Source organism: Acinetobacter sp. Marseille-Q1618, assembly GCF_902809855.1.
GTDB lineage: Bacteria > Pseudomonadota > Gammaproteobacteria > Pseudomonadales > Moraxellaceae > Acinetobacter.
This window is the reverse complement of record NZ_CADDWJ010000002.1, coordinates 1,095,760-1,153,430: the sequence shown is the minus strand read 5'-3', so window position 1 is coordinate 1,153,430 and position 57,671 is coordinate 1,095,760. Positions and strand designations below refer to the sequence as shown.

General features: G+C 38.8%; 58 protein-coding genes (1 of these 58 running past the window's edge). 23 read left to right on the top strand and 35 right to left on the bottom strand.

What is annotated here, in order from left to right:
• Positions 1 to 515: the 5' portion of an NAD(P)H-binding protein gene (locus tag HUS24_RS12595; RefSeq protein WP_173912316.1), read on the bottom strand. The gene continues 262 nt to the left of window position 1, outside the view; only the first 515 of its 777 coding nucleotides appear in the window; it begins with the start codon at positions 513 to 515; the stop codon falls past the left edge of the window.
• 59 nt (positions 516 to 574) lie between these two features.
• Here HUS24_RS12595 and recG point away from each other — a divergent pair, with 59 nt between their 5' ends.
• The gene (gene recG, locus HUS24_RS12590; protein ID WP_173912315.1) at positions 575 to 2,620 is read left to right on the top strand and encodes an ATP-dependent DNA helicase RecG; all 2,046 of its coding nucleotides are present in this window, start codon (positions 575 to 577) and stop codon (positions 2,618 to 2,620) included.
• A gap of 292 nt (positions 2,621 to 2,912) precedes the next feature.
• A complete protein-coding gene (locus HUS24_RS12585) occupies positions 2,913 to 3,569 on the top strand; it encodes a ComF family protein (protein ID WP_173912314.1) in 657 nt (218 codons plus the stop codon).
• A gap of 21 nt (positions 3,570 to 3,590) precedes the next feature.
• On the opposite strand, the gene HUS24_RS12580 is transcribed toward HUS24_RS12585, so the two are convergent.
• Together HUS24_RS12580 and HUS24_RS12575 are read right to left on the bottom strand one after the other, a co-directional pair.
• On the bottom strand, positions 3,591 to 3,983 hold the full coding sequence (locus tag HUS24_RS12580) for an NUDIX domain-containing protein (RefSeq protein ID WP_173912313.1): 393 nt from the start codon (positions 3,981 to 3,983) through the stop codon (positions 3,591 to 3,593).
• Positions 3,984 to 4,084: 101 nt separating this feature from the next.
• Positions 4,085 to 4,702: a TIGR00730 family Rossman fold protein gene (locus tag HUS24_RS12575; RefSeq protein WP_173912312.1), complete on the bottom strand. Its 618-nt coding sequence runs from the start codon at positions 4,700 to 4,702 to the stop codon at positions 4,085 to 4,087.
• A gap of 158 nt (positions 4,703 to 4,860) precedes the next feature.
• On the opposite strand from HUS24_RS12575, the gene HUS24_RS12570 reads away from it, so the two are divergent.
• Positions 4,861 to 5,874 (top strand): CorA family divalent cation transporter, encoded by a 1,014-nt coding sequence (locus HUS24_RS12570; protein WP_173912311.1) that lies wholly within the window; start codon positions 4,861 to 4,863, stop codon positions 5,872 to 5,874.
• 191 nt (positions 5,875 to 6,065) lie between these two features.
• Here the strand turns inward: HUS24_RS12570 and HUS24_RS12565 are convergent, their stop codons facing one another.
• The 10 genes from HUS24_RS12565 to dxs form a co-directional block, all read right to left on the bottom strand.
• Positions 6,066 to 6,482 carry a hypothetical protein gene (locus HUS24_RS12565; protein ID WP_173912310.1) on the bottom strand — a complete coding sequence of 139 codons (417 nt, stop codon included), beginning with the start codon at positions 6,480 to 6,482 and terminating at the stop codon, positions 6,066 to 6,068.
• Between the two features lie 81 nt (positions 6,483 to 6,563).
• On the bottom strand, positions 6,564 to 6,851 hold the full coding sequence (locus tag HUS24_RS12560; protein WP_173912309.1) for a toluene tolerance protein: 288 nt from the start codon (positions 6,849 to 6,851) through the stop codon (positions 6,564 to 6,566).
• A 15-nt stretch (positions 6,852 to 6,866) separates the two neighbouring features.
• Positions 6,867 to 7,499, bottom strand: a complete 633-nt coding sequence (locus HUS24_RS12555; protein WP_173912308.1) for a phospholipid-binding protein MlaC — start codon at positions 7,497 to 7,499, stop codon at positions 6,867 to 6,869.
• A 21-nt stretch (positions 7,500 to 7,520) separates the two neighbouring features.
• Positions 7,521 to 8,198, bottom strand: coding sequence for an outer membrane lipid asymmetry maintenance protein MlaD (locus tag HUS24_RS12550; RefSeq protein ID WP_173912307.1), 678 nt, complete (start codon positions 8,196 to 8,198; stop codon positions 7,521 to 7,523).
• Complete coding sequence (mlaE, locus tag HUS24_RS12545) at positions 8,198 to 8,977, bottom strand: lipid asymmetry maintenance ABC transporter permease subunit MlaE (protein ID WP_065994069.1); 780 nt, start codon at positions 8,975 to 8,977, stop codon at positions 8,198 to 8,200. The genes HUS24_RS12550 and mlaE overlap by 1 nt, the downstream gene beginning before the upstream one ends.
• Positions 8,974 to 9,792, bottom strand: coding sequence for an ABC transporter ATP-binding protein (locus HUS24_RS12540; RefSeq protein WP_173912306.1), 819 nt, complete (start codon positions 9,790 to 9,792; stop codon positions 8,974 to 8,976). The genes mlaE and HUS24_RS12540 overlap by 4 nt, the downstream gene beginning before the upstream one ends.
• 411 nt (positions 9,793 to 10,203) lie before the next feature.
• On the bottom strand, positions 10,204 to 12,048 hold the full coding sequence (locus HUS24_RS12535; RefSeq protein ID WP_173912305.1) for a DEAD/DEAH box helicase: 1,845 nt from the start codon (positions 12,046 to 12,048) through the stop codon (positions 10,204 to 10,206).
• A 507-nt stretch (positions 12,049 to 12,555) separates the two neighbouring features.
• Positions 12,556 to 13,098: a shikimate kinase gene (locus tag HUS24_RS12530; RefSeq protein ID WP_173912304.1), complete on the bottom strand. Its 543-nt coding sequence runs from the start codon at positions 13,096 to 13,098 to the stop codon at positions 12,556 to 12,558.
• A 110-nt stretch (positions 13,099 to 13,208) separates the two neighbouring features.
• Positions 13,209 to 14,039 (bottom strand): inositol monophosphatase family protein, encoded by an 831-nt coding sequence (locus HUS24_RS12525; protein WP_173912303.1) that lies wholly within the window; start codon positions 14,037 to 14,039, stop codon positions 13,209 to 13,211.
• A gap of 129 nt (positions 14,040 to 14,168) precedes the next feature.
• Positions 14,169 to 16,073: a 1-deoxy-D-xylulose-5-phosphate synthase gene (gene dxs, locus HUS24_RS12520; protein ID WP_173912302.1), complete on the bottom strand. Its 1,905-nt coding sequence runs from the start codon at positions 16,071 to 16,073 to the stop codon at positions 14,169 to 14,171.
• Between the two features lie 303 nt (positions 16,074 to 16,376).
• Between dxs and ribA the strand changes: the two genes are divergently transcribed.
• Positions 16,377 to 16,979, top strand: a complete 603-nt coding sequence (ribA, locus tag HUS24_RS12515; RefSeq protein ID WP_173912574.1) for a GTP cyclohydrolase II — start codon at positions 16,377 to 16,379, stop codon at positions 16,977 to 16,979.
• A gap of 113 nt (positions 16,980 to 17,092) precedes the next feature.
• On the opposite strand, the gene hemN is transcribed toward ribA, so the two are convergent.
• Positions 17,093 to 18,457 carry an oxygen-independent coproporphyrinogen III oxidase gene (gene hemN / locus HUS24_RS12510; protein ID WP_173912301.1) on the bottom strand — a complete coding sequence of 455 codons (1,365 nt, stop codon included), beginning with the start codon at positions 18,455 to 18,457 and terminating at the stop codon, positions 17,093 to 17,095.
• Between the two features lie 334 nt (positions 18,458 to 18,791).
• Here hemN and hemF point away from each other — a divergent pair, with 334 nt between their 5' ends.
• Positions 18,792 to 19,739 (top strand): oxygen-dependent coproporphyrinogen oxidase, encoded by a 948-nt coding sequence (gene hemF, locus HUS24_RS12505; protein WP_173912300.1) that lies wholly within the window; start codon positions 18,792 to 18,794, stop codon positions 19,737 to 19,739.
• Positions 19,740 to 20,294: 555 nt separating this feature from the next.
• Positions 20,295 to 21,083 carry a shikimate dehydrogenase gene (gene aroE, locus HUS24_RS12500; protein ID WP_173912299.1) on the top strand — a complete coding sequence of 263 codons (789 nt, stop codon included), beginning with the start codon at positions 20,295 to 20,297 and terminating at the stop codon, positions 21,081 to 21,083.
• 62 nt (positions 21,084 to 21,145) lie between these two features.
• Here aroE and HUS24_RS12495 read toward each other — a convergent pair whose 3' ends face one another.
• Entirely contained in the window at positions 21,146 to 23,491 is a 2,346-nt protein-coding gene (locus tag HUS24_RS12495) for a hypothetical protein (RefSeq protein WP_173912298.1), read from the bottom strand.
• A gap of 236 nt (positions 23,492 to 23,727) precedes the next feature.
• Between HUS24_RS12495 and HUS24_RS12490 the strand changes: the two genes are divergently transcribed.
• Both HUS24_RS12490 and HUS24_RS12485 read left to right on the top strand, forming a co-directional pair.
• Positions 23,728 to 25,551, top strand: coding sequence for an acyl-CoA dehydrogenase C-terminal domain-containing protein (locus tag HUS24_RS12490; RefSeq protein ID WP_173912297.1), 1,824 nt, complete (start codon positions 23,728 to 23,730; stop codon positions 25,549 to 25,551).
• Between the two features lie 85 nt (positions 25,552 to 25,636).
• Complete coding sequence (locus HUS24_RS12485; protein ID WP_173912296.1) at positions 25,637 to 26,080, top strand: GNAT family N-acetyltransferase; 444 nt, start codon at positions 25,637 to 25,639, stop codon at positions 26,078 to 26,080.
• Between the two features lie 32 nt (positions 26,081 to 26,112).
• On the opposite strand, the gene HUS24_RS12480 is transcribed toward HUS24_RS12485, so the two are convergent.
• Complete coding sequence (locus tag HUS24_RS12480) at positions 26,113 to 26,598, bottom strand: hypothetical protein (protein ID WP_173912295.1); 486 nt, start codon at positions 26,596 to 26,598, stop codon at positions 26,113 to 26,115.
• A 65-nt stretch (positions 26,599 to 26,663) separates the two neighbouring features.
• On the bottom strand, positions 26,664 to 27,818 hold the full coding sequence (gene hemW / locus HUS24_RS12475; protein ID WP_173912573.1) for a radical SAM family heme chaperone HemW: 1,155 nt from the start codon (positions 27,816 to 27,818) through the stop codon (positions 26,664 to 26,666).
• 119 nt (positions 27,819 to 27,937) lie between these two features.
• Here hemW and HUS24_RS12470 point away from each other — a divergent pair, with 119 nt between their 5' ends.
• Both HUS24_RS12470 and HUS24_RS12465 read left to right on the top strand, forming a co-directional pair.
• Complete coding sequence (locus HUS24_RS12470; protein WP_173912294.1) at positions 27,938 to 28,399, top strand: DMT family transporter; 462 nt, start codon at positions 27,938 to 27,940, stop codon at positions 28,397 to 28,399.
• 38 nt (positions 28,400 to 28,437) lie between these two features.
• Positions 28,438 to 29,790, top strand: coding sequence for an MATE family efflux transporter (locus HUS24_RS12465; protein ID WP_173912293.1), 1,353 nt, complete (start codon positions 28,438 to 28,440; stop codon positions 29,788 to 29,790).
• A 61-nt stretch (positions 29,791 to 29,851) separates the two neighbouring features.
• On the opposite strand, the gene HUS24_RS12460 is transcribed toward HUS24_RS12465, so the two are convergent.
• Entirely contained in the window at positions 29,852 to 30,061 is a 210-nt protein-coding gene (locus HUS24_RS12460; RefSeq protein WP_173912292.1) for a DUF1737 domain-containing protein, read from the bottom strand.
• Positions 30,062 to 30,256: 195 nt separating this feature from the next.
• Here HUS24_RS12460 and HUS24_RS12455 point away from each other — a divergent pair, with 195 nt between their 5' ends.
• The gene (locus HUS24_RS12455; RefSeq protein ID WP_173912291.1) at positions 30,257 to 31,555 is read left to right on the top strand and encodes an AarF/ABC1/UbiB kinase family protein; all 1,299 of its coding nucleotides are present in this window, start codon (positions 30,257 to 30,259) and stop codon (positions 31,553 to 31,555) included.
• A gap of 225 nt (positions 31,556 to 31,780) precedes the next feature.
• A complete protein-coding gene (locus tag HUS24_RS12450) occupies positions 31,781 to 32,029 on the top strand; it encodes a type B 50S ribosomal protein L31 (RefSeq protein ID WP_065994051.1) in 249 nt (82 codons plus the stop codon).
• A gap of 65 nt (positions 32,030 to 32,094) precedes the next feature.
• On the opposite strand, the gene crcB is transcribed toward HUS24_RS12450, so the two are convergent.
• From crcB to HUS24_RS12435, 3 genes are all read right to left on the bottom strand, one after another.
• Positions 32,095 to 32,475: a fluoride efflux transporter CrcB gene (gene crcB, locus HUS24_RS12445; protein ID WP_173912290.1), complete on the bottom strand. Its 381-nt coding sequence runs from the start codon at positions 32,473 to 32,475 to the stop codon at positions 32,095 to 32,097.
• 82 nt (positions 32,476 to 32,557) lie between these two features.
• Complete coding sequence (locus HUS24_RS12440) at positions 32,558 to 33,397, bottom strand: DUF2071 domain-containing protein (RefSeq protein ID WP_173912289.1); 840 nt, start codon at positions 33,395 to 33,397, stop codon at positions 32,558 to 32,560.
• The gene (locus HUS24_RS12435; protein ID WP_173912288.1) at positions 33,366 to 34,274 is read right to left on the bottom strand and encodes a DUF2071 domain-containing protein; all 909 of its coding nucleotides are present in this window, start codon (positions 34,272 to 34,274) and stop codon (positions 33,366 to 33,368) included. The genes HUS24_RS12440 and HUS24_RS12435 overlap by 32 nt, the downstream gene beginning before the upstream one ends.
• Positions 34,275 to 34,432: 158 nt before the next feature.
• Here HUS24_RS12435 and HUS24_RS12430 point away from each other — a divergent pair, with 158 nt between their 5' ends.
• Entirely contained in the window at positions 34,433 to 34,765 is a 333-nt protein-coding gene (locus HUS24_RS12430; RefSeq protein ID WP_173912287.1) for a HopJ type III effector protein, read from the top strand.
• A 296-nt stretch (positions 34,766 to 35,061) separates the two neighbouring features.
• Here the strand turns inward: HUS24_RS12430 and HUS24_RS12425 are convergent, their stop codons facing one another.
• The 3 genes from HUS24_RS12425 to HUS24_RS12415 form a co-directional block, all read right to left on the bottom strand.
• Positions 35,062 to 35,472: a GFA family protein gene (locus tag HUS24_RS12425; protein ID WP_173912286.1), complete on the bottom strand. Its 411-nt coding sequence runs from the start codon at positions 35,470 to 35,472 to the stop codon at positions 35,062 to 35,064.
• A gap of 72 nt (positions 35,473 to 35,544) precedes the next feature.
• Positions 35,545 to 36,756 carry a TIGR03862 family flavoprotein gene (locus tag HUS24_RS12420; RefSeq protein WP_173912285.1) on the bottom strand — a complete coding sequence of 404 codons (1,212 nt, stop codon included), beginning with the start codon at positions 36,754 to 36,756 and terminating at the stop codon, positions 35,545 to 35,547.
• Positions 36,746 to 37,405, bottom strand: a complete 660-nt coding sequence (locus tag HUS24_RS12415; RefSeq protein WP_173912572.1) for an SAM-dependent methyltransferase — start codon at positions 37,403 to 37,405, stop codon at positions 36,746 to 36,748. The genes HUS24_RS12420 and HUS24_RS12415 overlap by 11 nt, the downstream gene beginning before the upstream one ends.
• Positions 37,406 to 37,487: 82 nt before the next feature.
• Between HUS24_RS12415 and HUS24_RS12410 the strand changes: the two genes are divergently transcribed.
• Complete coding sequence (locus HUS24_RS12410) at positions 37,488 to 37,655, top strand: DNA gyrase inhibitor YacG (RefSeq protein ID WP_173912284.1); 168 nt, start codon at positions 37,488 to 37,490, stop codon at positions 37,653 to 37,655.
• 124 nt (positions 37,656 to 37,779) lie between these two features.
• Entirely contained in the window at positions 37,780 to 37,956 is a 177-nt protein-coding gene (locus HUS24_RS12405; RefSeq protein ID WP_173912283.1) for a hypothetical protein, read from the top strand.
• Between the two features lie 85 nt (positions 37,957 to 38,041).
• Here the strand turns inward: HUS24_RS12405 and HUS24_RS12400 are convergent, their stop codons facing one another.
• The 5 genes from HUS24_RS12400 to HUS24_RS12380 all read right to left on the bottom strand — a co-directional run bounded on the left by HUS24_RS12400 (position 38,042) and on the right by HUS24_RS12380 (position 42,488).
• On the bottom strand, positions 38,042 to 38,686 hold the full coding sequence (locus HUS24_RS12400) for an MBL fold metallo-hydrolase (RefSeq protein WP_173912282.1): 645 nt from the start codon (positions 38,684 to 38,686) through the stop codon (positions 38,042 to 38,044).
• Between the two features lie 9 nt (positions 38,687 to 38,695).
• Positions 38,696 to 39,715: a ferrochelatase gene (gene hemH, locus HUS24_RS12395; protein ID WP_173912281.1), complete on the bottom strand. Its 1,020-nt coding sequence runs from the start codon at positions 39,713 to 39,715 to the stop codon at positions 38,696 to 38,698.
• An 89-nt stretch (positions 39,716 to 39,804) separates the two neighbouring features.
• Positions 39,805 to 40,821 (bottom strand): DUF4062 domain-containing protein, encoded by a 1,017-nt coding sequence (locus HUS24_RS12390; protein WP_173912280.1) that lies wholly within the window; start codon positions 40,819 to 40,821, stop codon positions 39,805 to 39,807.
• 126 nt (positions 40,822 to 40,947) lie between these two features.
• The gene (gene murI, locus HUS24_RS12385) at positions 40,948 to 41,826 is read right to left on the bottom strand and encodes a glutamate racemase (RefSeq protein ID WP_173912279.1); all 879 of its coding nucleotides are present in this window, start codon (positions 41,824 to 41,826) and stop codon (positions 40,948 to 40,950) included.
• Positions 41,827 to 41,876: 50 nt separating this feature from the next.
• Positions 41,877 to 42,488, bottom strand: a complete 612-nt coding sequence (locus tag HUS24_RS12380) for a DUF1285 domain-containing protein (protein ID WP_173912278.1) — start codon at positions 42,486 to 42,488, stop codon at positions 41,877 to 41,879.
• Between the two features lie 203 nt (positions 42,489 to 42,691).
• On the opposite strand from HUS24_RS12380, the gene HUS24_RS12375 reads away from it, so the two are divergent.
• The gene (locus HUS24_RS12375) at positions 42,692 to 44,404 is read left to right on the top strand and encodes an electron transfer flavoprotein-ubiquinone oxidoreductase (protein WP_173912277.1); all 1,713 of its coding nucleotides are present in this window, start codon (positions 42,692 to 42,694) and stop codon (positions 44,402 to 44,404) included.
• Positions 44,405 to 44,481: 77 nt separating this feature from the next.
• Here the strand turns inward: HUS24_RS12375 and HUS24_RS12370 are convergent, their stop codons facing one another.
• Together HUS24_RS12370 and tusA are read right to left on the bottom strand one after the other, a co-directional pair.
• Positions 44,482 to 44,940, bottom strand: coding sequence for a hypothetical protein (locus tag HUS24_RS12370; protein ID WP_254433856.1), 459 nt, complete (start codon positions 44,938 to 44,940; stop codon positions 44,482 to 44,484).
• Positions 44,941 to 45,098: 158 nt separating this feature from the next.
• Entirely contained in the window at positions 45,099 to 45,356 is a 258-nt protein-coding gene (gene tusA, locus HUS24_RS12365) for a sulfurtransferase TusA (RefSeq protein WP_173912276.1), read from the bottom strand.
• 191 nt (positions 45,357 to 45,547) lie between these two features.
• Between tusA and HUS24_RS12360 the strand changes: the two genes are divergently transcribed.
• Both HUS24_RS12360 and lnt read left to right on the top strand, forming a co-directional pair.
• Complete coding sequence (locus HUS24_RS12360; protein ID WP_217424355.1) at positions 45,548 to 46,387, top strand: HlyC/CorC family transporter; 840 nt, start codon at positions 45,548 to 45,550, stop codon at positions 46,385 to 46,387.
• Positions 46,384 to 47,943 carry an apolipoprotein N-acyltransferase gene (gene lnt / locus HUS24_RS12355; protein ID WP_173912275.1) on the top strand — a complete coding sequence of 520 codons (1,560 nt, stop codon included), beginning with the start codon at positions 46,384 to 46,386 and terminating at the stop codon, positions 47,941 to 47,943. The genes HUS24_RS12360 and lnt overlap by 4 nt, the downstream gene beginning before the upstream one ends.
• A gap of 36 nt (positions 47,944 to 47,979) precedes the next feature.
• On the opposite strand, the gene HUS24_RS12350 is transcribed toward lnt, so the two are convergent.
• Complete coding sequence (locus HUS24_RS12350) at positions 47,980 to 48,318, bottom strand: tRNA-binding protein (protein WP_173912569.1); 339 nt, start codon at positions 48,316 to 48,318, stop codon at positions 47,980 to 47,982.
• Positions 48,319 to 48,407: 89 nt separating this feature from the next.
• Here HUS24_RS12350 and HUS24_RS12345 point away from each other — a divergent pair, with 89 nt between their 5' ends.
• Positions 48,408 to 48,836 (top strand): GFA family protein, encoded by a 429-nt coding sequence (locus HUS24_RS12345; protein WP_173912274.1) that lies wholly within the window; start codon positions 48,408 to 48,410, stop codon positions 48,834 to 48,836.
• A gap of 102 nt (positions 48,837 to 48,938) precedes the next feature.
• Here HUS24_RS12345 and HUS24_RS12340 read toward each other — a convergent pair whose 3' ends face one another.
• The 3 genes from HUS24_RS12340 to gspF all read right to left on the bottom strand — a co-directional run bounded on the left by HUS24_RS12340 (position 48,939) and on the right by gspF (position 51,239).
• Positions 48,939 to 49,274: a hypothetical protein gene (locus HUS24_RS12340; RefSeq protein ID WP_173912273.1), complete on the bottom strand. Its 336-nt coding sequence runs from the start codon at positions 49,272 to 49,274 to the stop codon at positions 48,939 to 48,941.
• Positions 49,275 to 49,545: 271 nt separating this feature from the next.
• Positions 49,546 to 49,983, bottom strand: a complete 438-nt coding sequence (gene gspG / locus HUS24_RS12335; protein ID WP_065994030.1) for a type II secretion system major pseudopilin GspG — start codon at positions 49,981 to 49,983, stop codon at positions 49,546 to 49,548.
• Between the two features lie 50 nt (positions 49,984 to 50,033).
• Complete coding sequence (gene gspF, locus HUS24_RS12330; RefSeq protein ID WP_173912272.1) at positions 50,034 to 51,239, bottom strand: type II secretion system inner membrane protein GspF; 1,206 nt, start codon at positions 51,237 to 51,239, stop codon at positions 50,034 to 50,036.
• Positions 51,240 to 51,404: 165 nt separating this feature from the next.
• Here gspF and HUS24_RS12325 point away from each other — a divergent pair, with 165 nt between their 5' ends.
• From HUS24_RS12325 to HUS24_RS12310, 4 genes are all read left to right on the top strand, one after another.
• The gene (locus HUS24_RS12325; protein WP_173912271.1) at positions 51,405 to 53,642 is read left to right on the top strand and encodes a primosomal protein N'; all 2,238 of its coding nucleotides are present in this window, start codon (positions 51,405 to 51,407) and stop codon (positions 53,640 to 53,642) included.
• Positions 53,643 to 54,079: 437 nt separating this feature from the next.
• A complete protein-coding gene (locus HUS24_RS12320) occupies positions 54,080 to 55,981 on the top strand; it encodes a monovalent cation:proton antiporter-2 (CPA2) family protein (RefSeq protein WP_173912270.1) in 1,902 nt (633 codons plus the stop codon).
• A 54-nt stretch (positions 55,982 to 56,035) separates the two neighbouring features.
• Entirely contained in the window at positions 56,036 to 56,911 is an 876-nt protein-coding gene (locus tag HUS24_RS12315; RefSeq protein WP_173912269.1) for an Hsp33 family molecular chaperone HslO, read from the top strand.
• 115 nt (positions 56,912 to 57,026) lie between these two features.
• Positions 57,027 to 57,479 (top strand): DUF2147 domain-containing protein, encoded by a 453-nt coding sequence (locus HUS24_RS12310; protein ID WP_173912268.1) that lies wholly within the window; start codon positions 57,027 to 57,029, stop codon positions 57,477 to 57,479.
• The last annotated feature ends 192 nt before the right edge of the window (positions 57,480 to 57,671 follow it).

Sequence of the window (57,671 nt, the reverse complement as noted above, 5' to 3'; positions counted from 1 at the left end):
GTAGTTTCAGCTAACTTCAGCATTCTCGCTGTAGACGCCCCATAAATCCCAGTTGGACGTACAATCACACATTCATTGGGATAAGCCTGCTGCCATAACTGTTCCATTTTTAAAAGTAAATGACCTTGTTCATCACTTGGAATCGCTGGTGAATCATCATTGATGATTTCACCGTTATTCTCACCATAGACTCGTGTCGATGACACCACGATAATCCGTTTAATCGGATGATTGCTTAAAGCATTTACAATGGGTTGGACAGAATCCACATACGTCTGCTGATAGGCTTCTATCGAATTTAAATTGGTATTTCGGGATGGTGCAAGCAGAACATAAACGACATCGACAGGTTTGATCTGCGACAAATCTAACTGCTGAACGTCCTGAACCAAATGCCCAGCAAAATCATCCTCTTTCGCACTATGGCTCACTGTGGTAATTTGGTGATCTTGTTGAAATAATTGTTTAGCAACACGCTGCGATGTTTTACCATAACCGATAAATAGAATATGCATCAAATGACCTATTCTGAAAACTGATCTATCCAGATCAATCAAACCAAAGTTGAGGGGACATGGCTGCCGTCCATCAATTGCAAGGGGTTGGCAATGCCGCCGCTGCTTTACTTGAAAAACTAAATATTTTCACAACAGACGATCTGCTGTTTCATTTACCACGTGACTACGAAGATCGTAGCACGATCATTCCCATGAACCAATTACAAGTTGGACGCAGTTATTTGCTTGAAGGCGTGGTCAAGTCCATCGATATGCCCCCTGGAAAACGCAAATCGATGGCGATTTTGCTACAGGATGATTTCGGCAAAGTCACCTTACGTTTTTATCATATTTATAAAACCCTGACAGACCGTGCTAAAGCAGGTAATCGTTTAAGAATCTTTGGCGAAGTTCGGGTGGGTGCACGTGGTTTAGAACTGTATCATCCTGAAATACAACTCATTACAGAACATACCCCTCTCCCCCAAACGCAACTCACAGCCATTTATCCCGCAACGGACGGCTTAACCCAACCGAAACTACGGGACTATGTGAAGCAAGCGCTAAATCATCATGCCGATGATTTAGCAGAATTATTGTCCGAAAAATTTACCAATGGCTATGCACTCAAACAGGCACTGGAATACATTCACCATCCACCTGTAGATGCCAACATGTTGCAACTCTCGCAAGGTTCACATCCTGCGCAGCAACGCTTAATTTTTGAAGAATTGGTCGCACATCAGATCAGTTTGCTCACACGACGCGCTTATATTCAACAAATTGCTGCACCGTCATTTTCCTATAGTAAAAATTTTGCCAAGCAACTTTTAGCAAGTCTACCTTTTGAAATGACCAATGCACAAAAGCGCGTCTCCAATGAAATTGCCGAAGATCTAAAACAAAACAAACCGATGTTACGACTGGTACAAGGTGATGTTGGTGCAGGGAAAACATTGGTTGCAGGCGTAGCGGCTTGTCATGCACTAGAAGAAGGCTGGCAAGTTGCCCTCATGGCACCGACTGAAATTTTGGCGGAACAGCATTATCTAAACTTTAAAAAATGGTTTGAGCCTTTAGGTTTAAATGTATCGTGGCTATCAGGTAAACAAAAAGGTAAAGCCCGAACAACAGCCGAACAGACCATTAAAGATGGTACTGCCAATGTGATCGTGGGAACGCATGCGTTGTTTCAGGATAATGTCGAATTTGCCAAATTAGGCTTAGTCATCATTGATGAACAACATCGCTTTGGTGTTGATCAGCGTTTGGCTTTGCGTAACAAAGGTATTGACAACACCACACCGCATCAATTGGTCATGACCGCAACGCCTATTCCACGAACTTTGGCCATGTCTGCTTATGGTGATTTAGATACCTCATTAATCGATGAACTTCCGCCGGGACGTACACCGATTCAAACAGTTACTATTCCGCTCGAACGTCGTGAAGAAGTTTTACAGCGTATTGCAAGCAACTGCGCTGAGGGCAAGCAAGCCTATTGGGTGTGTACGCTTGTTGAACAATCTGAAACTTTGGATGCACAAGCTGCCGAAGCCACTTATGCAGAAATCAAAGAGCGTTTTCCTGCGCTGAATATTGGACTTGTACATGGCAAAATGAAAGCCGATGACAAACAAGCTGTCATGCAGCAATTTAAAGACAATGAATTACAGCTTTTGATTGCTACCACAGTCATCGAAGTCGGTGTCGATGTGCCAAATGCTTCGATTATGGTGATTGAAAATGCCGAGCGTTTAGGGTTATCACAATTGCATCAGCTCCGTGGGCGTGTTGGTCGCGGTGCTACTGCAAGTTTCTGTGCCCTGCTGTATAAACATCCACTTTCACAAAATGGTCAAGAGCGTTTACGCATCATGCGTGAAACCAATGATGGTTTTATTATTGCAGAAAAAGATTTGGAAATACGTGGACCGGGAGAATTACTGGGAACAAAACAAACAGGCGATATGGGTTTTCGGGTTGCAAAACTTGAACGAGATGACCATTTACTCAATCAAGCGCATTATGTCGCTCAACAAGTTTTAAAAGATTATCCTGAAAATGCCGAAGCATTACTAAAACGCTGGTTACCCAAAGCACCAAGATATGCGTATGTGTAAAGGCTAGTAACTACAAAACAATACTCAAAGATATTTTGCTATCGTGTAAGGCGACATGGATGTCGCCGTTGAGCAAGGGTGACAGGAGTCCCCTTTGCTCAACAAAGGATTTTTGTAACTTTTGATCCTTCAAAAGTTAGGCATCGCCTACACAAATATACTTTAAGTTTTATCTGAAATATGTGGTTGTGCTAATTCATTACGAATCAACACTCTTCCAATTCAATAATAGATTTATAAATTAAGTATAGTTATTATTAATATGGTTAAATCATAAAAATCAGAATAAAAAATGCTTTCATTTATCAACCAGCTACTCCACAAAGGCATACAAAGCATTTCCCCTTGCCTGCTCTGTGGTATCGACCGCCAACAACAACATTCTCTTTGTAGCGCCTGCTGGCAACAACTCCCGTGGTACAAACAACACATCCAACGCCACGAACATAACATTCTTTGCGCACATCACTATGACTTTCCCATTAACCACATCATTCAAACCTACAAATATGAACAACAACTGCAATATCAAAACTTACTCGCCCACAGCTTACTGAGTTTAAGACTCTCCAAAGTCCAAGCCATTGTACCCATGCCTATTTCTACAGAAAGACTCAAAGAACGGGGTTATAATCAAATGCTGATCATTGCCAAAATTATGGCAACAGAATTAAAAATACCTGTTTGGCAACCCGTGATTCGAGCAGCACAACATTCACAAAAGGGCTTAAGTCGACTTGAGCGATTAGAAAATATTGAAGATCAATTCCAAATTATTCAGGCAGAAAAAAGAAAATATAAGAAAGCACTGATCATTGATGATGTAGTAACCACAGGTAGTTCGATTCATGCGCTTCATCAAGCTTTACAACACCTTGGCTGTCAGCAAATTTATACTGCGTGTATTGCTGCTGGAGGAATTAAAAGCCAAATCTCTAGTGAAAATTAAAATTGAGTTTTCAATATAAAATTAAACAATATTTTGCTTACACCACGGAATCACAATCTCTTTGGTTAAGGGTGCAAGCAAAGTTTGTCCATCATCTAAATCAACCCACTTCATCTCTGCAATTTCAGCATCAATTTTAGGTGCTTGGTCAAGATTGATCAGATACACATAACTCACCAATTGATGCCCTGCTTCATTGGCAGCTTGTGTTTCAAAACGTCCAACAAACTGTTCAATTTTGGCATTTGCTCCTATTTCTTCTTTAATTTCACGCAACATGGTTTGTTGAGCTTCTTCATTTGGCTCAAGTTTACCGCCCACTTGCATAAAAAATTGAGTATTTTTCTTGCGCACGAGTAGCAATTGATTTTTTTCATTGAGAATGATTGCCGCAGTAACAGTAATAATATTCATGAGCATTGAAAATAAAAAACACAATATATTGTGATATTAACCTACTTAATATTCAATATATTGTGCTTAAATTAGAATCCCCTTGATTACTTATTTCTCAATTAATCAAAAGTCTTATCCTGATCTTCTAATTTTACCAATTCTTCTCGGTCTTTTACTCCCCACTTTGGTTCAGGCGCTTGATAGTGTTCAAATTGAGTTAAGATCTCTTCTAAAGATGCAGAATGGATCAGTACGTCAGTAAATCGTGCTCTCGAAAAGCCTTTATCTGTAGTCAATTGGATAAACTTTAATAAATCATCATAAAATCCTTCAACATTTAAAAATGCGCAAGGTTTTAAATGAATCCCCAATTGTGCCCATGTCCATTGTTCAAAAATCTCTTCAATCGTGCCAGCCCCACCAGGTAAAGCAATAAAACCATCCGAAAGTTCAGACATTTTGGTTTTACGTTCATGCATGTTTTTCACAATGTAGAGCTCTGTTAGGTGCGGATGTGCCAGTTCACGATCGACCAAGCCTTGCGGAATAACCCCAATCACTTGACCACCTGCTGCCAATGCACTATCTGCCACAATGCCCATTAAGCCAGAACGTCCACCGCCATAGACCAAAGTTTTACCTTGTTTGGCGATTGTTTCACCAGTCAGTTTGGCAATATCTGCAAAGATTTGATCAGAACCTAACGATGAACCACAGAAAATTGCAATAGAATTCATAAATTTAACCTAGTTTTAATTTTACCATGCTAGTGTTTTAGAGAATGGATTAAGATTTTTTTTACAAAAGAACAATGTAATCAGTGTTTTTCATGAAATCCTTGTCTAAAATACACGCATCAATTTAACGCTATACTGCGCAAGGGAGAAAAGACACTATGCTTGAAGCCTTTTATGCCACTGAGCGCGGTAGTTTGGAAGATGCCACCATTAACGGTGGATTTGATCTACACCCAGAACTGGTGTGGATTGATCTTATTGCACCTTCACAAGAAGAACAAGAATGGGTATTGGATGCTTACGAGCAAAATTTCCCAACACTCAAATCACTCGAAGACATTTCTTCATCTGCTCGATTCTATCGTGATGACGATGGTATTTTACATATCAGCACCTATTTTTTAACGAAAAATAAAAACTATCAAGTCGAAGGTGATCCTGAAGACTCAAGCAATATGCTTGCAACTGTACAAACGGTCGCTTTTATTTTGCATAAAGATCGTTTGTTTACGCTGCGTGGTGAAAAGCTAGTGGCTTTTCGTGCTTTTCGAGCGCGCGCTCGGCGTAATGATTATGATATTGATTATAAAGATCCAACTTGGATTTTATTAGGTTTACTGGAAGCCAAACTAGATGAGCTTGCGGATATCTTGGAAGATGTCCACAAGGACTTAGAGTTATACTCAACTGAAGTTCTAAATGTACGCCATCGTGAGCAAATTCTTGATCTCGATGACATGATTACCCGTCTTGCACAAAAAGAAGATATGATCGGAAAAGCACAACTCTGTCTGATTGACTTACGTCGTGTCCTCACCTTTCTTTCTCGTCCACGTGCTTTAGGCAGTCATATTTATGATGCTGATATCCGCGAATTAAGTGAAGATGTCCGATCATTGGTAGAGCATGATGCTTTCTTATTTCAAAAGGTTCGATTCTTGCTCGATACCACTTCTGGATTCATTAACACTGAACAGAATGATACGATTCGTCGATTCTCCATTTTACCCAGTATGCTTGCGCCACCGATGCTGATTGCCAGTATTTATGGAATGAACACAGAAGTGCTGCCTTTTGCACATGGCACAACCAGTTTTATTGTGGTGATTACAATCCTTATTGCATTCTTTGTTGGCCCACTGATTTACTTTAGATGGAAAAAATGGATTTGAGCAAGCTTTGAAGTACTGTTTCAAAGCGAAGCGCAAGAAACGCACCGAATCTATAATCGTGTTAGCGTATTTTTACATCTATTCTATAAAGCAAACTTCAAAATGCTACAGTTGTAAAAAAGCACCTTTTGATGCTTTTCTTTTATTTGAATGACTTAAATTATTCAAATAAATCCTAATCGTCTAAATATTTAAGTTTCTAAATAATCTTCAAAGCTGTCCACAACAATTAAATCTTCTAATAATTCTGGATTTTCATCAGTTATTATTTGAACACATTTCGAATTTGCAGTGACCAATAAAAGAGGAGCTGTTGGATAAGTCATAAACATCGGAAATTGTGAAATTAATTTATAAACCGACTGCTCCATGTCAGCACTACCACAAGGTCTAAAAATCGTGACACCTTTTACTGTATGATCCTCATTCAAAGTGATATCAAAATGACAATCACCATCCTCACCATAATCGAGTAGATAGTAATTTTCTGATTGTTCAAAAAAAATATGATCTTTTTCTAAATTTTTCCAATATGGAGCAAAAATAGAAAGCACATCCTGCTTCGTACATGAATCATCCATTGCAAAAATAAAATATTCAATGCTCATTTTTCTTTCTCATTATTTTAAATATTTTCTAATAAGTTATTTAAAAGAAAAGCACCTTTCGGTGCTTTTCAATGTTTACAATCAGATAATTTTTAAATCATCTTGTAAATGGCAGGCTTGGATGATCTTCAGCATTTTTTCAGGAACGGCTTTAAACTGCAAACCTTGCTGATTCGGTGTTTGACGCAGCCATTGCACCAATACAGACAAAACTAAGGTGCTGCCCTGCTGCAAATTCGACAAATTTACCGTCAAAGGAAATTTATTTTCAGTCTGAATCATCTTCAAACCATTTAAATAAACTTCTTCAGCATTGTCATAGGCAATTTTACCACTGACATACATTTCCTGATCTTTAAATTCAATCACCCGACACCTACCTACTTATTTTTTATTGACGGCTGCATCTGCATCTGGCTCAAATGTCGCAATGGCTTTGTCAATATCGCCACCATTACGTTTTACGTTTGCAGCAAATTGATTACGGAATTGTAAGCCTAGATCAATACCTGACACATTGATGTTACGGATTTTCCATTGTGAACCATGATCAGCCAACTGGAATGACACAGGGATTTTCTCGCCTTTGTTGTTAAAGTCGATGGTTACCACTGGATTTTTGCTGCCTGTATCTTTGAACGGACGCATTGTGTAAGTTTGGTTGGTGTATTTAGCAAAAGCTGAACCGTAGTTTTCAATCAACGTATTACGGAAATTTTGCTCAAACTTAGCACGCTGTGCTGCATTACTGTATTGGTTTGTGGCATATGTCCCCATCACAATACGTGTAAATGCTTGACCGTCTACATACGGATCAAGGTTTTGACGTACAATCGCTTTTACCGCAGCAGGATTGCTTTGTAATTTTGCATGATCCGCTTTTAAACGTGAAATTAAGCCATCTGCTACACGTTTAATAAACGTTGAAGGTGCTTCTGCAGGGGCAGCATTCGCAGCAGTTGCCACCATAGTCGCTAAAACTGTTGCTGTAAAAGTTTGTTTTAATAACATATTCATCTTTCAGTATTCCTCTGATGTTTATTCAACAAAAGATGTTTGTGCATCTGTTGCTTCATTCGACGCAGATGCATCTTGTGAACCTGATGCACCCTCTGATGATTTCCCTGCACCACCAGTAATAAATTTAGAAATAAGGTCTTCCAAATCCATTGTACCTTGCGTATTTGAAACGCTCTCACCACGTTTAACATAGTTCAAGCCACCCCCTGGTACCACTTTGAGATATTTCTCTCCCAAAAGACCATTGGTTGCAACCATTATGTAAGCATCTTCATCGATACTTGTGATGGATTTCATGTTATTCAATAGTTGCTGTTCCATTTCTTTTTGTTTCTTTGGATCAGCAGCTTGATAATCAGAACTATAACGTAGTTCTTCTACAGCATTTTGTTGTACAGTCTTTAATTGAGCTGGACTAAAACTGGTTAGAGAACCATCCAAGTCGAATTTAACCGTTGCCAAACGTGTCACTGGATCAAGTGAAATAGAATCGACCTGTCCAATTTTCACACCGCTCATGGTCACTTTCGCACGCGGCTTAAGCCCATTCACATTGTCAAACGTGGCAGTCATCGTATAACTATCTTTGAGATTAGTACCCACCAAACCACTGACTTTCATTGCCAAGAAAAATAGAGCAACACCGAAAATAATAACAAAAATACCTACGGCCAGCTCACTAGTACGTGATTTCATTAAACCCCTCCGAACATGACCGCAGTCAACACGAAATCAAAACCTAATACACATAATGATGAATACACAACAGTACGTGTCGTAGATGTTGCGATACCTTCAGATGTTGGTACACAGGCGTAGCCTTGATATACTGCAATCCAAGTACAAATTAATGCAAAAACAAAACTTTTGATAATAGTGCCATTGAGCACATCTTTTCCGAACTGGACGCTACTTTGCATCCCACTCCAAAAAGAACCTTCATCGACACCTAAAAAGTCAACACCTACCATTTTTCCGCCCATAATACCAATTGCAGCGAAAATTACGGAAAGCATCGGTAAACTGACAATACCCGCCCATAAGCGTGGAGAAACGATTCGTTTTAAAGGGTCAACCCCGATCATTTCCATACTGGAAAGCTGTTCAGTGGCTTTCATCAAACCAATTTCAGCAGTCAGAGCTGAGCCTGCACGTCCAGCAAAAAGTAAAGCGGCAACCACAGGTGCAAGCTCACGCAACAAGGTCAACGATACCATCGTTCCAAGCATTGCTTCAGAACCGATATTAACTAAAATCGAGTAGCCTTGTAAGCCGATCACCAAACCAATAAATAAACCAGATACAGCGGTGATCAAAAGTGAAAGCACACCCACACGATACATCTGATAAATAAAAAGTTTCACGCCCAATAACGAAGGCATAGAGAATAAAATGCGCAGCAACATTTGCGTTGCAACGCCTATTCCCTGAACACGCTCTAAAACGCGTCTACCTAATAAGGCAATAGCATTCATGAACGTACCTCATTGCTTAAATAAGCTTGATGACTAAATTGATAATCGACAGGTCCTTCAATTGAACCTGTTAAAAATTGTTGTACAAATGCTGAAGCATGTTGTTTTAATTGAGCAGGTGTACCTTCACCTTGTACTTTTCCTTCAGCGACCACATAAATATAGTCCGCAATGGATAATGTTTCATCCACATCATGCGACACAATAATTGTAGTTAAATCCAATGCTTCACGTAATGAACGAATTAAACGCGTCAAAACCCCTTTAACAATCGGGTCTTGTCCTGCAAACGGTTCATCATACATGATTAAATCTGGGTCTAAGGCAATCGCACGTGCTAATGCTACACGACGATTCATCCCACCAGAAAGCTCTGATGGCATCAGCTTTTCAGCACCACGTAAACCCACTGATTCTAATTTTAATGCGACTAATTCTGCAATCAAGTTTTCAGGAAGTTTGGTATGTGCGCGAAGAGGAAAGGCGACATTTTCATACACACTCATGTCTGTAAATAACGCACCACTTTGGAATAACATTCCCATACGTGCACGCGCTGTAAACAACTCATTACGAGACATGGTTGCAATATTTTTACCATCAAGCAGCACTTCACCTTGATCAGGTGTCAGCTGACCACCGATCAAACGCAGTAAAGTGGTTTTACCTGTTCCAGATGGCCCCATAATTGCGGTAATTTGCCCACGACGAATTTTTAAATTCACATTGTCATAAATGACACGTTCCCCTCTGTTAAAGCTTAAATTTTTTATTTCGATTAAAGCTTGTGCATCGAGAAGTGATTGATTATTCATAGCTGAACATTTTCCTGCATTCAACAGCTCGCATACTATACTCTGAATTCAAGAATTTTGTTGTAATTAAAGATAAAGAACTGATTCAAATTTTTACAAAATAAAAACTTAGCGATATTTTTATGAGAATAATTCAATAGATTATTGTTTATTTTTCATCTATTCCAATTGTAAAATTTGGCTCAAATTAAGCTACTGTAAATAAAATACGCAATATTTGAAATGAGTAATATCGAAAAGATATATAGCATAATTTCTCCATAATTTTGTTTAATCACAAATACACACCCCTATGTAAAGGTATACATATTAACATTAATGTGATGAAAATCACAAATATTAAAATTAATGTCAGAAAATCACCCACAAAAAAACCAGCATAAATGCTGGTTTTTTAAATCAATTACGATCTTAGTCGTTAAATTTACGACGACGATCACCACCTTCACGACGTGGACGATCTTCACCGAATGAACGCTTAGGACGGTCATCACCAAAAGAACGTTGTGGACGATCAGCACCAAAATCACGACGTGGGCGATCTTCACCGAATGAACGTTTAGGGCGATCACCAAAACCACCTTCACGGCGTGGTTTGTAATCTACACGATTGCCACGGTTATCATCATTCGAGTCAAAACGTGGTTTATCATTGAAGCCACCTTCACGACGTGGGCGGTCATTGCTGAACTCACGACGTGGACGATCTTCGAAACCACCTTCACGGCGTGGACGATCGTTGTTGAACTCGCGACGTGGACGATCTTCGAAGCCACCTTCACGGCGTGGACGGTCATTATTAAACTCGCGACGTGGACGATCTTCGAAACCACCTTCACGACGTGGACGGTCATTATTAAACTCACGACGTGGACGATCTTCACCAAATGCTGGACGTTCACCACGTGGTTTGTCATCAAAACTACGACGTGGGCGATCTTCAAAACCGCCTTCACGACGTTTGAAATTGCTTTCGCCTTCGAAACGACGACCGCCATCACGACCACGACCACCGCCGAAGCCACGACCACCATCACGACGACCACCGCCATTGCGACCGCGACCATCACGGCTACCACGTGCAGGTGGTGGAGATGGCTCTAAACCTTCGATTTCAGACACATCTAAACGTGTTTCTAGATAATCTTCTAAAGCACGAATTTTACCGCGTTCACGATAAGTCGCTAATGTAATCGCTTTACCTGTACGACCTGCACGACCTGTACGACCGATACGATGTACATAGTCTTCGTTTTTCATTGGAAGACCAAAGTTAATCACGTGTGAAATCGTAGGTACGTCTAAACCACGTGCTGCAACGTCAGTTGCAACTAAGATTTTTGCGCGACCTTCACGGATGCTGCGTAAACGACGGTTACGAACGGTTTGCGGCATTGCACCATGTAGCGCAACAACAGAAAGACCTGCTTCTGTTAATTCTTCAGCAAGCATATCTGTGTCTTCTTGAGTAGACGCAAATACAACTGCTTGATCCAAATCTTCTTCATTTAACCAATGGGTAAGCAATTTTTTCTTATGCTCAAAGCCATCTGTCCAATGTAAAGTTTGGGTAATATCAGTATTAGTAGAATGACCTGTTTCAATTGCAATACGCTCTGGATCATTCATCATGCGTTCAGCAAGGTTAATGATACGTGGTGCAAAGGTTGCAGAGAACATTAAAGTTTGTTTACGGTTTGCAGCCAAATCGCTAATTGCTTCAAGGTCTTCAGAGAAACCTAAATCAAGCATACGGTCAGCTTCGTCTACAATCAAAGAATCAACTTTATCAAGTTTGATCTGACGACGATTAACAAGGTCAAGTAAACGACCTGGTGTTGCAACAACGACTTGCGCGCCTTTTAATTGTTGGATTTGTTTACCAAATGGCATACCACCCATGATTGCAGCGATACGAACACCTTTCATGTGACGTACAAATGCAATTGCGTCTTGACACACTTGTTGTGCAAGCTCACGTGTTGGAGAAATCACCAAAATACTTGGTTGTGTTACTGCTTTCATGCGTTCTTTAAAAGGAACAAATGTGTCTTGTCCTGCTAAAACGTTTAATGTCGGCAATAAAAAAGCTGCTGTTTTACCAGAACCAGTTTGGCTAGACACTAAAAGGTCTTTACCTTCCAAAGCCGCTGGAATTGATTGTTCTTGAACAGGAGTAGGTGTAGTAAAACCAAGAGATTCGAGTGCTTTATGTAATGACTCGTCTAAAGGAAAATCAGCAAAAGTTTTGCTCATAGAGACTTTCACCCTAATGTGGGTGCTCCATTTAAATATATGGTCTGATGGACATCGGCAAAAAGCGGCACAGCAAATAACGCTGAAAATATAGAATCAGCGGCGATCCGAGAACGACGATGCGTATAACGCACACATGATTACAGCCGCAACCTGAAGGAATCGCTTAGGCGATTGGGTGGGGCGCGAAATATTGTCCTCTCTTTGGACCGGACGCGCATACACAATATAGAAGAGAATGTTCAGGTAATGAACGAATTTAGTGCGTGCGCAGAGTATAGCAGAATTTAAAATAATGTCACGCAGTTTTATTGTTTTTTCCTGTGAGCGATATATGCATACTCAACAAATCTCTTTTCCTTATCTAAATCTAAAATTTATGATTATTATCAATTTCATTTACATAGCACCATTAATACGATAAATCCTATATTTCTCGTATTGTTTTAACAAGTGAAAATGTTTCTCTTATCTTTCTTAACCAGTCAATTACTTGTTTCATCAGCCCTACCTTGAATTGATAATCCATTGGCGAATTTCATCAATAAAATTTTCTACTGGTCTATTTGTTAAAACCTTATAACAGCTCAAATTATTATAAATATCAAATCTTGTACGTACCTTTATTTCTTCTTTTTCAGCAGTTGTATTTAAATACGTTCTTTTTAGCTGTCGCTCTACAATAATTTTAATACATTCCTCTAAATCCAGTGACGGCATGAGTAAAAAAGTGACTGGATCATTTTCGATATCTTGTTTCAACTGTAAATATTCAGGAACTACATTTTCAGCATACGTCATAAAACCTGATGAACAAACTAAGATTGCGCGCTCACCTTTATCAAGACTTTGTTTTAACTGAACATACAATTCGACATTTCGCTTGGCATAAGCTTCATAACCACGTTCATTGATAAATTGTGAAATATCTCCTACATTCTCAATGAAGTATTCATCCAAATCAAAACATGGAATATTCAATTTCTTCGCAAGTAATTTCCCTGTTGTGGTTTTACCTGCACCACCGAGCCCAATTAAATGTATTCTCAAGTTTTAATCATCCTTATTGGAATAATAGTCTATGATTTTATGTATGACATAAAAAAGCCCTCATTCACATGAAGGCTTTTCAAAACTCAATCTACACAAATAATTAAAAATTATTTCGCAGCTTCACCCCAAGCAGGAACAACTTGTTGCATCAATGGTTTTAACATTTTCATCGAACATGCGATCACTTGACCGTTTTCCATAGAATCAGAACCACCACGTGCATCAACCACTGTACCGCCCGCTTCTTTCACGATGAGCTCGCCTGCAGCGATATCCCAAGGTTTTAAACCAAGTTCAAAATAACCATCCAAGCGACCCGCAGCCACATAAGCCAAGTCTAATGCAGCAGAACCTGCACGACGATATTGTGCGCCAGCTTCAGTGACATTTAAAAGTGATTCAAAATGGTTTTTCGCATAAGAAACGATTTCGCCATTACGTTTGGCACGGTAAGCATGCCCCACACCCATAAAGGTATTTTCAAGGCTGTCTTTTACATTTACACGAATACGGCGTTGGTTCAACATCGCACCACGACCACGACTTGCAGAAAAAAGTTCATCTTTCACTGGGTCATAAATAACACCGTGCTGTGTGATGCCTTTATGTTGAACAGCGATAGAAACACAGAAATGTGGAAAGCCGTTAATGAAGTTTAAAGTACCGTCTAAAGGATCGATCACCCAACACCAATCAGCATCGTGACCTTTCCCTTCTTGTAGTCCAAATTCTTCACCTAGGAAGCTATGATTTTTATAACTTTTACGAAGCGTATCAATGGTTAACTGTTCGATGTAGCGATCTACACGCGTTACAGGTCCATCAATCCCTTTCTCTTCGACTTGTAGATCGAGTTTATGACGATTTTGATGCGCTTTTAAAAGCTCTTGACCAACTAATTGAGCCGCACGCGCAGCCATCACCACCATAGGTTCCATTGAACACCCACTACAAATTTGAAGATACTGATAAAGAATAATGCATAAAAGCCCGACCATTTTAACAAATAATCAGGCTGAAAGGGAAATTTTGTTTCTAAACTTTTAAATATGTCATTTAACTTGCTGTTAAATATGCTGAATCGTCTTTAACCATGCTTGCTCAATTGAGTTTTGAATGCCTTGCGCATCTAAACCACAAGCCTGCAACATTTCAGCATGTGACGCTTGTGCAAGAAACTCATCAGGCAAACCTAGATTCAGCATTGGTTTAACAATCTGTGCCTGTGCTAAAAACTCATTTACCGCACTACCCGCACCTGCCATAACCGCATGTTCTTCTACAGTGACAAATAAACTGGTTTTTTCAGCCAAATCTTGAATGATTTGTTCATCCAATGGTTTCACAAAACGCATGTTAATGACACGAACTGCAATATCTAATTGTTCAGCTAATTTTCTTGCAGCCTCAATAGCAACACTGACACGACTACCAAAAGCCAAGATACTGATTCCATCTTCATGTTCAAGATTGAACTCAGCCGCAAGCTCGGCTTTACCAATATCCAGCGCAGTTAATTGTTGTTGAATCTCTACACCCAAGCCATTGCCACGCGGATAACGTACTGCGGTTGGACCTTGGTGCAAATACGCAGTGTGTAGCATTTGGCGACATTCATTTTCATCTTTTGGCGCCATGATGATTATATTCGGTACAGTACGCATAAATGCGTAATCGTATGCACCTGCATGGGTTGGGCCATCTTCACCCACCAGTCCTGCACGGTCAATCCCAAAAGTCACATCTAAATTTTGCAAAGCAACATCATGAATCAGTTGGTCATAGCCGCGTTGTAAAAACGTTGAATAGATCGCAACCACAGGTTTTAAACCTTCACATGCCATGCCAGCAGCCAAAGTCACCGCATGCTGTTCAGCAATCGCAACATCGAAATAACGCTCAGGAAATTGTTTGGCAAATTTCACCATACCTGAACCTTCACACATAGCAGGCGTAATGGCTAAAAGCCGTTCATCTTGTGCTGCCTCATCACATAACCATTGTCCAAATACATCTGAATATTTTGGTGCTGTATTTTGACTTGGTGTGGCATTAATTTTGCCAATCGCATGGTATTTGATTTGATCTGCTTCAGCAGGTGCAAAGCCTTTGCCTTTCACTGTATAAATGTGAATTAAACGTGGTCCTTTACGTTTTTTAAGGGCATTGAATACTTGTACAAGTTGATCAACATCATGCCCATCAAAAGGCCCAAAATAATCAAAACCAATCGCTTTAAATAAGTTATCTGCGGCATCTGTTGCAGATTGGTGCAAACGAGAGGTATATGTCCACTCAGGACATTCTTGGATAAAAGCTTGACCTTGTGCGTCAATATTTACAAACTGACCTTTTTCCCAAATAGCAGCTAAATGCTTGGCAAATCCACCCGTGCTGCACGAAATCGACATATCATTGTCATTTAAAATGACCATCAAGTCAGCATTGTGAGCAACCGCATCATTCATTGCTTCAAATGCCATACCCGCAGTCATTGCACCATCACCGACAATGGCAACAACTTCACGTGGCGTATTTTGATAACGACTTGCCAAAGCCATCCCCAGCCCTGCTGAGATCGCAGTAGAAGAATGTCCTACGCCAAAAGCATCAAACTCAGATTCTTCACGGGCAGGAAATGCCGCTAAACCATCTTTGGCACGAATGGTAGTAATTTGTTCTCGACGACCAGTTAAGACTTTGTGTGGATACGCTTGATGACCCACATCCCAAACCAAACGGTCGTATGGCGTATTAAAACAATAATGTAAAGCTACACTCAGTTCGATCACGCCAAGATTTGCACCGAAATGCCCACCGCTTTGACCAGCAGCATAGATAATATATTGACGTAACTCATCCGCGACTTGTGCCAATTGGTCTTGCGCAAGTTGACGCAATTGCTGAGGATGGTCAATCCCATTTAACAATGGCGTAACAGGACGTTGACTTGGTATTTCGGTATACAACATATGTGGCAAAGCCTTCTTAAGCCTGGCAAATCCTAAGCTAGGTAAACGGGTTAGCGTAATTGTGAGAACGAATAATATCACATTCGAACGGCCACATTTATAGTAGTGCCAATTTGAATCATTTCAATTCAGCATATATTTGTGCTGCGATTATCCTGAATAATCTTAGTACTTATCAACCATTATCGTGTTGTTTATACAAAAAAGAAATTATTCTGTATAAATTCATGGTTCACGAATATAGTAATGCCCTAGCATTACGCTATACTTTAGCCAATTTATCAGAAATTGATGGAAGAAACTGTGCCTATTGAGTTTGTCGCAACATCAAAATTACCAACTGCTTTTGGTGATTTTAAAATCACCGTATTTCAAGACCCTAAAACTGGTGAAGAACATGTCGCACTTTCAAAAGGTTTAGACCTTCCCCCAACCACACCCGTTTTGGTTCGTATTCATTCTGAATGTTTAACAGGTGATGCTTTTGGTTCACTCAAATGTGACTGTGGTCCACAATTGCACAACACGATGCAAATGATCAATGATGAAGGTCAAGGCGTGATTTTATATTTACGTCAGGAAGGTCGTGGGATTGGGCTTACCAATAAAATCCGTGCTTATGCCTTGCAAGATCAAGGACATGATACAGTCGATGCGAATTTGTTGTTAAATTTACCTGCTGACGCACGTACTTACGATATGTGTAGCATTATGCTCAATCATTTACAGGTTCAACAAGTCAAACTCATTACCAATAATCCTTTAAAATTAAAGGCATTAACAGATTTAGGCATTGATGTGGTAGATCGTGTGCCGTTGACAGTCGGTTTAAATAAGTTTAATGCAGATTATTTGAAAACCAAACATGATCGTATGTCACATATGTATGATCAGGATGATTTTTAAATCACCACCTTTTCAACAGTACTTTTCTAGATGATTGATAAATAAAATTCAGCCATATAAATCACATGCTGTAAAGCAAGATTTATATGGCGATAAGGTTTCTCACTGTCCAATCAAATCGTCATCGAGAAAATCTGTGTTTCAGGTTTTCGACGTTTTAAATGCAAATCAAAAGCCATACAAATATTGCGTACAAAAGGTTTGCCTTGCTCAGTAATCATGATTCGCTCTTGCTCAATCACGAGCAAATGATCATTTTGCATTTCTTGGAGTCGCTGAAGCACATCTGAAATTTCAGGAAAATACATGGCTGGGTCAGCCCAAGAGGTTTCAAAAGCACACATCAGATTTAAAATATGTTGACGAATAATTAAATCTTCTTGTGACAAAACATGCCCTTTCACCACAGGAATTTCATCTTGCTCAAGTCGTGCATAATAGTCTTCTAATTTTTTTTCATTTTGCGCAAAGCTATACCAACTATCACTGATCGAGGAAGCACCCAAGCCAATCATGACTTGCGTTTTAGATGCAGTGTATCCCATAAAATTACGATGTAATGTTTGATTTTTAAAAGATTGATACATGCCATCTTGTGCTAAAGCAAAATGATCCATGCCAATTTCATGATAACCATGCGCTAAAAGCTTTTTCTTACCTTCTTCATAACACTGACGCTTCAAATCATCTTTTGGAACGTCATGGTCTTTAAAACCCCGTTGACCATTTCCCTTAATCCAAGGCACGTGCGCATAACTATAAAATGCCAAACGATCTGGCATTAAGCGTTTAGTTTGCTCTATCGTAAATAAAACATCATCTAAATTTTGAAATGGCAACCCGAAAACCAAGTCATGAGAAATAGATACATAGCCGATCTCTCTCGCCCACTGGGTTACATTTTCAACATTTTCAAAGGGCTGAATACGATGAATCGCTTTTTGTACTGTGTCATTATAATCTTGCACACCAAAACTCACTCGACGGAAACCGAGATCATATAAGGCTTGTAAATGTTCTCGCGTGGTATTGTTCGGATGTCCTTCAAAGCTAAACTCATGCCCTTCTACAATACTTGCTTTGGATAAAATCCCCTGAATCAACTGCTGTAGATGTGTCACAGAAAAGAAGGTTGGTGTTCCCCCGCCCAAATGGATTTCTTTAATTTTGGGAGTATCGCCCAGTAATTGACAATACAAATCCCATTCTTTGAGGACTGCTTGAATATAAGGTTGTTCAACATCATGGCGCTTGGTGATTTTCTTATGGCAACCACAAAAAGTGCATAAAGTTTCACAAAATGGCAAATGAATATAAAGACTAATCCCTTCAGTTTGATTAGATTCATCAAAAGAACGTTTTAATGTTTGCTTCCATAATTGCAATGAAAATGTTTGTTCATCCCAATACGGTACCGTTGGATAACTGGTATAGCGTGGTCCAGGAACATTATATTTTTGAATTAAAGAAGTACCCATATTTACACCAACTCTAAAAGCCACGTTATTGACCACAGCAATAAAAATCTATAAATCACCTACTGATCTGTCGTTCATTCTGATCGGCTCGCTATAATAATTCAAGTATTTGCTTGATGCTTTTACATCAAACCTCTGCCTCTACGAAAACGCTATATTTGATATATCGTGGCTTATTTGGCAAAGCGTGTTTAGCAAAGCATGCGCATTTAGCTACGCCATTCATCATTCGATTGCATTTGACCAGACAAAACCTTACTTTTTTTATGGTTTTATGTTTTTATATACTTGAATTAGTCATTTTTCAATTTGAATCTTCCTTATGAGGGTCATTATGCAGAACCCAACTTCAGCTGATATTCAGCGTGTACGTGAATTTCTCCTTGATTTACAAGCAAGAATCTGCGCTGGCTTAGAAAAACGAGAACTCGAAAGTGGTGGCACAGCAACCTTTGAAATTGATGATTGGGAGCGCCCAGAAGGTGGGGGTGGTCGCTCACGTGTTTTACAAAATGGTATTGTGATTGAAAAAGGCGGTGTGATGTTTTCACACATCAACATTTCAAAACTGCCTGCGTCTGCGACGGAGCGTCATCCGAATATTGCAGGTGCAAAAGCCCAAGCCATGGGCGTTTCTTTGGTAATTCACCCTAAAAATCCAAACGTTCCAACCTCACATGCCAATGTGCGTTTATTTGTTGCTGAACCAGAAGGTCAAGATCCTGTTTGGTGGTTTGGTGGTGGTTTTGATTTAACCCCATTTTATCCAGATGATGCCGATGTTTTAGCATGGCATCAAAAAGCCCATGACCTATGTGCGCCATTTGGTGATGATGTGTATACACAACATAAGCAATGGTGTGATGATTATTTTTATTTAAAACATCGTGACGAACAGCGTGGTGTCGGTGGTTTATTTTTTGATGATTTAAATCAATGGGATTTTGAAAAATGCTTTGAATATATTCAAGCGGTGGGTAATGGTTATCTCAATGCCATTTTACCTATTTTCCAAAAACATCAAAATCAACCGTATACCAAAGCACAGCGTGATTTCCAACTGTACCGTCGTGGTCGCTATGTGGAATATAACTTAGTTTATGACCGTGGCACTTTGTTTGGACTACAAACAGGTGGGCGCATTGAATCAATCTTAGTCAGTATGCCACCTCTTGCAGCATGGTCATATCGTCCTGAATGGGATGAAAATTCTCCAGAAAAACGCTTAACGGAATATTATTTAAAACCAAGAGATTGGTTCAAGGAACTCAAAACTCAATAAAAAAATCTCAATTTCACAACCCTAATGACGAGAGTATGAGCATTAGGGTTCTTTTTTGAAAATTGATCTTGCACGACAAATTTAATATCTCAAGGGTTTATAGTGTCTTAGCATTTATAGGCATAATTTGTCACATTTGCATACAGCTTTTAAATCCATTTCAGCGATATTTCACGTAAACTGGTAATGCTCTTCAGCTTGAATGACATCAAAATGACGTATTCAACTGTTATTTTGTACGCTCAAACTACAGGAAATTAAAATGCACACTAAATCTATCAATCTAAACTGTGTCATTTTTTGCACACTTTTTATAGCATTAATGAGTGCGATCAGTACTGTGATTTTTTCAGAACAAGCCTTTCATGATAATTTTGGTTTTAGCTTAATATTTTTAGCAATCATAGGCTTATGTTTTAATATGAGTGCTATTTTTGTCAATACCATCCGTGATATTTGTAATCCTTAAATTTTCCTTTCAATATTCTTGTTCGACTTTAGCACCGCGCATTTTTGACGTATATTAGGCTCATTTAAGTCCAAGGATGTTGCAATATGCGCAAACAGTTTGCCGTTATTGGTAATCCCATTGAACAATCTCGTTCCCCTGAATTACATCATGCGTTTGCTGCCAAAACAGGCGTTGAACTTGATTATGTAAAACGTTTTGCGCCTTTAGATGGTTTTGAAGACAGCGTTGCTACTTTTTTTGCTGAAAATGGCTGTGGGATGAATGTTACCGTGCCATTTAAAGAGCAAGCTTTTGCGCTTTGTGAACATCTTTCTGAACGTGCCAAAATTGCCAAAGCTGTGAATACCTTATGGATGGAAGATGGCAAACTACATGGTGACAATACGGATGGTCAAGGTCTTGTTGCAGCGATTCAAGCACTGGACTGGTCATTAGCAAACGCCTCTATTTTGATCATCGGTGCAGGTGGCGCAACCCGAGGGGTGATTTACCCTCTAGTACAGGCAGGTGTAAAAAAAATCGTCATTGCTAATCGTACCCTTGCACGTGCAAAACAACTAATTGCAGACTTAAAAGATGCAGTACCTGAGGCGGAATTATCTGTATGTAGTTTAGATGACTTACATGGTACGTTTGATATTGTGATCAATGCCACTTCTGCCAGTTTATCAGGCGATGTCTTGGTTTTACCTGAAACTTTAAGGTTTAATCATGCATATGAAATGGCATATGGCAAAGCGTCCACTTTTCTAGATCAGGCCAAAGCCCGTAATGTTCCAATAGCTGAAGGTTTTGGGATGTTGGTGGGACAAGCAATAGAAGCGTTTTATATCTGGAATGGGGTTAAGCCAAATATTAAAGATTTTCTTTAAAAAATGATTTCGCTTTAAAACAAAAAGAACCTCCGTAGAGGTTCTTTTAAAGTCTTCACTTTTTACTTCAAGTTGGCAGCACTTAAAGCCTCATAGGTTTCTTTAAAGATTTGATAATCAATAAATTCAACTGAGTCTTCGGTTAAACTTGAAACAATACTGGCTTTAAATTTGTTATTTTTTAATGCCACATAAGCTTTTCCTAACACCTTCACAGTCTTATCAAACTCTTGTTGTTGCTCTGCGTCTACACCATTTTCTTCATCAAATTTTTGCTTATAGTAATGTGCAAATACTGCCTCGGTGGTTTTATATTGCTTTAATAGTTTTTGCATTTCAAGCACGCTTTTTTGTGCTGTCATTGCCTCAACCACGATTTCATCTACATCATTCCCCATGTCGTGATCAAATTGTTCATCCTCTTCCAAATGATGTTTTTTCTGAAGCGCTTCAATCTGTTTTAAAGCTTGACCTTTCAGATTATAAATATCCTCATCACTATAAGAATAGGCATAAACCGCTGCAATTTCTTGTAAATCCTGTGCTGAATACTGTTTTACAATCTGTGGATAGTCATGAGTAAGTTTTGCAATAAACACGGCTTTATAGGTTTTTTCATAAGACTGTGTTTGTTGATAAAGCTTTTCTGCCAGTTGATTTAAATATTCAGAAAACTCGACTGTTTGAGATCCAGATGTTGCATCAGTAGCCCCAAACACCTGTTGCATTGGACTGCCTTTAAAGATCTCTTTAAATGATTTAGCTTGATTTAAAATTCGACGATCGATTTTGCTGGCATTGCCATAATTTTTGAACTGCATATCAAACTTAACATTTAATTTACGATCAAATTCATCAAGATCATATTTTAAATCATAGTCGGCTTTGACCATGCGCCCTTGTTGATCTAGCGAAATATCCATAATGAATGGATTACGCTTAGCTTTCGGCACTAAAACAGCATCAATATCAGCTTGGTGTTCTGACCATAATTGTTTAAAGCGTTGAGCCGTAACTAACTCACCTTTTGAACCTAAAGATGCAAATTTTGCAGTCAATGCCCTATTTTTTTCCGATAATTGCATTTCTAGCAATGATGGTGATGAAGCTGCTTCAAATACATCCATTTCATAAGCATATTGGCAATAAGCGACATCGCCCATACGAAGATTATTTTTATTTTTAGTTAAATCTTCACATTGTTGCTCTGTTAATAATGCACCAGCAGCAGACTCCTCATCATCTGAGACTGTTTCATCATCTTCACTGCTTGCCGTCGCCTCTGCAGCTGCTGCAATCGCTTCCTCTGCCGCCGCGGTAGCATCCTCAGTTGCTGTCATTGTTTCTGCTACTGCAGTTTCATCATCTTCATCGGAAATATCTAAAACGGTTTTATTCACTGCTTCATAGAGTTTGTACATCGCAGCAGTCGCTTCATCTTGCTCATCTTCAGTAGCGTCTGCATGCTCAGCAGCCGCTTCTGCCACGGCTTGGGCAGTTAAAGCTTCTATCGCTGATTGCTCTACTGCTGCGGCATCTACACCAAATATGGATTGCATTAAATATTCACGGTTCACCGTGTTATATAAATTTGCTTGTAAAAACAACTCTTCTACACTGCTGTTAAGGCGAATTTTTTCCACAATCCCTTGCTGCTTTTCAGCATCGGTTAAGCGTAAACTCTGTAACTGATCTTGCGAAGCCAAGGCATAACTTGTTGCGCTCGACTGTTTCAAATACTCAATCAACGCCTGTTTATTCACTTTAGAAATGTGATCTTTATATTTTGAAAAATCAAAATAAGCATACTTATCTTGGTCTTGCGGATTGGCTAAATAAGGAACCAATGAAAAAATCTGCGTGTAAAACTTATAGTCGTTAAAATCCACTACTGTCGGAATACGAACAGCTACCAATAAATTTGGCTTTTTGTACTCAGTTGAAATATTCATTGAAGCCATTTTCTGACGATAATTGACCGTACCGTCATACTGGATATTTAAATCGTTCAACATTGTTTCAACAAAATTTGCCCCTTTACCGAGCACATCAGCCAATGAAGCCACATCTTTTTTTGCGACATTTTTATACAGTGCTTGTTTTTCAGTTGTGTTGAGTTTGATGTTTTGTGCTGCTAAATATTGGTTTAATTTTCTTTCAATTTCAGGCTCTAAGCGCAATTCTGGATTGGCGTGAGTGCTTGTTTTCACCCCTTGATTTTGAGCTAAATTGACCTTGACCTGACCTGAATAGTCAAAACTTGGATATTCATAAATTGCGTTTAACGCTTTGCTTGCACGTTGTGCGGGATCTAAGTCTGAATGACTAGGATTGGTTTTAATGACATGAGATGAACATGCCGCTAAACTTAAACTGAATAGACTTAAACTTAAATATTTTAATCGCATAAGATTGCCTAACACCTTGAATAATTATAATTACCAACAGAAGTCTTTAAAAGAGTATTTTTAAAAATGGTTAAAATTATAGCAAAGTAAAAACAAAATAGCTTGTACCAATTCTTACAAATTAGCCTTTCTGACATTTTATTTAGTGACTATTATCAATGTAATTTGCATCTAATTATGAATAATAAAACCATCGTTAAAAAATCCACAACTATTTTTAAATTAGGATTAAATACATGCCAGCATATAAAGCCCCGCTCCGTGATATTCGCTTCTTAATGAATGAAGTTTTTGACTATTCTGCGCATTATAAAACGCTTTCTATCGGTGAAAATGCCGATGCAGATACGGTTGATATGATTTTAGAAGGTGCAGCAGATTTCTGTGAAAATGTTCTTTCTCCTTTGAACCAATCTGGTGATGAAGAAGGCTGTCACTTTAAAGATGGCGAAGTAACTACTCCAAAAGGTTTTAAAGAAGCGTACGATCAGTTTATTCAAGGTGGCTGGCAAGGTTTGTCATATCCAGAAGAGTTTGGTGGTCAAGGCTTACCAATGTCTTTAAATCTAATCAAATCTGAAATGATGGGTACTGCCAACTGGTCATTTACCATGTATCCAGGCTTAAGTATGGGTTGTATGAACACCATCATGCAGTTTGGTACTGATGAGCAAAAAGCAACCTATATGCCACACCTAACTGCAGGTACGTGGTCAGGCACAATGTGTTTAACTGAGCCACAATGTGGTACTGACTTAGGTCAAGTGAAAACCAAAGCAGAACCTAAAGAAGATGGTACTTATGCGATTACAGGTACAAAAATCTTCATCTCTGCGGGTGAGCATGATTTAACTGAAAATATCATTCATATCGTACTTGCTCGTCTGCCAGATGCTCCTGCAGGCACAAAAGGAATTTCACTCTTTATCGTTCCTAAATTCATTCCAACTGCGGATGGCGGTGTTGGTGAACGCAACCCAGTAACTTGTGGTTCAATCGAACACAAAATGGGAATCCGTGCTTCTGCAACTGCGGTATTAAACTTTGACGGTGCAACAGGTTATTTGATTGGTGAAGTAAATAAAGGTTTGCATGCAATGTTCACATTTATGAACACTGCACGTATTGGTACTGCGGTTCAAGGTTTAGCGCATGCTGAACTTTCTTTCCAAGGTGCTTTACCTTATGCAAAAGAACGTATGTCTATGCGTGCGCTTTCGGGTAAAAAAGATCCTGAAAAAGTGGCAGATGCGATCATTCATCATGCTGACGTACGCCGTATGTTGTTGACCCAAAAAGCAATTGCTGAGGGTGGTCGTTCAATGATTTATCATGCAGCACAGCTTGCAGATAAAATGACGGATGCACTTGCACAAGGCGACCAAGCAAAATTTGATGAATATGATGACAAACTTGGTTTCTATACCCCAATTCTAAAAGGCTTCTTAACTGAAATGGGCTTAGAAGCAGCAAATCATGGTATGCAAGTATTTGGTGGTCATGGTTATATCAAAGAACATGGCATGGAACAAATTGCTCGTGATGCACGTATCGCAACTTTGTATGAAGGTACAACTGGTGTACAAGCACTTGATTTAATTGGTCGTAAGGTTCTACTTTCTTCTAAAGGTAAAGTAGTACGTGAATACACTGCTGAAATCTTGAAATTCTGTGGTCAACATGCACGTAACAAATATATGCGTCGTTTTGCATGGGATTTAACCAAAATCTGTGCACAGTGGAACGCTTTAACTGTTCGTATCATGCTTGCTGCACGTAAAGACCGTGACATCGTGTCTTCTGCATCTGTAGACTTCTTGATGTTCTCTGGTTATGCAATGATGGCATATTACTGGGCACAACAAGCAGCCGTTGCTTCTGAAAAATTAGCTGATGGCACTGGCGCAGAAGTTCCTGAATTCTATAAAGCAAAAATCAAAGTCGCTGATTTCTACTTTGAACAATTGTTACCGCGTGCACAAGGTCATGCTGAATCTATGGTCAATCCATCTAAAACGATGATGGCACTTGAAGCTGAACATTTTAGTTTTGATTACTAAGATTGAATGATTTTAAGTTAGAATAGTAAAAGAGCGCTTCGGCGCTCTTTTTTTATTCAACTAAAATATCGACATTGGATGAACTATGATACACATCGCCACCAAAGAAGACTTTCCCACCCTCATTGAAATATGGGAACGTTCTGTCAGAGCAACACATGATTTTTTGCCAGAAAACGAAATCATCAGGCTAAAACCCTTAATTTTGAATGAATATTTCCAGCATGTTGTTCTGTACAAATATATCCAAGACGGAAAAATTATTGGGTTTGTTGGCACGAGCCATGACAATATTGAAATGTTATTTATTGAGCCTGACTTTCGAGGTCAAGGGATTGGCAAAGCCTTAACTCTTTTTGTATTAGAAAGCTTAAATATTAGGAAAGTAGATGTAAATGAGCAAAATCCTCAAGCAATTGGCTTTTATCAAAAACTTGGATTTGAGGTGATCTCAAGATCTGAATTAGATGGTCAAGGCAAGCCTTACCCTATTTTACACTTACAATTCAACGCTGAATCACAGCGTTGATTTTTATATAAAAAGCTTTAAAAAAATCAGGCTTATTCTTCTTTCGGTGCAGCAGTTTTCACAGCTTTTAAGAGTTTAAATTTACCTTTCTCTAATATATAAAAACGAGTCGTTAAACTTTCGACCTCCCAATTCTCATTGGTATGTTCTTCTTGTGTGACCAATAAACGACTGTTGGCTTTACTTGCAATCACATCTTCAGCATTTTGCTCGCCACCAAAACCTGCATTTAATAGCTTTCCAGTACGCTTACTCACAAAGGAATACATCCGACAACTTGCTCCACAGCCCCACATCGTGATGACATATTCACCAGCAAAATCAGGTTTTTCTTTTAAGGCATCACGTAATCGGGTACGGAACATACGTGCATAGTCATCAGACAGATCGAGTTGTGCAGTTTTCCCTGTATAAACGGATTTGACTGGATAATCTGAAAATTGTGGAACATTAGTTTTGGCATGTAGTACAGTGACGCTGAGCATTGAACAGATCAATGCCATCAAAATTTTTTTCATTATTATGCGCTCAGTTTATACCTTGCATTATCATAGCAAAAATCAAACTTTTGACAGTAGCGTCTTTACAAAAACGCTTCCAATACTGAATTTAAAAATACATGCCCTTTTTCAGTACAGTTTAAAACCTCAGTATCATTCACCATCAACTGACGTTGACGTAATGAATTTAAAATCTCATCCAAATCAGCCAAATCCAAACCTGTACGTTCTGCATATAACTGCGCTTGAACACCATCCATCAAACGCAACGCATTCATCATAAATTCAAACGGCAAATCTTCATCTTCAATCCGTTTAAATTGCAAATGTTCAGCAGGTACTTTGACTAAATAATCTTTAGGTAAACGAGTTTTCTGAAAACGATATACGCCATCCGCTTGAGTCACTTTACCATGTGCCCCTGCGCCAATCGCTAAATAATCGCCAAACTGCCAATAATTTAAATTATGTGCCGATGATTTTTCTTTACGCCAAGCAGAGACTTCATAATTCACAAAACCCTGTGCTTTTAAATAGGCTTCACCTTGTGCTTGAATATCTGCTAAAACATCTTCAACAGGTAAAATCGGTTGCGTGCGAAAAAATACAGTATTGGGTTCAATGGTTAATTGATACCAAGAAATATGCGTTGCACCATTTTCCACAGCTAATTTAAGATCATGAAGTGCCTGCTCTAAAGTTTGCTCAGGCAAGCCATGCATCAAATCGACATTGATGCGTTTAAAACCTGCGTGTTTGGCATGCTGAATTGCGGCTATTGCATCCTCATTGGAATGAATCCGTCCTAATTTATGTAAATGTTCAGGATTAAAACTTTGCACACCTAGCGATAAGCGGTTAATTCCTGCTTGCAAATAATCTGCAAAAGGATCATGTTCCACTGTACCAGGATTGGCTTCTAAGGTTATTTCACAATTCTGTTCAAACGGAATAAGCGCTTTTAATTGGGCAAATAACCATTGATAGGCTTTTGCTGAAATGAGCGATGGCGTTCCTCCACCGATAAAAACGCTATGTATTTCACGTCCCTGCGCAAACTCAACTTGTGTTTTAAAGTCCTCAACCAATGCCTGTAAATATTCTTGTTCAAGTTCTAATGATAATTTTCCATCAGGTACCGCATGCGAATTAAAATCACAATAGGGACATTTACGCACACACCACGGCATATGAATATAAAGAGAAAGAGGAATATTTTGAGGATTTAAATCAGCCAAGGAAAAGCTCAGATGTTTTTGGAGAATATATAATTTTAGCATGACTTCACACTTTCGATTAGTACAAGTCATTTATTTCCATTAGACTAAAAATCATCAAGGATGGAGATAATAACAACATGATGAAACTCACCAGCCAATTTCTCTTATTGTTACCTTTGGCAATGGGAATTGGCATTGCCATGAGCGTTCAAACTGCGATCAATACCCAGCTAAGAGAATATTTACACTCCCCTTTACAAGCTGCCCTTTTGTCATTTTTAATTGGTACAATAGTGCTCGCAATTTTTGTGTTTTTTCAATCCACACCTAAACCAACTTTACAAAGTTTAGGACAAATTCCGTGGTATCTCTGGCTTGGTGGTTGTTTAGGTGTCTATGCCATCAGCATCAGCATTTATACTGCGCCAAAACTGGGCTTTTTGACCTTATCTGGTTTGATCATTTTTGGACAAATTATGATGTCAATGCTATTAGACCATTTTGGCTGGCTTGGTGTTGAAAAAACTCAACTCAATTGGCAACGTCTTTTCGGTGGCGTGGTGATTTTTATTGGTGTGCTTCTCACTCTACAACGCTAACCCTTCATTTTTCTAAGCACATTTAAAACGAGTAATACGTGTCAAATCATGCTGCCACTACGACCCGCTTTGAATTAAAGCAACTTTTTCATTTAATGCTACCCATTTTGGTCACACAGTTTGCCCAAGCAGGCTTTGGTCTGATCGATTCGATCATGGCTGGACATTTATCCGCACAAGACTTGGCAGCAATTGCTGTTGGTGTGGGTTTATGGATTCCTGTAATGCTATTATTTAGTGGCATTATGATTGCAGCCACCCCATTGGTCGCTGAAGCACAAGGCGCACGTACACCTGAGAAAATCCCATCGATTGTGCGTCAATCTTTATGGATTGGTTTAGTTTTAGGCATCATCGCAGGGTTAATTTTGCAAATTCTGCCATTTTTATTGCCTTTGTTTAATGTCCCTGAAAGCTTGATTCCAAAGGCAAGTTTGTTCTTACATGCGATTGGTTTTGGTATGCCTGCGGTGACAATGTATGCTGCATTGCGCAGTTATTCTGAGGCGATGGGTTATCCTCGTCCTGTCACTGTACTGAGTTTGCTGGCTTTGGTGGTATTGATTCCATTGAACTTTATTTTCATGTATGGGCTTGGACCAATTCCAGAACTTGGGAGTGCAGGCTGTGGTTTTGCCACTGCAATTTTGCAATGGCTGATGTTTATCGCTTTGGCTATTTATGTTTTTAAAGCCAAACCTTATCAAAAAACCCAACCGTTGAAACAGTGGGAAAAAATTAACCCAGTTTTGATCAAAAGAATTTTAAAGCTTGGTTTACCGATTGGCTTAGCGATTTTCTTTGAGGTTAGCATTTTTAGCACTGGTGCGATTATTCTCAGTCCACTGGGGGATATTACCGTTGCTGCACATCAAATTGCGATTTCCATCACCTCTCAGTTGTTTATGATTCCCATGTCTTTGGCGATTGCGCTGACCATCCGTGTTGGAATGTATTATGGTGAGAAAAATTGGGCTGCGATGCGTAAAGTTCAATGGGTTGGTTTATTAACTGGAACGTGCTTTGCGGCATTCACTATGTTGCTGATGTGGTTTTTACGACCTGAAATTGTTGCTGCTTACACCTCAGATATTGCAGTTTCACAAGTGGCGATTTACTTGATTTTATTTGCGATTGGCTACCAACTGATGGACGCTTGGCAAGTCAGTGCTGCTGGGTGTTTGCGGGGTATGCAAGACACCAAAGGCCCGATGTGGATCACTATGTTTTCTTATTGGGTGATCGCCTTCCCAGTAGGCATTTATCTAGCACGTTATACTGAAATGGGCGCAGCAGGGGTTTGGACAGGGTTGATTGTCGGTTTAACTATTGCTTGTGTGCTGTTAATCAGTCGCTTGTTGGTGATTAATAAACGACTAAGTCAGATTTAAGAAATTAAGCCTGTTTTTATATCAAACTCCTTACTTTAATTTAGGTAAGGAGTTATTAAAGTCATTGCTTTGCTATCGCATCTTTCAAGCCTTGCGGGACTTCATTTTCATCTGCAACATTTTTCACAATTGCCTGTCCCACAATTACATCAGTACCATTAAAGGTCATGGTGGGCGAACCATACAGTTCATAACCTTCATTCAGCGCCTTAGTCACCCGAGCACAAAAATTCACATCATCTTTACCTGTTAAATAACGATAAACTTTCATAGTCATAATTCATTTTTTAAATTAAAATCATTTTAACGCTGCGTAAATAATTAATGTAAGATTAAATAGATAAAAACATATTTAAAAAATAGCGAAGCAGAAACAATATCTTAACAATTTAAAATAGGCAGTTTAAGAATAGTCGCCTATGATTAAAATCAGAAAAACTTCATCAAAGTTTAAGGATTTGTCTGAATGTCTAAAAATTCAAGTACGCCCGGTCGCCGTTTTATGAAACTTGCAGGCATGACCGCAAGTATCGCCACCAAAACTGTGTCCAATTCTATTCGCAATTTTAATGCTGATGAAGATAAAAAAAATGAAGCTCGCAGTAAACTTTTCCAAGACATCGGCTTACAAATTGCGGATACACTTGGGGAGATGAAAGGTGCGGTCATGAAAGTTGGACAGATCGCTTCTCAATATAAAGACATTTTCCCGCCAGAAGTAGCCAAAGCCATTGCAAAATTACAACGCCAAGCTCCTGCAATGCCTTTTGCTGAAATCAAAAAACAAGTAGAAAAAGAACTCGGTAAACCTTTAGATCAAGTGTTTAGCCACTTTGAAGAACAACCTTTTGCCGCAGCTTCGATTGGGCAAGTACATAAAGCAACACTACCCAATGGCGACCAAGTCGTGGTTAAAGTGCAATATCCAGGCGTAGATGAGGCCTGTGAAAGTGACCTCAAACAAGTTCGTTTGGCTTTACGTTTAATGGGCGTTTTGAAAGTTGATAAAAAACTGCAAGATCGTTTATTTAAAGAGATTCAAGACAGTTTACATGAAGAATTAAACTATGAAATCGAAGCACAAAACCTGCAAGTTTTCCGCACCTTTCACCAAGCCTTAGATAGCCAAATCATTATTCCACAAGTTTTTCCTGAGTTTTCTAGCCGTCGTATTTTGACGTTAAGCTTAGAAAAAGGTGAAAGCATCGAAACAGCCAGTACGTGGGATTTAAGCATTCGCAACCAAATCGGTGAGCGTCTGATTCGAGCTTTGGGGCAAGAAATATTTTTCTTAAAACGTTTTCATTGTGACCCACACCCAGGCAACTTCGCTTTTCGTGAAGATGGCAGCGTGATTATTTATGATTTTGGTGGGGTTAAAACCTTATCCAATGAAATTATCCAACACTTTAAAAACTTAGTACGTGCCGGTCGTAAAGCGGATATTAGTACCATTGAAAATGAATTAACCGCACTGGATGCTCTGGCTGAAAAAGGTAAGTTTCCTGAAGAATTATACCAAGAATGGCTTGAGGTTCTATTACGTCCACTGACCACACACTATGATTTTGCTGAAAATTCTGCGCATCATGATGGCATGAAATTGGTGAAAAAATCCTTAAAATATTGGGATGTTTTCAAACCTTCACCCGATACATTAATGGTCAATCGTACTATTTCTGGACATTATTGGAATTTGATTCAACTGAAAGTACATGACGATTTAAGTGATTTATTTGAAGAGTTATTACCTCAGCAAAATTAAGATTATTGCAATTTTTAATTCAGTCTATTTTAAGTATGGCATTTTAAAGTAAACTTAATTTGAAGCCTAAACACATCCTCCAGTTTAGGCTTCATTTTTTGTTTCTTCATTTACAAAATAACTTTTTAATATTCTCATGCTCATTTTAAACACTCAGAATCTACTTTACATTTTATTTGTTATGTTATAACATTTTATTAAATACAAAAATGATTGGAGTCTACAATGCGTCCGAATATCCATCCTGAATATCGCCAAGTTCTGTTTCACGATACCAATGCCAATGCCTTTTTTTTGATTGGCAGCACCATTCAGACCAAACAAACACGTGAATACGAAGGTCAAGAATATCCTTATGTTGCTTTAGATATTTCGAGTGCTTCGCATCCGTTCTATACAGGTGAAGTGCGTCAAATCAATAATGAAGGTCGTATCGCAAGCTTTAACAAACGTTTTGCACGTTTTAAACGTTAATTTTTTCTTTTTCAGTTTAACTTTTTAACCCTAGCCTAAAGTGCTCCTCCCTTTAGGCTATTTTTTTATCTACTATTTAGCATGATTTGAAAAATATAAAACCCAATTGCTAAGCACACCACACCACAGATCACACTTGAAATACTATAAGCCAAGGCGATGGGCAATTGTCCTTGTCGAATCAATTGAAATGTTTCCAAACCAAAGCTTGAAAATGTGGTAAAGCCACCTAAAATCCCCACCATAAATAAAAGTCGAGCTTCATTGTGTAAAATAGGATAACGCTGGCTTAAGGCAAAAAAGATACCCGCCAAAAAGCAGCCAAATAAATTGACTGACCACGTTGTCCAAGGAAATAAACTGTGCGGTTTGGAAATAATGAATCCAGTGCCATAACGCAAGCTTGCCCCAATTGCGCCACCGCATGCGACGAGTAGCCAGTTCATTTGCACAATACTCCCAATCATTATGTATATGTAATTGTGTATAAGTTAAACTTTATCCACAGATGTTATGGCTCATGTATATTTACGCAACAGGATTTTCGTTCATTACATAAAAATCTAAAGTTGGCACAACAAAAGCAAATGCATCCTGTGGATTTACACCCCATTCTTCAAGTAATGGACAATCCACCGCCAATGCTTGAGCGGATTGAATTTTACTAAAATCAAAAGGCATAATGATATCGCCTTGTGACATTTTGCTTGGCTGATCCACCCATTCCACCCAAGCATGCTCTTGATCAACCAAATAACGTATCGCCTTATCCCAAGAGCCAAAAAACGTTTGCCATGCAGCAGGCAATTGTTGTTCGTCATTCAGCCGTATCGAGCTTGAGAGTCGGTATCGAGCATCGATTGATATTTGGGTATGGACTTGTTCTGCGTGTTGTTGATGTTGAAATACCGTTGCAAATTGTGCAGGCATTGCATCACTTGCCAAACGCCCACTCAAAACATATAACAATTGATCTACCGCAACTTGTTCAAAAATTGCCGTTTTCTCTTGTTGTTTTGGATCAATATAAAAACGCCAATTACTTTGCTGAGGAGATGGCATCAGTTTGCGTAATTTTCCTAAAAAAGAGAATCCAAAATGCGCATGTTGGTAGGTTAATATGGTAAAAATCGTTTTGCCTTGTTTTTCCCAAAGCTGTACCTGTTCTGGGTAACGCGAACGAACGTGCTCAATGTCCACCAACCAAGATAAATAGACGATATTTTTAACTTGACTTTGTAGCTTTAAAAAAGGTAAAAATCGCATCAATACACGACGGATTTTCAATAAAAAAGTCAAACTTAAAATAAAAGCAATACAGGACTCAACCCAAGTACTACGATGATTTTTGTAAGTATGCCGACTCATTCTCATCCCCTTCACACTGTTTTGATGTTATGGGGTTTTCACCCATCACATGAAAATCTAAGTTAGGTATAAAAAAACACAAGGGCTGACTATCGGCACCTATACCAAATTCAGCCAATAAAGGACAATCTAGGTGTTGTATTTCTAAAGCACGGATTTGTTCAAAATCACTGACGATTTGAATATTTCCTTGTGAAAGCTGCTGTGGTTGATCGACACATTCCACCCAAACATGTTCTTGCGGAACAAAAAATTTTAAAGCGTCCTTCCATTCAGGAAATATTTCGGCCCACTGTCCAGTGAGTTGTTTATCTTCAACATTTTTTAGTGTTACATCTAAACAATAACGTTCATCCATATGGATTTTGGCATGAATGTCTAAATCATTTGCAGTAGATTTTACCTGATGTTGAAAATTCGGATCGTATTGGGCAGGCATGGCATCACTTAACACTCGACCACCCATGACATATAGCATTTTATCCACCACAATTTGTTCAAAAATCACTGTCTTAGGCAACAAATCATCTGCCAAATAAAAACGCCAATTACTTTGTCGTGGAGATGGAAATATCTTCCGAGCTGCCCTAAAACAATGAAGCCCAAAATGATGATGGTGATAAAACAAAATACTAAAAATCGTTTTGCCTTGATGTTCCCATAAACGAATCGGTTCTGGAAAACGCTGTTTGACGAGATCAATATCAACCAACCATGACATATACACGGTATCTGTTGCTTGGCTTTCAAGGCGTAAAAAGGGCAAAAAACGCATCAATCCACGACGTAAATTCAATATTATTTTTGAACGAAGCAGCCGCCCAAACAAGCGGAAAAATAGCTGATGTTGTTTAAATTTAAATAAATGGCGATTCATAAAACATCTATCATTGTATTTTTATCGTGTAGGTCATTTTTATATTAGCAAAAAATCCAAACGAAAGTCGTTTTAATACGGAATAATGATATTGAATGCCCTTATTTTTAGTTATGATTTGGCAACGTCTATTCTGAATATAACTTGGAACCTAAGCTATGACGCAACAACTTTTAGCACAGCTTCAAACAGGTGAAGCAAAATTTGCCGATGTAATTGCATTTATTGAAGCACGTTACCAGCACACTCCGACTGCATTTCAAAATGGTCAACAGTACAATGCAGCGACTGAAAATCAAGGCAGTGCTAAAGTTTTTTCATTTGCCAAGCTCAATGATTTAGATCAACAACAAACCTTAAGTTTATTTGCCGAACACTATGCGTCTGTACTGGCTACACCCGAAGCTACTGATCATCAAAACATTCGCCAATTTATGCAACATGGCTGGGATGGCATTAAGTTTGAAGGCACAGCTTTAACAGCAAAATAGCATTGACCTACTCAATATATCTGCTAACTAATAGCCTAATTTAATTAAGTCAAAAGTAAATAAAGCTTTAGCAAAATTATTTCATACATATTTTACCACCTATACAGGCGACATGGATGTTACCACTGTTGGGTTGTTGGGTGGAGGTTTTAGGGATTGAAGCACTCACCCAACAAAAGACTTGTCTTTTAATCTGGTAAAAGACAAGTCTTATCTACGCAAATTCAGCTAATTTTTTCAATACTATTTATGGTTGTATAATTCTTTAAAATGACATTATTCCAAACACTTACAACTCATGGACGTTCATCAAACTGCGGTAAATCATCACAAATATTGTCCCACTCTGCTTTATAGGCTGTGAAAATATGCATCGTTGGTTTTTGTTGAAGTGGCGTATCTAAGGTGCCGATTCTTAAACGATAAGTATCTGGTGTTTCTGCTTTAATACTAATAATCGGTGAAGCGCATTCACTACAAAAACAACGCTGCGTAGTAGGGGTTGATGCAAATTTTTTAAGTAAATGTTCACCCTGAACGATTTTAAAATCTGTTTTTTGAATAGGTGCATTGGTGGCGAAAGCGGTACCATTTGCTTTACGACAACGACGACAATGACATTGAATAATTTCACCAATTTCGCCATGAATTTCATAACGAATACCACCGCATAAACAACTTCCTGTATATATTTTTTCTACGGACATGGTTTTTATCTCTGGTTTGGAATGTTGTCAAATTAACACAAACAAAATCACTTCATCGAAATTTAAGCTTATTCAATTGTAATTTTCATTCTGAAGATAATGATGTGTCCCTACTGCTGCAGCACGTCCTGTAGCAAAACATGCTGTCAGTAAATAGCCTCCCGTTGGCGCATCCCAGTCCAACATTTCCCCACAACAAAATACATGCGGATTAGATTTCAATTGTAATTGTTCATTCAAGGCATTTTGTTTTATACCGCCAGCACAACTAATCGCTTCTTCAATGGGACGAAATCCTGTCAGTTCAACTTTTAAGTGTTTAATTTGATAGGCTAACTCTTCTGGTTGATGCCATAAGGATTTATCTACAATTTCACGAATTAAATTGGACTTTGCAGTATCTAAACCTGCTTTACGCCAAATATTGGCAGTTGACTGCTTCTTTGCTGGTTGTAATTTTTGTACTAACTGAGACATGGTTAAATCAGGTAACAAGTCTAAATATAAACTCATATTTTGGTGTTGCTTAAGCTGCTGTCTTAACGCTCGTCCTTGTTTATAAATCAGACCACTTTCCAAACCATAGTGTGTGATGACAATATCACCTTGTGTTTTGGCTTGCCCCGCTACCCAAGCATCAACACGTTTCAATGGCTGTCCAAAAACAGGCTGCATAAACTTAGACCATGCTTTTTCAACGCCTGCATTGCTGGCTTGAAAAGCTTCTATTTGCGCTTGATCAAACCATTTTTGCCACGCCCCATCACTGCCTAGCTGTGACCAAGACACTGCGCCACAGGCTAAAATAATCGCATCAAAATCTTGCGTATAAATTTGCTCAGATTTGAGATTTTGAATGGTTAATCTGTGATGTTTTAAATCTAAAATTTGATGCCGATAATGGAATTGTATTTTATTTTCAATTAAACGTTTCAACCAAGCGCGTAATAAAGGCGCAGCTTTCATCTCATTAGGAAAAATTCGCCCTGAACTGCCGACATAAGATTCAATTCCTAAACCTTGCATCCACTGTCGAATCCAAGTTGCATCCCATTGTTTGATCCATGGACTGAGCCACGCAACTTGATCATAGCGTTGCACAAACTGTGTAACTGGTTCAGCATGGGAAATATTCAGCCCTGTTTTTCCTGCCATTAAAAATTTGCGTGCTGCTGAAGGTTTTTGCTCATACACATGCACCTCATAATCAAATGCACTCAATACTTCCGCAGCCATTAACCCTGCAGGTCCAGCCCCAACAATGGCAATACGCTTACTTGACATTTTCAGGCTCAGTCACTTGAGTATTTTGACCTTGTAAAGGTTGAAAACCATCAAAACGTGTTGCATAGTTTTCAGGTTTAGAGATAACCAACTGCTGGCACAACTCTCCACGTTCTAAATATTTAATCTCAAAATGAGTCCGTGCTGAATCAGATGCAATCACTTGTTTCTCATACGGTAAATTCCAGACTTTTTGTAATTGCTGTTCTGCTTCTACAATATATTCAGGAATATTACTGGCTAAAGTAATCGTGCCGTGGGTTTGTAAACGAGAAATTAAAAATTCAAAAAATGGCATATTCAACCAGCGTTGTGCTGGATTATGTGGCTCAGGATTTGGATATAAAATAAAAAATTGTTGCACTTGCTGCGGATACAAAGCGTGTACCACCCAAGGTAACGCATCCGCATGAATCGGTGTTAAATTATCTTGCCCTTCAAGTTGATGCTGTTTTTGCATGGCTAAAAACTTTTCACGTGTTCTTTCTACAGCGACCAATTTGAGTTGTGGATTTTGACCAGAAAAAAGTAAGGCATGCTTGCCTTTACCTGCACCAATTTCGACACAAATTGGACTATTTTCAATAGATTGAAAATCACGTGGCGCATGCATACGCTGTGCTTGAAATTGACGAATCGGCATAATCAGATCAAACTAGTAAAAAACGGCACAAGTCTACCAAGTCTTATGCACTTTGCCTATTTCACTTTGCAAAATGAGGATTGAATCCATGCCACGTACCTTTCCATGCCCTCGTTGTGGTCAGCCAACGACTTGGGATGACAATGAATTCCGCCCTTTTTGCTCTGAACGTTGTAAATTAATTGATCTCGGTGCTTGGGCAAGTGAAGATTATAAATTACCGACAGAAGATGCTCCTCAAGCAGAAGACTTATAGCACTAAGTAATATTTTATTACAATATAACAAACCCGACGTAAACAGTTTGTATTATAAGTACACAATACTCTTATAAATTATTCTTATCTTATTACACTTCACTTGTCGTAATTGAGAAAAATTATGCTTCTTATATTAAAAATTAGTTTTATTATTCTGAGTGTTTTTGGCTTATTTTTTATTGGCTTAGGCATTTATGCAGCTGACGGTCTGTTCTTTGCTATCGCATTACTTTTTATTATTGCGACACTTTTAGTTGGCTTAGAAATACGTAAAAGATTTTCAAACCCTTTTGACTAAAACGCTCAAAAAAATCTTACTCACCGATGTAAATAAGATTTCTTTTAACAACCTAACCATTAAAACAACTTTAAATCACCTATTATCAGCCTGCCTGACCTGCAACAAATGGATTATGTTGTTTTTCAAAACCAATAGTACTCATTGGCCCATGTCCTGAAATAAACTGAGTTTCATCAGGTAAACTAAAACATTCTCTTTGAATCGAATCTAGCAGTTGCTGATGATTTCCTTTAGGAAAGTCAGTACGTCCGATTGAACCTTTGAACAACACATCACCCGTCCATAACACGCCATATTTAGCATTATAAAACATCACATGTCCGGGGGTATGTCCGGGTGCAAAACGTACCTCAAATTCCTCTTCACCCAGCTTAAGAAGCTCACCACCTTCTAGCCATTGATCAACATGTACCGCTTCTGGAATGGGAAAACCATAACGTGCCGAAACTTCTTGGATCATATCTAACCAAAAAGCATCTTCTTTGTGCGGCCCAATGACAGGAACATTCCACGCTTTAACCAATGCACCGACTGCACCTGCATGATCTAAATGTCCATGCGTCAACCACAAAGCTTTGACTGTTAAACCTAAGCTTTCGACTTCTTGTTTAAGTTTTTCAGGTTCACCACCTGCATCAATCAGTACCGCTTCTTTACTTTCGCTGTCCCAAACGATTGAACAATTTTGAGCAAATGCGGTGACGGGTACAATTTTAACTTGCAACATATTCTTTCCTCAATTTGGCTCAAATGTGCTAAAGGTTGTCTTCAAAGGCTCTAAGTTTGCCTGTAATAATTGGGCTAATAAATCAATATGCAAGGCATCATTATTTAATGCTGGGATATATTGATATTGCTCCCCGCCTGCTTGCAAAAATAGTTCAGCATTTTGTAATGCTAATTCTTCTAAAGTTTCTAAACAATCCGCAGAAAAAGCTGGACTCATAACCTGTACCGACTTTACACCTTGTGCAGCCCAATCTTGTAATACTTGATCTGTATAAGGTTTTACCCATTCTTGTTTACCAAAACGAGACTGGAAACTGATTTGCCACTGATCATCGCTTAAGTTTAAAGCTTGTGCCAGCTTTTGTGCAGTAATCTGACTACGTTCAGCATAAGGATCACCTTTATCCGCATAAGGCTGCGGAATACCATGAAAAGACATCAATAGTTTTTCAGGCGTACCATGCGTTTGTTGAAATTTGCGAACACTGTCCGCCAAAGCTTGAATATACAAAGGATGCTGATAATAATCACGAATGATGGTTAAAGCTGGCAAATTTCGCTGTGTCAGCACCCATTTAGCCACAGCATCATAAAGCGGTGCGGTTGAGGTCGCTGAATATTGTGGGAATAATGGCAATAAAATGATTTGATCATATTTTTGTGCTGCTGCATCTTGTAATACTTGGCTAATCCCAGGATTACCATACGTCATCGCAGGGACGACATGCAAGTCTAAATGAGGATTTTGCGCAAGCAAGCGTTGTTCTAAAAGTGCCGTTTGCTGCAATAAAATTTCTCGCATAGGCGAGTCTGTCATCCACACTTGCACATAAGCATGTGCCACTCTTTTAGGACGAAAAGGCAAAACAAAAGCATGTAAAATGATTTGCCAAATAAATTTGGGAATTTCAATCACACGCCCATCAGATAAAAACTGCTTTAGAAAGCGTCGTACAGCAACTTCAGAAGGTTCATCAGGCGTTCCTAAATTGGCAACAATCACTAACACCTTGGTTCTAGAAAGCATGATTTTATTTAACCTTATTAAATCAATCTATCCAGTCAATGTATCAGAACTTAAGCCATTTTTTTAACAGATCAATAAAAAACATTCATTTAAAAAATAGATGAATGCTTACCAATCATTTGTGAGCCTTCTAATAATCTTAAGCCTTTGCTGGTAATTTGCCACAGCATACGCTGTCGATCATCTCGTCCAACTGGCGCGATCCAATCATTTTGGCGCATTTGTTGCTTAATGGTGTGTAAGGCACGAATATTGATCTGCGCTCTGGCAACGGCATGTGCTCTAGGCATAGGCACTTGCACATCTGCCAAACCAGATTTATTTAAATATTCATTCAGTACCTTAGAAAAGCTGTCTTCTGGTGTAGTATTTCTAAATTCAACCGATAAAACTTTTAAAATCTCGATCCATGTCATTTCACGAATTGGATTCATTTCCTTAAAATTACCATCCTGATAGGCATGCACACGATAATCAAAATTAAATACATCGTGAATAGAAACCTTCGGCAAAGTTAGGAATGGGTCGACTTCTTTACGTTCTTGCGTATTTTTAGCTTGTGCCAATTGGGTTTTTAAGCGATCAATCTCATCCTGTAATACTTGAATATTTTGTGGACGCACCCACCCAACCACAGGATAACGTTCTAGCATTTGTGGCATATAAGAACGTACACTCAGCTCTAAATCCCGCAATGTTCGATAAGTGACCACTTGTTCCACTTCTCTTTGTAGTTGGTTGCGGAACTCGTAAAATTTTTCTTTTAATTCTGCACGGGACTCTTGTAAAGCTTCATCACGCAACTCAGGTGCTTCATGCAAAAATACGATGACTGGTTTTTGTTTAGTGACTGCATAGATATATTCTAAATGCATATAACTCACACCAGATACCGATTGTTCCCCGTACTGGCTACCTAAAAGTAATAAAACATAATCACAATCATCGATTTGACGACGAGCAAAAGCCGTACTCAAAGGCGTACGCTGTTCCAAACCCCACGAAAAGAACCCCATTCCGATCAGCGTTTGTGAAACAATCATGCGTTCTGGCTGCATGTCTTTGCCAGACGTGGTAATAAACACCTGATAACGTTTGTCGAGCATAGGTTAACCCATCCTTCTCATATAGCTTAAATATTGATCCGCCCCAAACAGATCACGAAGTTATATGCCCCACACTTATAAATATAGATAAAATTAAAGCTGTCTTAATTTCATATGTTGGACTCACTATTGCAGTTTATCAATAACGTCACAAATTGACCATGAAATTTTTTCTTGAATTAAATGTTTTAGGACTGGCGTTAAAGTATCCGCATTATGACCACTGACATAACAGCTCAGTTGTGTTTTATTTTGTAATGATAATTCTGATAACAATTCATTCTTAATTAAAATTCGTGCAGTTTGCCGAGCAACCGCAAGCCCTGAATCCACTAAAGTCAACTGATCTCCATAAAGATTTTGGATGGTATTTTTTAAAAAAGGATAATGTGTACAACCTAATACCAAGTAGTCTGCATGCTTAGCCAATATCGGATCTAAAACATTTTTTAATGCTGTTTTACATTGTTCACTGTTTTGCAATCCTGCTTCCACAAAAGGAACCAGTTCTAAACAAGTGACAGGCATCACATCTACACCCGAAGGTTCTGCAAAACGCAATACCACATCCTTAATTAATTTACCCCGAAAAGTGGCAGGTGTGGCAAGTACGGCCACCACTTTAGACTGGGTTTGCAACACGGCTGGCTTTAAGGCAGGTACCAACCCCACAATTGGGAAGTTCTCACCATAATGCTCACGCAAAAAATCCAAGCTAAATGCAGATGCGGTATTACATGCAACTACTGCAATTTTGCAGCCTTGTCGATACAACCATTCAATCGCCTGTGCAGTTAATTCACGGATATTTTGATCATCTCGTGCGCCATAAGGCACATGCGCAGTATCGGCATAATATAAAATACGCTCATTGGGTAAATAGTTGGCAATCTCCTGCGCCACGGACAATCCACCTATGCCAGAATCAAAAATACCAATTGGCGCATCTGCAGATGCTTTTGGCATAGGATTTTCTAAAGGATATAAAGGGAGAATGGCGCTCATCTTATCCACTATTTGTATGAGTCAAAATATCAAGCTATAAAGCTTAAACCTCAAGTGCCTAATTGCAAGTGCAAATCACCACTTGTTAACGATAAAATCGTGTCGCCTTGCGCATTTTCAAGCAATTCACCATATTCAATTAAATGAAAAAATGCAGCGCGTTGAATCAAGGCATTTATGCCAAAGCGTACATGCACATAAGGTCGTGCTTCACCCTGAAACTCTCGCATAAAAATAGGATGCGCTGCATCAACAATGATCACATCTTGATTGGTTGTGGTCAGTTGTAAATACTTTTTATTTTCAATCTCAACTTGTTCAACATTGTTGACAAATAAAGGCTCATCCTCAACCTCAATTTCGATTTGTTCCACAGGTGTTTTTAAGTAGAATTTTCCACTTTCTTTCCAAAGCACACTACTAAACAGGTCTAGTAAGGCTTGCCGACGAATCAATTGACCTTCGTGCCACCATTCACCGTTGGCTTTTACACACAAATCCATTTTGCCACAATGCTTTGGCTGCCACTTCTGCAAAGGTGGGATTGACCTTTTGTGACCCAACTGTACAGCTTTTAGGTATTGTGCTATGTCCATTAAGTTTTTATCATCAGAATCTAGTGATTTATTCACCTCTGATGTTGAATTATTTTGATTTACCATGGTTTATGCCTTGCTGACCAAAAAATAATACGACTCAGCCAATTGGCTAGATCAAGGTTTATCCCTATACTAGCGCAACATTATAAAAGGTACGATAACAGAATTGTACCGCGTAATTAAGAACACTCATGGCAGCACCGATTTTTTTATTGTAATAATGAAATGACTACGGTTGCCACCTTTAGACATATGAGGAGTCCTACATGGAACACATCGAACGTGAATCGATGGAGTTTGACGTAGTGATCGTAGGCGCAGGTCCTGCGGGTCTTTCTGCTGCGATTAAAATTCGTCAATTAGCAATTGAGAACAACCTTCCAGACCTTTCCGTCTGTGTGGTTGAAAAAGGCTCTGAAGTTGGTGCGCATATCTTATCTGGTGCTGTACTTGAACCTCGTGCAATCAATGAACTTTTCCCAAATTGGAAAGAAGAAGGTGCACCTTTAAATGTGCCTGTGACTGAAGACAAAACTTATTTCTTAATGTCTGCAGAAAAATCACAAGAAGCACCGCATTGGATGGTACCTAAAACCATGCATAACGATGGAAATTATGTGATTTCTCTCGGAAATGTGGTGCGTTGGTTAGGCACAAAGGCTGAAGAATTAGAAGTCTCTATTTTCCCAGGCTTTGCAGCGTCTGAAGTACTTTATCATGAAGATGGTTCAGTAAAAGGCATCCAAACAGGTGATATGGGTATTGGTAAAGATGGTGAGCCAACACACAACTTTACTCCAGGTTATGAATTGCATGCCAAATATACATTATTTGCAGAAGGTTGCCGTGGTCATTTAGGTAAACGTCTGATTGCAAAATACGACCTTGATAAAAATGCTGACCCACAACATTATGGGATCGGTATCAAAGAACTTTGGGAAATCGATCCTACAAAACATAAACCAGGTTTGGTGATGCATGGTTCAGGTTGGCCGTTGTCTGAAACAGGTTCTACAGGTGGCTGGTGGTTATATCACGCTGAAAATAACCAAGTGACTTTGGGAATGATCACTGATTTATCTTATACCAACCCACACATGTATCCATTTATGGAAATGCAGCGTTGGAAAACTCATCCACTAATCAAGCAATACCTTGAAGGTGGTAAGCGTATTTCTTATGGCGCACGTGCTGTTGTAAAAGGTGGTTTAAACTCTCTGCCTAAATTGACGTTCCCAGGCGGTTGCTTAATTGGTGATGATGCAGGTTTCTTGAACTTTGCTAAAATCAAAGGCTCTCACACGGCGATGAAATCAGGCATGCTGTGTGGTGAGGCTGTATTTGAAGCGATTCAAGCAGGTGTTGCCAAAGGTGGTGAAGTTGGCTACGCACGTGTGGTTGAAGGCGAAGACTTCTTTATTAAAGAACTTACTGCTTATACTGAAAAATTTGACAATAGCTGGTTAAAAGAAGAGTTATATCGTTCACGTAACTTTGGCCCAGCAATGCACAAATTCGGTTTATGGATGGGTGGCGCATTTAACTTTATTGATCAAAATATCTTTAAAGTACCATTCACATTACATGATTTAGTGCCTGACTTCAGTGCCTTAAAAACTGTAGATGCGTCGACATTCAAACCAAACTATCCAAAACCAGATGGTAAGTTGACATTTGATCGTTTGTCTTCGGTATTTGTATCGAATACTGTACATGAAGAAAATCAACCTGCACATTTGAAGCTGATTGATCCAACAATTCCTGTAAATGTAAACTTACCAAAGTGGGACGAGCCAGCTCAGCGCTACTGCCCTGCTGGGGTTTATGAAATCATGGAAAATGATGACGGCTCTAAGCGTTTCCAAATCAACGCAGCAAACTGTGTCCACTGTAAGACGTGTGATATTAAAGATCCTTCACAAAATATCACTTGGGTAACGCCTGAGGGTGGTGGTGGTCCGAATTACCCGAATATGTAATGAGTATCCAAATATGTAATTTGGATAGCTGATTAATACCAGTTAGATAAAATACCTCGATACAATCGGGGTATTTTTTATTTCTGAACACTTTCCCAAATATCTGAATATTTGCTAAATACCATGACTATAGGTCCTACTGCTGATTTTACTGCGCCATGATCTTGAATAATATTAATTACATAATCTTGACAACTATATAGATAAGCATTGTCTTTGGCTTTCCATCCCACTTTCGGCACATTGGAATGCTTTAAAATATTTTGCTTAAATCGCTCTAGATCTGTTTCATAAGTTGCCAAAGGACCATCTAAAAAACTAGCACTAAATGAGCTAATGATCTGCTTTTTATCATCAAAAGCAATGTGTCCAAAAGAAGTCACGCCTGCTTTTTTGACAAGCTCATCTACCCCATTTTTAAACTCAAAACGCTCATGGTCATCACCTAATACCTCGACACTTGCTGTCGGATGTTGCTTTTGAAACTCAGAAATAGGTTGTGCCAGTCGAATACCCGCCACTTCAATTTGTTGCATTGGAAGCGCGCACGGTTTCGCCCAGACAGATTGCAGGACGCTCAAAGTCATTAAAGTAAATAATAAAGCTGTTCTTTTTCTCATTCGGTGCATGTGATATGCGTATTTTTATTGAAATGAATGTTAGATTTAACAACTTTAAAATTTCAAAGCTGCTTTTAACCTTTTTGTACCAAATAATGAAACTCTTTATTACCATTTTCATCGAGTTTTTCTTCTTGCAAGAGTAATTCATGTCCTAAGTGCATACAAAACTTTGGAATATCCCAAGAAGTTGAATTATCCGTTGCAAAAACTTCAACCACATCGCCTGATTTAGATTTACGAATAGCTTGATGTAACATCATCACAGGCTCAGGACAACGCAAACCACGTGTATTCAGTTGAATGCTCGGTATAGGCAACTGTTCAGACATGTTTATTCTCAAAATCAGAAAAATAGTCATTGAATTTTAACACAAACTCAATTTATGAATAAGCGCTGTAATTTCTCTACAAAATGACGCATTGTTTCATGGAATCAATGCATTTATTCGATAGACATCTGTATTTTCTAAGGTATGATAAAAATTCGATTATTTGATATTTAGAGTCTTTAGGAAAGATCATGCACGAGGAATCAGGCACGTCGTGGGGAATGCGTGGCTTACGCAAATGGTTAGGCACTGCACCCGAAACACGCGATGAACTGCTAAAACTAGTACAAGATTCACGTCGTTTTTTAGAACCCGATACTGTTGCCATGTTAGAAGGCGTTTTAGACCTTCCTGCAACAAAAATTCGTGAAGTTATGACCCCACGTACTGCAATGATCAGCTTGCAAGAAGATGATCAGTTGCTCGATATTTTGCATGTTTTGATTGAATCTGCGCATTCTCGTTTTCCTGTATTTTCAGCAGATCAACCTGAAAATGTGGTGGGTATTTTGCTTGCCAAAGATTTATTGCCTTACTTAACTGATCGCACCACTAAAGTCGATGTGCATAGCATTATGCGTCAGCCTTTGTTTGTACCTGAAAGCGCACGTTCTGACCAAGTGCTACGTATGTTAAAAAATACCCAAACGCATATTGCGATTGTGATTGATGAATATGGTTCAACCGCAGGTTTGGTCACCTTAGAAGATATTTTAGAAGAAATCGTAGGCGAAATTGAAGACGAACACGACAATGTCGATGAAGAAGCGCAATTTATCCTTCCTGATCCGTCACATAACACAGCCAATGCATGGATTGTACAAGCGCTTACACCAATCGAACACTTTAACAATGTTTTAGATGCTGATTTTTCTGACGATGAAGTAGAAACTATGGGCGGTCTATTGCTTCAAGAAATTGGCTTGGTGAGTGATTTACAAGGTCAAGTGATTGAACTTGATGCTTGGCAATTTACCATTATTGAAGCAGATGCCCGCACTATTCATCTGATTCGAGCTGTACGTAAATGAGAGCCTATTTTGACAAATTGCTAAAACCATCAGAACAACAAAAGCAACTTCCTTTTATTATTCCGTTTTTAATTAGCCTCATCTCAGGTGCGGTATTTAGTTTTGCACTCGCACCTTTTCATTGGTGGTGGTTGGCAATTTTATCACCTGCTTTACTCTATGCCTGCTTAAAAGGACGTAATCCAAAACAAGCTTTGTTTTTGGGTTGGAGTTACGGTTTTGGTTTATGGTTTGTTGGCGCATTTTGGCTCTATACCTCAATCCATACCTATGGAGACACCAACGCTGTTTTAAGCGTCTTAATGATTGCGATCATGGCTTTGGTGATGGGTTTATTTACCGCAGTACAAACATGGTTGTATCGACGTTTTTTCCCAGAAACACCTTTGACCTTTGCACCGCTTTGGGTGGCATTTGAATGGGCGAAAACTTGGGTTTTCACAGGCTTTCCGTGGTTGTTTGCAGGTTATGCTTTTACTGAACGCTTCTTAGACAGTTATGCACCGTTGTTTGGTGTGTTTGCTGTGTCTTTTGTGGTGATCATTTTAGCCTGTGCTTTAGTTGAGGTTTTACATCGCAAACTGATTTGGATTATTCCTTCTGCCTTGTTATTGCTTGGTGCGTGGGGTGCTTCATTCCTGAATTTCGTACAACCAAAAGCTGAAAAGCCTCTTAGTGTTTCACTGATTCAAGGCAATATTCCACAAGATTTAAAATGGCTAACAGAATATCAAATTAAAACTTTACAGATTTATGTTGACCTTACCCGAAATGAATGGGGACGTGATCTGATTGTTTGGCCCGAATCTTCGATTCCACTGTTTCAAAGTGATATCCCTGATTTCTTAAACATGATGGATCAAAGAGCCAAACAAACGGGTTCAGCATGGGTTACAGGCATTCCATACTGGGATTTAAAAGAGTCAAAGCAAGTCGGTCAGCCGATGTATTACAACAGTATGATGGCATCGGGTGCAGATTCTTCAGGTTTGTATAAAAAGCAACGCTTAGTACCATTTGGGGAATACATTCCACTGTCAGGTTTACTCAGTTGGGTGCTACCTGCTTTGCAAAATGACCCTTCAATGAGTGGTTTTTCTCGTGGTGAAAGTGATCAAAAACCATTTAAGATCAAAGACCATAAACTCGCAGCAGCGGTTTGTTATGAAGTTGCCTATCCGAATCTGACTCGCCGTAATGCAGAAAACAGTGACTTTTTAGTGACAGTCTCAAATGATGCTTGGTTTACAGGTACAGCAGGCCCACAACAACATTTACAAATGGTACAAATGCGTGCCAAAGAAAATGGGCGTTGGTTTATTCGTGCCACCAATACTGGCGTAACTGCTTTTATTGATCATAATGGACATATTGTGAAACAAGCTCCAATCGATCAAAAAGCGGTGTTACGTGGTGATTTACCTGCGATGCAAGGTGAAACTTTATATACTCGTTTAAGTGATTGGCCGATTTTAATTTTGTCATTGCTTTTATTAATTGTGGGATGGATTTATCGTCCACGTAAAGTCGATGTCAGTTTTAAATCTAGACGATAAACTCAAAAACCTCTCTAAGAGAGGTTTTTTTATAACTTATAATAACTTTGTGCCCAACGGTACATCAGCATCAGGCATACAAAGTGCTACATGCCCATCGACATTATGAAAACCCGTGACTAAACATTCTGACTGGATCGAACCAATTTGTTTTTTGGGGAAATTGACCACTGCAACCACCAGTTTTCCAATCAAATCTTCAACTGAATATAAATCTGTAATTTGAGCACTAGACTTTTTAATGCCAAGCTCAGACCCAAAATCAACATGTAGAATATAAGCAGGTTTGCGTGCTTTGCTAAAAACTTCTGCGGATATAATTTTTCCAACTCGCAATTCAACTTTTAGAAAGTCATCCCATTCAATTTGTTGCATCATTTCACCTTACTTTCATTTTTTCATCTTCTCTGTGCTATTTTAAGCAACAACAAAAATAACACTTAAGGCAAAACGGACAATACATCATGTTAAATGGACAATGTTTATGTGGCAGTGTGCAGTTTCAAATGGTATTAAACAATATTGAATTAATTTACCAATGTCATTGCAGTTTATGCCGAAAACAATCAGGTACACATGCGAATCACGCCACCATGATCAAAGTTGAAAATTTTGCATGGACAATGGGGCAAGACCACATCAAAACCTATAAAAAAGACACTGGATTTACGTCATCATTTTGTCAAAACTGTGGCTCACCTGTACCCAACCGTATCGGAGAACATCCCTATATGTGGATTCCACTCGGTTTGATTGACAGTGAAATTCACCCCAAACAACGACTTAACTTTTGCATGACTTCACAAGCAGCTTGGGAGAAAATCACACACCATACAGATTATCCTGAACTGCCAACATGGGATGAATTGAAAATACTTTTTAAGCTGGGATAAGTTTTTATTTCAACGAAGATTTTTATATCAAATTCAAATGAAAAATGCTGATCATGGGGTTACATTATCAGCATTTAACTGTGGTTTTAACACCCAAAAATCTTAAATTTGCGTTGCCAAATAAGACAACATACCTGCCAAAAACAACATCGGCAAATAACGATAGATTTTTAATAAAACTACGTCAAATGCAGATAAATCATCAAGATTGAATTTAGACACAGTGGCATTTAAAGCACTATAAAAACTAATAATCGCAAGTGCACTAAATACACTTACGCCTAAAAAACCCATCATAATTTGGCTATTGGCATCTAAGTCTTGCCAAACATTTAAAAAAATCTGACTCATCGGCAATAAACTCAAAATCAAAAGAACAGATTTGAGCATAGACCAATGAAATTGATTAATTTCATCTGATAAAAATAATGCTTTCATCCTATTCTCCTAGCAATTTGGTCGCCTTTAAAGAACATTATGCAAGCTTTTAAATAAATAAAAAGTCTATTTTTATCCGTAATTTAACTTTCTTGTAACTATTAAATATGGGAATAATTCTTACTATATCTCTCAACAAATATTTTTATAAATTATCAAAAAATATCAATGTGTTATTATTGTTTTTAGAACTAAGAAACATTATCACTTCACTCAATATTGATTTATACGATTCAGTGAAGTGATTTATTCCATGATTTTAAGTCAAGCATTAAGGCGTGTAATAAATATCAGCATCATTACCTTCACCACCTTGTTTACCATCAGCACCAAAAGAATATAAATCGAATGGACGACCTTCAGAACCTGGGATGACATATTGCACATCATTTTCCCAACTGTCTTTTGGATAACCACCTTTTAAATACCCGCCTGGCATCCAGTTTTTAGCATTTGCAGGTTGATTCACCAAGGCATCCAAACCGCCTTCTTGTGTGTTTGGAAAATGCCCATTGTCCAATTTATATTGATCTAAAGCACCTGCAACGCCTTTTAAGGTAATCTTCGTGGTATCCACTTTGGCTTTCTCACCTCGTCCCATCACATTGGGTACAATCAATGCCGCTAAAACACCCAAAATCACGATCACTACCATCACTTCAATGAGTGTAAAACCCGATTGTTTGTTGCTCTTCATTTTCCGTTGCATTGCAATTCTCTCTTTACACAATTCATTATAAAAATAATTAAATTCTTGGCTTAAATCATATTGTTCATATTGACGATTGGCAACATTACTGCAATCACGATCACCAAAACAATACCCGCCATAAACACCAACATTAACGGTTCTAACAATGCCAATAATGTTGAAATAAAAGTCGTCACTTCTCGATCCTGCATATTCGATGCACGTTCTAGCATCCGATCTAGCTCGCCTGAAGCTTCACCACTTTTAATCATTTGCACCATCATCGGGGGGAAATAGCCACAACGCTCTAATTGTGTTGCCAAGTTTCCACCTTCTGTGACTTTTTCAGCAGCAATATTCACCGCATCTCGAATGACCCAGTTGCTACTCACGGCTGCCCCAATTTTTAGAGCATCGACTAAGGGTACACCTGATTTTGTTAAGATCGACAAGGTACTGGCAAAGCGTGCTGAGTTTATACCACGTGATAATTTACCAAATAATGGCAGTTTGAGTGTTAAACGGTCAAAAGCATAATGCCCTGCTTGAGTCTTTAAAAAACGTACCAGTAGAATCAGTCCCAATACACTTGCCACTAACACAAATGGCCATGACGTGCGGATAAAGTCACTGGCTTTCATTAAAGCGACAGTTATCCAAGGCAACGCTTGCTTACTTTGATCAAAAGTTTTAACGATGTCAGGCACGACATACGTCATCAAACCCATCACAATACCAAAAGACATCAGCATCAAAATGATCGGGTAAATCATGGCACCTTGTACTTTCTTTTGCATGGCAAAACGGTTTTCTGTGTAATCAGACAATTGATCTAAAATTAAATCTAAATGTCCTGAGCGCTCACCTGCGGCAACCGTTGCAATATATAAATCAGGAAAGCGTCCTGACTGCTGCATGGCTTGTGCTAAGGAGTGTCCTTCCAAAACTTTAGCACGTACCGCCAAGAGTAAGTTTTGCACATGTGCTTTTTCACTTTGCTTGGCAACTGCACGCAAAGCCTCTTCTAAGGGAATAGAGGCTGCGACCAGCACCGAAAGCTGACGTGTCATCAAAGCCAGATCATAAGCTGAAAACTTTTTCTGAAATAAGCCCGAACTTTTGGTTTTATCTTTTTGCTCAACAGCATCAACCGTGACAGGAATCCATTCTTTGTCCCGCAATTGTTGTCGTATTTGACGTGCTGAATCTCCCTCCAACACGCCTTTTTGCTGCTTTCCTGAAGCATCAATGGCAGTAAATTGATATGCAGGCATTATAATGCTCTAGTTTTCCAAAATTTTTGTGTCTTTTGCAGTTGCATTAGACCCTTAAAATCATTCATATTCTGAACAGTTATTCTAAGATATGTATGAATGCTACACTCTACCATAAGCACAAACAGACACGATACTTTTTCATTCAAGTGTAATTAATCATTTATGCCAAATTCAGAAAATATCAACGCAACACCACAAAACATTATATATCGTGTACGGGTTGCTGTACCTGTATTTATATATGATTGCTTTGACTATAAAGTCAGTGCTGAACAATATGCACAGGCAGATGTCGGCATGCGTGTTGCCGTATCTTTTGGTCGGCAAAAGCTGGTTGCGATTATTACTGAAAAGTTAGCAATAGATACCCCGATTGATCCTCGCTTTCAACTCAAATCAGTGACTGAGTTTTTAGACGATCGCGCGATTTTAAATGACAAAGTTTTAAGTTTGTTGACATGGGCTGCACAATATTACCAATTTCCCATCGGTGAAGTCATGCAAACAGCTTTGCCTACATTATTACGTCAAGGCAAACCCTATAACTTACTGGCACGGATTTGGAAAGTTTTAGACTTAAATGCCGAAGACAAAGTCAAACGCTCTGAAAAACAACAAGAAGCCTATAAAATTTTAAAGTTACATCCACAAGGCACACAAGAAAATATTTTAAATCTGAGTGGTATCGAAACTGCAACACTAAAAGCCTTAGAAAAGAAAGAAATTATTGTTTGTGATTTAGAGCCACAGAACTTTAAGCCTGAACCTGTTAGTTTGGCGCAAATGCCACTCACACCCAATGACGATCAGAAAAAAGCCATTCAAACTATTTTAAAAGCACAAAAAAAATATCAAGCATTTTTACTGGATGGCTTAACTGGCAGTGGTAAAACTGAAGTCTATTTACAAGTCATGCAAGAGGTTTTAAAACAAGGTAAACAAGTCTTAGTGCTCGTGCCTGAAATTGGCTTAACACCTCAAACAGTTAGCCGTTTTCAATCGCGTTTTCATTGTAATATTGCACTACTGCATTCAGGTTTAAATGACACCAAACGCCTACAAGCTTGGCAGCATAGCGAAACAGGCAAAGCTTCTATTATTTTAGGAACACGTTCTGCGATCTTTACCCCAATGCCTCATTTGGGTTTGATCATTTTAGATGAAGAACATGATCTTTCTTTTAAACAACAAGAAGGTTTTCGTTATCATGCTCGAGATGTCGCACTCTATCGTGCCCATCTGGAGAATTGTCCGATTATTTTAGGTTCTGCTACACCAAGTATTGACAGTTATTTTCTCGCCCAACAAGGCAAACTCACTCGCTTAGAGCTAAATCAACGTGCAGGTACGGCTATCATGCCTAAAATGCATGTGATTGATTTAAAAATCAGTAAAAAAACCGCAGGTCTAAGTGAACAACTGATTAGTGAAATTGGCAAACGCTTAGAGAAAAAAGAGCAAGTGCTGATTTTTCTCAATCGGCGTGGTTATGCGCCTGTGCTGATCTGCGAAAGTTGTGGCTGGCAGGCCAATTGTCCTCATTGTGATGCACATTTTACACTGCATTTAAAACCTTATTCACATTTACATTGTCATCACTGCGGTACCATTAATCGTTTACCTGATGCATGTCCTGAATGCAACCAAAATACTTTAAAGCCGATTGGAATGGGTACAGCCAAAGTTGAAGAAGCTTTAAATGAGCTGTTCCCGAAATATCCTGTGGTACGTGTAGATCGTGACTCAACCAGTCGTGTCGGCAGCTGGCAGAAAATTTATGACCAAATCCAAAAAAGTGAACCGACCATTTTGCTCGGTACGCAGATGCTGGCAAAAGGACATCATTTTCCCTACGTCACTTTGGTTGCGATTTTAGACATAGATGCAGGTTTACTCAGTGTTGACTTTCGGGCAACTGAACGCACAGCACAGTTGATCGTGCAAGTAGCAGGACGTTCAGGACGTGGTGAGAAAAAAGGCGATGTTTATTTACAGACGTTACGCCCAGACCATCCACTACTAAATACATTGTTGGATAAAAACTATCGGGCTTTTGCCAAGCAAACTTTAGCAGACCGAAAAATAGCGGACATGCCACCTTATCGTTATGCCATTTTACTGCGTTGTGAATCTAAAAGTCAGGATGAAAATCAAAGCTTCTTAACCGAAATGACGCAACAATTACGTCTCAATACTGAAGAAAATTTGATTGATATTTGGGGACCGATTCCTGCACCTATGGAGCGTAAAGCGGGTCGTTATCAGGCACATGTGGTGTTGTTATCGCATGATCGTGCAAAAATGCATTTTTATATTCGTCAGTGGTGGCAATACGTGCTTCAGCAAAAACCATCACATATGAAGCTAACGATTGATGTAGATCCGCAAGAGTTAAGTTAATAACAACTTCTCAGCTATCACAGCCCTAAATTATATTGGAAAATCAAATGGATTTGTGTAGGCAATGCCTAACTTTTCAGGGATGAAAAGTTACAAAAATCCTTTGTTAGACTGAGGGTAAGTCCTTTTACCCTAGTCTAACTAGGCGACATCCATGTCGCCTCATGCGATAACAACACTGACTGTGAAATCACTATAAAAAACTTACTTACGGATACTAATTTTACAAAGTGATATAAAAATAGTTTTATCAAATGCACATAAAAATTTAGAAAATCTAAAATAGCAGGTTGATACATATTTTCATTACATTCTTTTTCATACAATATTATTCATATAAAAACACGGTATCCATAGAACACTCTATCTCAGCGAAATAACTGAGTCAGGTTCAAAATCAGGGTACAATTTCCAAAGTAAAAAATTAGGACAAATCAATGTCACCGTTATTGCAAATAACTATCTTTTTGGGTGCTGCATTATTACTTGTTCCCTTATGCAAAAAACTCGGCATCGCGACAGTCTTAGGTTATTTATTTACAGGGATATTACTTGGCCCAAGTGTTTTTAATATTGCCAGTGATCCTGAAGAAATCATGCACCTTGCTGAGTTCGGCGTGATTCTACTGATGTTTTTGATCGGGCTAGAGTTACGACCACAACGTCTTTGGGAAATGCGCCAATCCATTTTTGTGATGGGTAGTTTGCAAGTGGTGGTGACAGGTATTGTACTCATGGGCACCGTGTTTTTACTGTTACAACAATCACTTTCCGCAAGTTTTGTTATTGGTTTTGCACTTGCATTGTCTTCTACCGCTTTTGTTTTACAACTTCTTTCTGAAAAACAACAACTCAATACAACACACGGACAACAGTCTTTTTCAATTTTACTGTTCCAAGATATTGCTGCCATTCCATTACTTGCGGTCATTCCACTGCTTTCTGGCGCTGAATCTACACATCACGGTATTGCTTATTTCGCTGCAATCATTGCCACATTTACAGGTCTATTTTTATTTAGCCGCTATGTCATGCGACCATTTTTCAGATTTGTGGCAAAAAGTGGTGCAACCGAACTGCTTACTGCTGTGGGTTTATTTATTGTTCTCGCAGTGGTGTTGCTGATGGACAGTTTGGGAATCAGCACTACTTTAGGGGCATTTTTAACTGGCGTACTGTTGGCAGATTCGGAGTTTCGCCATGAAATTGAAGCCAGTATTTCACCGTTTAAAGGTTTGTTATTAGGCCTATTTTTTATGACTGTGGGCATGACCACGCAGTTGAATTTATTGGTCGATCTTCCTGTGCAAATTATTGGCGCTGCTCTGTTGTTGATTCTCATCAAAATGCTGGTCATGACAGTGATTGCCCGATTCAAAAAAATGAGTTGGCACAATAGTTTGATGGTGGCAACTTGTTTGGCACAAGGCGGTGAATTTGCTTTTGTAGTGTTGAGTGTTGCCAAAAGTAATAAAGTGATTAGTGCTGCCATTTTAGAGCCTGTTACCCTTATAGTCACCTTATCAATGGTCTTCACACCTATTTTATTTTGGATCGTTTCAACATGGATTTTACCGCTGTTTGATAAAGCACAAACACCGCATTACGATGAGATTCCAAATCAACATCCCCCCCTTATTATTGCAGGCTTTGGTCGAGTTGGGCAGATTGTGGCACGTTTGGCACATATGCAGCACTTTTCATTTACAGCCATTGACCACAGTTTACAAAAAATAGATTTTGTTCGCCGCTATGGCGGTACATTGTATTATGGTGATGTCACTTTACCCGATATCTTACGTGCAGCGGGGATTGAGCAAGCCAAAGTGTTTGTCTTAGCGATTGATGATGTTGAGGACTCAATGAATGTCGCGCGACATATTCGTCTGAATTATCCAAATTTAACCTTGTTGGTACGTGCCCGTGATCGTTATCACATGCATTTATTACGTGACTTAGGGGTAAAACATATTTGGCGTGAGACCTATTTAACTTCGCTCGGTATTGGTTATCGTACTTTATGTGAATTGGGCGTAGATAAATCGGATGCGCATGACAGCATCGAACTATTCCGAAATTATGATGAAGAATTGCTTTCTCGTCAGCAACGTATTTATACCGACGAGCAGAAAATGTATGAAAGTTATCGTGATTTTCTGGCAGAACTTGAACATTTATTTGAAAGTGATGCACAAGCATCTCAACAAGATCCAAAGCAATTTAAAGATAATCCTGATTTGGATGAGTCAGGCTTAGAACGTAAAACCCCTTTAGCGCACCACCCTGATCGCATTAAGGTTACCGATGAAAGCAAAAACTCATCTGATATTCAGCAATAAATGGCTTGTGATTTATAATATCGTCACCATTTAAACAGGGATTTGGAGAATTTTATGTCTGATTTACGTCAACGTTTTTATATTGAAGATAGCCCTGTTCGTGGTGAAGTTGTACATTTAGAAACTGCACTACAAACCATTTTAGCACAGCGCCAATACGCGCCTGCAGTACAAGTACTTTTAGGTGAAATGCTCAGTGCAACCGCTTTACTTGCCAGTACGTTGAAAATCAAAGGACGAATCAGTTTACAAATCCAAGCACAAGGTACATTTAAATGGGCAATGGCGGAGTGCAACCACTTAGGTGAAGTACGTGCCTTAGCTGATTATGAGGAAGACCCTCGTTTTATGCAGGGTGAAGACAGCAGTACAGTACTTGCAGCACTTACTTCTCCAGTATTATTTATCAACATAGAACCTGAGTTTGGTGAGCGTTATCAAGGTATTGTGGCTTTAGAAAAGCCGACGCTTGCAGGTTGTTTGATGCAATACTATGATTTATCTGCACAAATTCCGACACGTATTGTTTTAGCAAGTAATGCAACACGCTCAGGTGGTTTACTGATCCAACTCTTACCACGTAACAATGAAGAGGAACAGCAACGTGTCGATGAGGATTTGTGGCCTCGCCTAACCATGTTGACTGAAACCTTAAAGCCTGAAGAACTTACAGATTTAGATGCACAAGATATTTTGTATCGTCTTTATAATGAAGAACAAGTGCGTTTACCTGAAGTAGAACAGCTCAAGTTTGGATGTACCTGTTCTCGTGAAAAGTGTGCTAATGCATTGATCCAAATCGGTTTAGAGGCAGTCAAGGAAACCTTGGAAATTAACAATCCAATCGAAATGGACTGCCAATTTTGTAATAAACGCTATACCTTTACAGCAAAAGAAGCACTGAGTTTATTTGGTGAACATTTAAGTTAATTTTACCCCATCATATTTTCATAAATATGATTGCATTTTCATCTAAAAAGAGTAAATCTAGATTTACTCTTTTTTTAATTAAAACGATTAAAACAAAACATTCAAGGGGAATAATATGTTAAAAAATACCTTATTTTTACTATGCTTAGCACTGTCTACAACAAGCTTTGCAGCCCCTGATATTGTGGGTAAATGGAGAACCGTTGACGATAAAACAGGTCACTCTCGTGCGGATGTACAGATTGTAAAAAATAGTGATGGCACCTATACAGGAAAAATTATCGAAATACGCCCAATCCCAGATAAACCCTTAGAAGAGAATTGCAAACATTGTAAAGGCTCATTGAAAAATAAACCGTATATGGGAATGCAAGTATTCTGGAATTTTAAACAAGATTCTAAAAACCCAAATGAGTATACGAATGGTCAAGTCTTAGATCCACTTTCAGGGAATATTTATCAGAGTAAAGCAAAATTAAATCCCAAAGGTACACGACTCACTGTTCGGGGCTTTATTGGTGTTTCTCTGTTAGGACGTTCAGCAACATGGATTCGTTTAAGCGACTAAGCTAAAACGCTCTCATTTTCCTAGCGAAGATTGTGTTATGGAAAGATTATTCAAATTAAATTTTTATCACAATATTCAACTTTAAAATATTGCTATTTTTAGCACTTTAAAGTTGAAAATAGCAATAAAATCAAATATATAAAATCAATATCCCATTTACTTCGTCTTAATTTTAACAGCTTGGATAGTTTT

Excerpts from the sequence above, each read along its gene's own strand:
- HUS24_RS12400 (WP_173912282.1), bottom strand. The coding sequence starts at position 38,686 with ATGTTGCAAGTTAAAATTGTACCCGTCACCGCATTTGCTCAAAATTGT.
- tusA (WP_173912276.1), bottom strand. The coding sequence starts at position 45,356 with ATGTCTGAACAGTTGCCTATACCGAGCATTCAACTGAATACACGTGGT.
- aroE (WP_173912299.1), top strand. The coding sequence starts at position 20,295 with ATGCGCAAACAGTTTGCCGTTATTGGTAATCCCATTGAACAATCTCGT.
- HUS24_RS12460 (WP_173912292.1), bottom strand. The coding sequence starts at position 30,061 with ATGAAAGTTTATCGTTATTTAACAGGTAAAGATGATGTGAATTTTTGT.
- HUS24_RS12540 (WP_173912306.1), bottom strand. The coding sequence starts at position 9,792 with ATGAATAATCAATCACTTCTCGATGCACAAGCTTTAATCGAAATAAAA.
- HUS24_RS12450 (WP_065994051.1), top strand. The coding sequence starts at position 31,781 with ATGCGTCCGAATATCCATCCTGAATATCGCCAAGTTCTGTTTCACGAT.
- hemH (WP_173912281.1), bottom strand. The coding sequence starts at position 39,715 with ATGCTTTCTAGAACCAAGGTGTTAGTGATTGTTGCCAATTTAGGAACG.
- HUS24_RS12550 (WP_173912307.1), bottom strand. The coding sequence starts at position 8,198 with ATGAAATCACGTACTAGTGAGCTGGCCGTAGGTATTTTTGTTATTATT.
- HUS24_RS12320 (WP_173912270.1), top strand. The coding sequence starts at position 54,080 with ATGTCACCGTTATTGCAAATAACTATCTTTTTGGGTGCTGCATTATTA.
- HUS24_RS12570 (WP_173912311.1), top strand. The coding sequence starts at position 4,861 with ATGCTTGAAGCCTTTTATGCCACTGAGCGCGGTAGTTTGGAAGATGCC.
- HUS24_RS12405 (WP_173912283.1), top strand. The coding sequence starts at position 37,780 with ATGCTTCTTATATTAAAAATTAGTTTTATTATTCTGAGTGTTTTTGGC.
- HUS24_RS12370 (WP_254433856.1), bottom strand. The coding sequence starts at position 44,940 with ATGCAACAAATTGAAGTGGCGGGTATTCGACTGGCACAACCTATTTCT.
- HUS24_RS12325 (WP_173912271.1), top strand. The coding sequence starts at position 51,405 with ATGCCAAATTCAGAAAATATCAACGCAACACCACAAAACATTATATAT.
- HUS24_RS12380 (WP_173912278.1), bottom strand. The coding sequence starts at position 42,488 with ATGGTAAATCAAAATAATTCAACATCAGAGGTGAATAAATCACTAGAT.
- HUS24_RS12490 (WP_173912297.1), top strand. The coding sequence starts at position 23,728 with ATGCCAGCATATAAAGCCCCGCTCCGTGATATTCGCTTCTTAATGAAT.
- recG (WP_173912315.1), top strand. The coding sequence starts at position 575 with ATGGCTGCCGTCCATCAATTGCAAGGGGTTGGCAATGCCGCCGCTGCT.
- HUS24_RS12535 (WP_173912305.1), bottom strand. The coding sequence starts at position 12,048 with ATGAGCAAAACTTTTGCTGATTTTCCTTTAGACGAGTCATTACATAAA.
- HUS24_RS12565 (WP_173912310.1), bottom strand. The coding sequence starts at position 6,482 with ATGAGCATTGAATATTTTATTTTTGCAATGGATGATTCATGTACGAAG.
- HUS24_RS12360 (WP_217424355.1), top strand. The coding sequence starts at position 45,548 with ATGCACGAGGAATCAGGCACGTCGTGGGGAATGCGTGGCTTACGCAAA.
- gspF (WP_173912272.1), bottom strand. The coding sequence starts at position 51,239 with ATGCCTGCATATCAATTTACTGCCATTGATGCTTCAGGAAAGCAGCAA.
- HUS24_RS12470 (WP_173912294.1), top strand. The coding sequence starts at position 27,938 with ATGATGAAACTCACCAGCCAATTTCTCTTATTGTTACCTTTGGCAATG.
- HUS24_RS12410 (WP_173912284.1), top strand. The coding sequence starts at position 37,488 with ATGCCACGTACCTTTCCATGCCCTCGTTGTGGTCAGCCAACGACTTGG.
- gspG (WP_065994030.1), bottom strand. The coding sequence starts at position 49,983 with ATGCAACGGAAAATGAAGAGCAACAAACAATCGGGTTTTACACTCATT.
- HUS24_RS12455 (WP_173912291.1), top strand. The coding sequence starts at position 30,257 with ATGTCTAAAAATTCAAGTACGCCCGGTCGCCGTTTTATGAAACTTGCA.
- HUS24_RS12310 (WP_173912268.1), top strand. The coding sequence starts at position 57,027 with ATGTTAAAAAATACCTTATTTTTACTATGCTTAGCACTGTCTACAACA.
- HUS24_RS12420 (WP_173912285.1), bottom strand. The coding sequence starts at position 36,756 with ATGTCAAGTAAGCGTATTGCCATTGTTGGGGCTGGACCTGCAGGGTTA.
- HUS24_RS12555 (WP_173912308.1), bottom strand. The coding sequence starts at position 7,499 with ATGAATATGTTATTAAAACAAACTTTTACAGCAACAGTTTTAGCGACT.
- HUS24_RS12430 (WP_173912287.1), top strand. The coding sequence starts at position 34,433 with ATGACGCAACAACTTTTAGCACAGCTTCAAACAGGTGAAGCAAAATTT.
- HUS24_RS12435 (WP_173912288.1), bottom strand. The coding sequence starts at position 34,274 with ATGAATCGCCATTTATTTAAATTTAAACAACATCAGCTATTTTTCCGC.
- murI (WP_173912279.1), bottom strand. The coding sequence starts at position 41,826 with ATGAGCGCCATTCTCCCTTTATATCCTTTAGAAAATCCTATGCCAAAA.
- HUS24_RS12585 (WP_173912314.1), top strand. The coding sequence starts at position 2,913 with ATGCTTTCATTTATCAACCAGCTACTCCACAAAGGCATACAAAGCATT.
- HUS24_RS12485 (WP_173912296.1), top strand. The coding sequence starts at position 25,637 with ATGATACACATCGCCACCAAAGAAGACTTTCCCACCCTCATTGAAATA.
- HUS24_RS12390 (WP_173912280.1), bottom strand. The coding sequence starts at position 40,821 with ATGCTCGACAAACGTTATCAGGTGTTTATTACCACGTCTGGCAAAGAC.
- mlaE (WP_065994069.1), bottom strand. The coding sequence starts at position 8,977 with ATGAATGCTATTGCCTTATTAGGTAGACGCGTTTTAGAGCGTGTTCAG.
- HUS24_RS12580 (WP_173912313.1), bottom strand. The coding sequence starts at position 3,983 with ATGAATATTATTACTGTTACTGCGGCAATCATTCTCAATGAAAAAAAT.
- HUS24_RS12375 (WP_173912277.1), top strand. The coding sequence starts at position 42,692 with ATGGAACACATCGAACGTGAATCGATGGAGTTTGACGTAGTGATCGTA.
- HUS24_RS12440 (WP_173912289.1), bottom strand. The coding sequence starts at position 33,397 with ATGAGTCGGCATACTTACAAAAATCATCGTAGTACTTGGGTTGAGTCC.
- hemF (WP_173912300.1), top strand. The coding sequence starts at position 18,792 with ATGCAGAACCCAACTTCAGCTGATATTCAGCGTGTACGTGAATTTCTC.
- HUS24_RS12495 (WP_173912298.1), bottom strand. The coding sequence starts at position 23,491 with ATGCGATTAAAATATTTAAGTTTAAGTCTATTCAGTTTAAGTTTAGCG.
- hemN (WP_173912301.1), bottom strand. The coding sequence starts at position 18,457 with ATGGGTACTTCTTTAATTCAAAAATATAATGTTCCTGGACCACGCTAT.
- HUS24_RS12425 (WP_173912286.1), bottom strand. The coding sequence starts at position 35,472 with ATGTCCGTAGAAAAAATATATACAGGAAGTTGTTTATGCGGTGGTATT.
- HUS24_RS12525 (WP_173912303.1), bottom strand. The coding sequence starts at position 14,039 with ATGGAACCTATGGTGGTGATGGCTGCGCGTGCGGCTCAATTAGTTGGT.
- lnt (WP_173912275.1), top strand. The coding sequence starts at position 46,384 with ATGAGAGCCTATTTTGACAAATTGCTAAAACCATCAGAACAACAAAAG.
- HUS24_RS12315 (WP_173912269.1), top strand. The coding sequence starts at position 56,036 with ATGTCTGATTTACGTCAACGTTTTTATATTGAAGATAGCCCTGTTCGT.
- HUS24_RS12575 (WP_173912312.1), bottom strand. The coding sequence starts at position 4,702 with ATGAATTCTATTGCAATTTTCTGTGGTTCATCGTTAGGTTCTGATCAA.
- HUS24_RS12480 (WP_173912295.1), bottom strand. The coding sequence starts at position 26,598 with ATGAAAAAAATTTTGATGGCATTGATCTGTTCAATGCTCAGCGTCACT.
- HUS24_RS12340 (WP_173912273.1), bottom strand. The coding sequence starts at position 49,274 with ATGAAAGCATTATTTTTATCAGATGAAATTAATCAATTTCATTGGTCT.
- HUS24_RS12350 (WP_173912569.1), bottom strand. The coding sequence starts at position 48,318 with ATGCAACAAATTGAATGGGATGACTTTCTAAAAGTTGAATTGCGAGTT.
- crcB (WP_173912290.1), bottom strand. The coding sequence starts at position 32,475 with ATGAACTGGCTACTCGTCGCATGCGGTGGCGCAATTGGGGCAAGCTTG.
- dxs (WP_173912302.1), bottom strand. The coding sequence starts at position 16,073 with ATGTTGTATACCGAAATACCAAGTCAACGTCCTGTTACGCCATTGTTA.
- HUS24_RS12345 (WP_173912274.1), top strand. The coding sequence starts at position 48,408 with ATGTTAAATGGACAATGTTTATGTGGCAGTGTGCAGTTTCAAATGGTA.